Source organism: Pseudomonas sp. o96-267 (assembly GCF_003935465.1).
In the GTDB taxonomy this organism is placed as follows: domain Bacteria; phylum Pseudomonadota; class Gammaproteobacteria; order Pseudomonadales; family Pseudomonadaceae; genus Aquipseudomonas; species Aquipseudomonas sediminis.
Genome location: NZ_RHQP01000007.1, coordinates 111,010 through 166,166 on the forward strand (window position 1 = coordinate 111,010; position 55,157 = coordinate 166,166).

General features: G+C 64.5%; 54 protein-coding genes, 1 pseudogene, 1 CRISPR repeat array and 1 riboswitch (2 of these 57 only partly in view). Of the genes and pseudogenes, 28 read left to right on the forward strand and 27 right to left on the reverse strand.

Translation table 11 applies throughout. The annotated features are described in order from the left end of the window. The 3 genes from cas1e to EGJ86_RS06640 all read left to right on the forward strand — a co-directional run. Positions 1-630, forward strand: partial view of a type I-E CRISPR-associated endonuclease Cas1e gene (gene cas1e, locus EGJ86_RS06630; RefSeq protein WP_218565875.1) — the 3' portion only. It extends 297 nt beyond the left edge of the window; only the last 630 of its 927 coding nucleotides appear in the window; the start codon falls outside the window, past its left edge; it ends in the stop codon at positions 628-630. Beyond that, the gene (cas2e, locus tag EGJ86_RS06635; RefSeq protein WP_125834496.1) at positions 630-929 is read left to right on the forward strand and encodes a type I-E CRISPR-associated endoribonuclease Cas2e; all 300 of its coding nucleotides are present in this window, start codon (positions 630-632) and stop codon (positions 927-929) included. The genes cas1e and cas2e overlap by 1 nt, the downstream gene beginning before the upstream one ends. 66 nt (positions 930-995) lie before the next feature. Further along, positions 996-2,672: direct repeats of the CRISPR family, unit length 29 nt; unit sequence GTGTTCCCCGCGCCAGCGGGGATGAACCG. 38 nt (positions 2,673-2,710) lie between these two features. After that, positions 2,711-2,914, forward strand: a riboswitch (cobalamin riboswitch). 51 nt (positions 2,915-2,965) lie between these two features. Further along, entirely contained in the window at positions 2,966-3,646 is a 681-nt protein-coding gene (locus tag EGJ86_RS06640) for an energy-coupling factor ABC transporter permease (RefSeq protein ID WP_106733510.1), read from the forward strand. Between the two features lie 9 nt (positions 3,647-3,655). Here the strand turns inward: EGJ86_RS06640 and EGJ86_RS06645 are convergent, their stop codons facing one another. After that, the gene (locus tag EGJ86_RS06645) at positions 3,656-4,384 is read right to left on the reverse strand and encodes a hypothetical protein (RefSeq protein ID WP_106733511.1); all 729 of its coding nucleotides are present in this window, start codon (positions 4,382-4,384) and stop codon (positions 3,656-3,658) included. 67 nt (positions 4,385-4,451) lie between these two features. On the opposite strand from EGJ86_RS06645, the gene amn reads away from it, so the two are divergent. Beyond that, the gene (gene amn, locus EGJ86_RS06650) at positions 4,452-5,984 is read left to right on the forward strand and encodes an AMP nucleosidase (RefSeq protein WP_177429645.1); all 1,533 of its coding nucleotides are present in this window, start codon (positions 4,452-4,454) and stop codon (positions 5,982-5,984) included. A 1-nt stretch (position 5,985) separates the two neighbouring features. On the opposite strand, the gene EGJ86_RS06655 is transcribed toward amn, so the two are convergent. Further along, positions 5,986-6,957, reverse strand: a complete 972-nt coding sequence (locus EGJ86_RS06655) for a threonine dehydratase (protein ID WP_125834497.1) — start codon at positions 6,955-6,957, stop codon at positions 5,986-5,988. Positions 6,958-7,037: 80 nt separating this feature from the next. On the opposite strand from EGJ86_RS06655, the gene EGJ86_RS06660 reads away from it, so the two are divergent. Beyond that, on the forward strand, positions 7,038-8,381 hold the full coding sequence (locus tag EGJ86_RS06660) for a PLP-dependent aminotransferase family protein (protein ID WP_125834498.1): 1,344 nt from the start codon (positions 7,038-7,040) through the stop codon (positions 8,379-8,381). On the opposite strand, the gene EGJ86_RS06665 is transcribed toward EGJ86_RS06660, so the two are convergent. Both EGJ86_RS06665 and EGJ86_RS06670 read right to left on the reverse strand, forming a co-directional pair. Then, positions 8,374-8,814 carry an acetyltransferase gene (locus EGJ86_RS06665; protein WP_125834499.1) on the reverse strand — a complete coding sequence of 147 codons (441 nt, stop codon included), beginning with the start codon at positions 8,812-8,814 and terminating at the stop codon, positions 8,374-8,376. The two genes, EGJ86_RS06660 and EGJ86_RS06665, sit on opposite strands and share 8 nt — an antisense overlap. 59 nt (positions 8,815-8,873) lie before the next feature. Then, complete coding sequence (locus tag EGJ86_RS06670) at positions 8,874-9,905, reverse strand: NAD(P)-dependent alcohol dehydrogenase (RefSeq protein ID WP_125834500.1); 1,032 nt, start codon at positions 9,903-9,905, stop codon at positions 8,874-8,876. Between the two features lie 173 nt (positions 9,906-10,078). Between EGJ86_RS06670 and EGJ86_RS06675 the strand changes: the two genes are divergently transcribed. Further along, complete coding sequence (locus tag EGJ86_RS06675; protein WP_177432790.1) at positions 10,079-10,648, forward strand: pseudouridine synthase; 570 nt, start codon at positions 10,079-10,081, stop codon at positions 10,646-10,648. A 208-nt stretch (positions 10,649-10,856) separates the two neighbouring features. Here the strand turns inward: EGJ86_RS06675 and EGJ86_RS06680 are convergent, their stop codons facing one another. From EGJ86_RS06680 to EGJ86_RS06700, 5 genes are all read right to left on the reverse strand, one after another. Then, positions 10,857-11,249, reverse strand: coding sequence for a globin (locus tag EGJ86_RS06680; RefSeq protein WP_106733518.1), 393 nt, complete (start codon positions 11,247-11,249; stop codon positions 10,857-10,859). Positions 11,250-11,318: 69 nt separating this feature from the next. Next, positions 11,319-11,537 carry a DUF2788 domain-containing protein gene (locus EGJ86_RS06685; RefSeq protein ID WP_003240295.1) on the reverse strand — a complete coding sequence of 73 codons (219 nt, stop codon included), beginning with the start codon at positions 11,535-11,537 and terminating at the stop codon, positions 11,319-11,321. Between the two features lie 89 nt (positions 11,538-11,626). Further along, a complete protein-coding gene (locus EGJ86_RS06690; RefSeq protein WP_004424680.1) occupies positions 11,627-12,106 on the reverse strand; it encodes an Lrp/AsnC family transcriptional regulator in 480 nt (159 codons plus the stop codon). Positions 12,107-12,471: 365 nt separating this feature from the next. Further along, the gene (locus tag EGJ86_RS06695; protein WP_125834502.1) at positions 12,472-13,353 is read right to left on the reverse strand and encodes a cation diffusion facilitator family transporter; all 882 of its coding nucleotides are present in this window, start codon (positions 13,351-13,353) and stop codon (positions 12,472-12,474) included. A gap of 4 nt (positions 13,354-13,357) precedes the next feature. Continuing rightward, on the reverse strand, positions 13,358-13,777 hold the full coding sequence (locus EGJ86_RS06700) for a polyribonucleotide nucleotidyltransferase (RefSeq protein ID WP_125834503.1): 420 nt from the start codon (positions 13,775-13,777) through the stop codon (positions 13,358-13,360). A 148-nt stretch (positions 13,778-13,925) separates the two neighbouring features. On the opposite strand from EGJ86_RS06700, the gene hrpB reads away from it, so the two are divergent. After that, entirely contained in the window at positions 13,926-16,460 is a 2,535-nt protein-coding gene (gene hrpB / locus EGJ86_RS06705) for an ATP-dependent helicase HrpB (protein ID WP_125834504.1), read from the forward strand. A 10-nt stretch (positions 16,461-16,470) separates the two neighbouring features. After that, complete coding sequence (locus EGJ86_RS06710; RefSeq protein WP_125834505.1) at positions 16,471-17,277, forward strand: TlpA disulfide reductase family protein; 807 nt, start codon at positions 16,471-16,473, stop codon at positions 17,275-17,277. A 4-nt stretch (positions 17,278-17,281) separates the two neighbouring features. On the opposite strand, the gene EGJ86_RS06715 is transcribed toward EGJ86_RS06710, so the two are convergent. Together EGJ86_RS06715 and EGJ86_RS06720 are read right to left on the reverse strand one after the other, a co-directional pair. After that, positions 17,282-18,016 (reverse strand): ABC transporter substrate-binding protein, encoded by a 735-nt coding sequence (locus EGJ86_RS06715; protein ID WP_125834506.1) that lies wholly within the window; start codon positions 18,014-18,016, stop codon positions 17,282-17,284. Between the two features lie 96 nt (positions 18,017-18,112). Then, entirely contained in the window at positions 18,113-19,204 is a 1,092-nt protein-coding gene (locus EGJ86_RS06720; RefSeq protein WP_125834507.1) for an endonuclease/exonuclease/phosphatase family protein, read from the reverse strand. A gap of 222 nt (positions 19,205-19,426) precedes the next feature. On the opposite strand from EGJ86_RS06720, the gene EGJ86_RS06725 reads away from it, so the two are divergent. Together EGJ86_RS06725 and EGJ86_RS06730 are read left to right on the forward strand one after the other, a co-directional pair. Then, complete coding sequence (locus EGJ86_RS06725; protein WP_099526221.1) at positions 19,427-20,272, forward strand: SDR family oxidoreductase; 846 nt, start codon at positions 19,427-19,429, stop codon at positions 20,270-20,272. Continuing rightward, positions 20,272-21,015 (forward strand): ABC transporter substrate-binding protein, encoded by a 744-nt coding sequence (locus EGJ86_RS06730; RefSeq protein WP_125834508.1) that lies wholly within the window; start codon positions 20,272-20,274, stop codon positions 21,013-21,015. The genes EGJ86_RS06725 and EGJ86_RS06730 overlap by 1 nt, the downstream gene beginning before the upstream one ends. A 12-nt stretch (positions 21,016-21,027) precedes the next feature. On the opposite strand, the gene EGJ86_RS06735 is transcribed toward EGJ86_RS06730, so the two are convergent. From EGJ86_RS06735 to EGJ86_RS06745, 3 genes are all read right to left on the reverse strand, one after another. Continuing rightward, on the reverse strand, positions 21,028-21,462 hold the full coding sequence (locus tag EGJ86_RS06735) for a VOC family protein (RefSeq protein ID WP_125834509.1): 435 nt from the start codon (positions 21,460-21,462) through the stop codon (positions 21,028-21,030). A gap of 59 nt (positions 21,463-21,521) precedes the next feature. Then, positions 21,522-22,190, reverse strand: a complete 669-nt coding sequence (locus EGJ86_RS06740) for a hypothetical protein (RefSeq protein WP_125834510.1) — start codon at positions 22,188-22,190, stop codon at positions 21,522-21,524. 63 nt (positions 22,191-22,253) lie between these two features. Further along, complete coding sequence (locus EGJ86_RS06745) at positions 22,254-22,739, reverse strand: YbaK/EbsC family protein (protein WP_125834511.1); 486 nt, start codon at positions 22,737-22,739, stop codon at positions 22,254-22,256. A gap of 101 nt (positions 22,740-22,840) precedes the next feature. Between EGJ86_RS06745 and EGJ86_RS06750 the strand changes: the two genes are divergently transcribed. The 3 genes from EGJ86_RS06750 (at position 22,841) to EGJ86_RS06760 (ending at position 25,500) form a co-directional block, all read left to right on the forward strand. Beyond that, positions 22,841-23,320 (forward strand): NYN domain-containing protein, encoded by a 480-nt coding sequence (locus EGJ86_RS06750; RefSeq protein ID WP_099526217.1) that lies wholly within the window; start codon positions 22,841-22,843, stop codon positions 23,318-23,320. Between the two features lie 8 nt (positions 23,321-23,328). Further along, positions 23,329-23,931 (forward strand): PolC-type DNA polymerase III, encoded by a 603-nt coding sequence (locus EGJ86_RS06755; protein WP_125834512.1) that lies wholly within the window; start codon positions 23,329-23,331, stop codon positions 23,929-23,931. 225 nt (positions 23,932-24,156) lie between these two features. Next, positions 24,157-25,500, forward strand: a complete 1,344-nt coding sequence (locus EGJ86_RS06760; protein ID WP_125834513.1) for a DEAD/DEAH box helicase — start codon at positions 24,157-24,159, stop codon at positions 25,498-25,500. Positions 25,501-25,641: 141 nt separating this feature from the next. Here the strand turns inward: EGJ86_RS06760 and EGJ86_RS06765 are convergent, their stop codons facing one another. From EGJ86_RS06765 to EGJ86_RS06780, 4 genes are all read right to left on the reverse strand, one after another. Continuing rightward, on the reverse strand, positions 25,642-26,004 hold the full coding sequence (locus EGJ86_RS06765; protein ID WP_125834514.1) for a VOC family protein: 363 nt from the start codon (positions 26,002-26,004) through the stop codon (positions 25,642-25,644). A gap of 52 nt (positions 26,005-26,056) precedes the next feature. Further along, positions 26,057-26,488 carry a PAS domain-containing protein gene (locus EGJ86_RS06770; protein ID WP_041980629.1) on the reverse strand — a complete coding sequence of 144 codons (432 nt, stop codon included), beginning with the start codon at positions 26,486-26,488 and terminating at the stop codon, positions 26,057-26,059. A 4-nt stretch (positions 26,489-26,492) separates the two neighbouring features. Beyond that, entirely contained in the window at positions 26,493-27,494 is a 1,002-nt protein-coding gene (locus tag EGJ86_RS06775; RefSeq protein WP_099526213.1) for a response regulator, read from the reverse strand. Between the two features lie 122 nt (positions 27,495-27,616). After that, a complete protein-coding gene (locus EGJ86_RS06780) occupies positions 27,617-28,855 on the reverse strand; it encodes a TIGR03862 family flavoprotein (RefSeq protein ID WP_125834515.1) in 1,239 nt (412 codons plus the stop codon). Positions 28,856-28,968: 113 nt separating this feature from the next. On the opposite strand from EGJ86_RS06780, the gene EGJ86_RS06785 reads away from it, so the two are divergent. Beyond that, the gene (locus EGJ86_RS06785) at positions 28,969-30,102 is read left to right on the forward strand and encodes an aminotransferase class V-fold PLP-dependent enzyme (RefSeq protein ID WP_125834516.1); all 1,134 of its coding nucleotides are present in this window, start codon (positions 28,969-28,971) and stop codon (positions 30,100-30,102) included. Positions 30,103-30,174: 72 nt separating this feature from the next. Here the strand turns inward: EGJ86_RS06785 and EGJ86_RS06790 are convergent, their stop codons facing one another. The 3 genes and pseudogenes from EGJ86_RS06790 to EGJ86_RS25585 all read right to left on the reverse strand — a co-directional run. Further along, the gene (locus tag EGJ86_RS06790) at positions 30,175-31,095 is read right to left on the reverse strand and encodes a histone deacetylase (RefSeq protein WP_125834547.1); all 921 of its coding nucleotides are present in this window, start codon (positions 31,093-31,095) and stop codon (positions 30,175-30,177) included. A 197-nt stretch (positions 31,096-31,292) separates the two neighbouring features. Then, positions 31,293-31,910, reverse strand: a complete 618-nt coding sequence (locus tag EGJ86_RS06795) for a hemolysin III family protein (protein WP_021489424.1) — start codon at positions 31,908-31,910, stop codon at positions 31,293-31,295. 34 nt (positions 31,911-31,944) lie between these two features. Further along, positions 31,945-32,161 (reverse strand): annotated as a pseudogene (locus EGJ86_RS25585) (histone deacetylase); the annotation flags it as partial. Positions 32,162-32,214: 53 nt separating this feature from the next. Here EGJ86_RS25585 and EGJ86_RS06800 point away from each other — a divergent pair. Genes EGJ86_RS06800 through EGJ86_RS06815 form a run of 4 tightly spaced genes read left to right on the forward strand, consistent with a single transcriptional unit; the run spans position 32,215 to position 35,834 of the window. Then, entirely contained in the window at positions 32,215-32,775 is a 561-nt protein-coding gene (locus tag EGJ86_RS06800) for a GNAT family N-acetyltransferase (protein WP_125834517.1), read from the forward strand. Further along, on the forward strand, positions 32,772-34,394 hold the full coding sequence (locus EGJ86_RS06805) for a nitroreductase family protein (protein WP_125834518.1): 1,623 nt from the start codon (positions 32,772-32,774) through the stop codon (positions 34,392-34,394). Before EGJ86_RS06800 ends, EGJ86_RS06805 begins: the two co-directional genes overlap by 4 nt. Further along, entirely contained in the window at positions 34,375-35,244 is an 870-nt protein-coding gene (gene tesB, locus EGJ86_RS06810) for an acyl-CoA thioesterase II (RefSeq protein WP_074679276.1), read from the forward strand. Before EGJ86_RS06805 ends, tesB begins: the two co-directional genes overlap by 20 nt. Continuing rightward, a complete protein-coding gene (locus EGJ86_RS06815) occupies positions 35,241-35,834 on the forward strand; it encodes an HAD family hydrolase (protein WP_125834519.1) in 594 nt (197 codons plus the stop codon). Before tesB ends, EGJ86_RS06815 begins: the two co-directional genes overlap by 4 nt. A gap of 353 nt (positions 35,835-36,187) precedes the next feature. Here EGJ86_RS06815 and adeC read toward each other — a convergent pair whose 3' ends face one another. The 3 genes from adeC to EGJ86_RS06830 are packed head-to-tail and all read right to left on the reverse strand — an operon-like array spanning position 36,188 to position 41,921. Further along, positions 36,188-37,618: an AdeC/AdeK/OprM family multidrug efflux complex outer membrane factor gene (gene adeC / locus EGJ86_RS06820; protein ID WP_125834520.1), complete on the reverse strand. Its 1,431-nt coding sequence runs from the start codon at positions 37,616-37,618 to the stop codon at positions 36,188-36,190. Continuing rightward, on the reverse strand, positions 37,615-40,758 hold the full coding sequence (locus EGJ86_RS06825; RefSeq protein ID WP_125834521.1) for an efflux RND transporter permease subunit: 3,144 nt from the start codon (positions 40,756-40,758) through the stop codon (positions 37,615-37,617). The genes adeC and EGJ86_RS06825 overlap by 4 nt, the downstream gene beginning before the upstream one ends. Before the next feature lie 14 nt (positions 40,759-40,772). Beyond that, entirely contained in the window at positions 40,773-41,921 is a 1,149-nt protein-coding gene (locus EGJ86_RS06830) for an efflux RND transporter periplasmic adaptor subunit (RefSeq protein ID WP_125834522.1), read from the reverse strand. Between the two features lie 179 nt (positions 41,922-42,100). Here EGJ86_RS06830 and EGJ86_RS06835 point away from each other — a divergent pair, with 179 nt between their 5' ends. After that, positions 42,101-42,748 carry a TetR family transcriptional regulator gene (locus EGJ86_RS06835; RefSeq protein ID WP_125834523.1) on the forward strand — a complete coding sequence of 216 codons (648 nt, stop codon included), beginning with the start codon at positions 42,101-42,103 and terminating at the stop codon, positions 42,746-42,748. A gap of 82 nt (positions 42,749-42,830) precedes the next feature. Here EGJ86_RS06835 and EGJ86_RS06840 read toward each other — a convergent pair whose 3' ends face one another. The 3 genes from EGJ86_RS06840 to EGJ86_RS06850 form a co-directional block, all read right to left on the reverse strand. Continuing rightward, on the reverse strand, positions 42,831-43,013 hold the full coding sequence (locus EGJ86_RS06840) for a hypothetical protein (protein WP_125834524.1): 183 nt from the start codon (positions 43,011-43,013) through the stop codon (positions 42,831-42,833). A 267-nt stretch (positions 43,014-43,280) separates the two neighbouring features. Then, a complete protein-coding gene (locus EGJ86_RS06845; RefSeq protein WP_125834525.1) occupies positions 43,281-44,312 on the reverse strand; it encodes a zinc-binding alcohol dehydrogenase family protein in 1,032 nt (343 codons plus the stop codon). A 22-nt stretch (positions 44,313-44,334) separates the two neighbouring features. After that, a complete protein-coding gene (locus EGJ86_RS06850) occupies positions 44,335-44,628 on the reverse strand; it encodes a putative quinol monooxygenase (protein ID WP_125834526.1) in 294 nt (97 codons plus the stop codon). A 106-nt stretch (positions 44,629-44,734) separates the two neighbouring features. Between EGJ86_RS06850 and EGJ86_RS06855 the strand changes: the two genes are divergently transcribed. From EGJ86_RS06855 to EGJ86_RS06895, 9 genes are all read left to right on the forward strand, one after another. Next, a complete protein-coding gene (locus EGJ86_RS06855; protein ID WP_125834527.1) occupies positions 44,735-45,649 on the forward strand; it encodes a LysR family transcriptional regulator in 915 nt (304 codons plus the stop codon). A 106-nt stretch (positions 45,650-45,755) separates the two neighbouring features. After that, on the forward strand, positions 45,756-46,151 hold the full coding sequence (locus EGJ86_RS06860) for a DUF2946 domain-containing protein (protein ID WP_125834528.1): 396 nt from the start codon (positions 45,756-45,758) through the stop codon (positions 46,149-46,151). Positions 46,152-46,223: 72 nt separating this feature from the next. Beyond that, the gene (locus EGJ86_RS06865; protein WP_125834529.1) at positions 46,224-48,380 is read left to right on the forward strand and encodes a TonB-dependent siderophore receptor; all 2,157 of its coding nucleotides are present in this window, start codon (positions 46,224-46,226) and stop codon (positions 48,378-48,380) included. Continuing rightward, entirely contained in the window at positions 48,380-49,885 is a 1,506-nt protein-coding gene (locus EGJ86_RS06870) for a PepSY domain-containing protein (protein WP_125834530.1), read from the forward strand. Before EGJ86_RS06865 ends, EGJ86_RS06870 begins: the two co-directional genes overlap by 1 nt. A 36-nt stretch (positions 49,886-49,921) precedes the next feature. Continuing rightward, entirely contained in the window at positions 49,922-51,292 is a 1,371-nt protein-coding gene (locus tag EGJ86_RS06875; RefSeq protein WP_125834531.1) for a PepSY domain-containing protein, read from the forward strand. A 73-nt stretch (positions 51,293-51,365) separates the two neighbouring features. After that, positions 51,366-51,860 carry a copper chaperone PCu(A)C gene (locus EGJ86_RS06880; protein ID WP_125834532.1) on the forward strand — a complete coding sequence of 165 codons (495 nt, stop codon included), beginning with the start codon at positions 51,366-51,368 and terminating at the stop codon, positions 51,858-51,860. Next, positions 51,860-52,234, forward strand: a complete 375-nt coding sequence (locus EGJ86_RS06885; RefSeq protein WP_125834533.1) for a DUF2946 domain-containing protein — start codon at positions 51,860-51,862, stop codon at positions 52,232-52,234. The genes EGJ86_RS06880 and EGJ86_RS06885 overlap by 1 nt, the downstream gene beginning before the upstream one ends. 62 nt (positions 52,235-52,296) lie before the next feature. Continuing rightward, positions 52,297-54,387, forward strand: coding sequence for a TonB-dependent copper receptor (locus EGJ86_RS06890; RefSeq protein ID WP_125834534.1), 2,091 nt, complete (start codon positions 52,297-52,299; stop codon positions 54,385-54,387). 89 nt (positions 54,388-54,476) lie between these two features. Beyond that, positions 54,477-55,157 carry the 5' portion of a LysR substrate-binding domain-containing protein gene (locus tag EGJ86_RS06895; RefSeq protein ID WP_125834535.1) on the forward strand. It continues 249 nt past the right edge of the window, so 681 of the gene's 930 nt are visible here — the first part of the coding sequence; the start codon lies at positions 54,477-54,479; its stop codon lies off the right edge, out of view.

Below are 55,157 nucleotides of genomic sequence, written 5' to 3' on the forward strand. Positions count from 1 at the left end.
GATCGCTTGCTCTACCAGGCCAAGCTGGCGCTGGATGACGAACTGCGGCTCAAGGTGGTGCGCAAAATGTACGAACTGCGTTTTCAGGAGCCAGCACCGGCCCGGCGCAGCGTCGAGCAGTTGCGTGGCATCGAGGGCGCCCGCGTGCGCGAAACCTACAAGTTGCTGGCCAAGCAATACGGCGTCGACTGGCGCGCGCGTAACTATGACCGCAACGAGTGGGATGCAGCGGACATACCCAACCGTTGCCTGTCGGCAGCGACTTCCTGCCTGTATGGCATTACCGAAGCCGCCGTGCTGGCGGCAGGCTATGCGCCGGCGGTGGGGTTTATCCACACCGGCAAACCGTTGTCCTTCGTCTACGATATCGCCGACCTGTTCAAGTTCGAGACCGTGGTGCCGCTGGCCTTTCGCATCGCCGCCAAGGCTCCGCACCTGCCCGAGCGTGAGGTGCGTCTCGGCTGCCGCGACCTGTTCCGCTCCAGCAAGATCCTGGCGAAGATCATTCCCACCATCGAAGAGGTGCTGTCCGCTGGCGGCATCTCGCCGCCTGAAGCACCGCCGGAGTCAGTGCCACCGGCTATTCCCAATCCTGAAAGCATCGGCGACGCCGGGCACAGGGCGCAGTAATGAGCTTTCTGGTCGTGGTCACCGAGAACGTCCCGCCGCGCCTGCGTGGGCGTATGGCCATCTGGCTGCTGGAGGTGCGTGCGGGTGTTTACATCGGCGACGTATCCAAACGCACCCGGGAAATGATCTGGGAGCAATTGAGCCAGGGACATGAAGACGGCAACGTGGTCATGGCCTGGGCGAGCAACCACGAGTCGGGTTACGAGTTCCAGACGCTAGGCCCGAATCGCCGTTTGCCGGTGGACTTCGATGGCCTGAATCTGGTCGCCTTTCACCCCTTGGAAAACCCTGATCTTTAACAAAGAAAAGTTGGTAGATTTTTAGCGGCTGATTTTCCCCTTTAGGAACAGTTGGTTACGCTAAGGGTGTTCCCCGCGCCAGCGGGGATGAACCTTGGCGGAATTGGCGTGAGGGGGATTTGATTACGTGTTCCCCGCGCCAGCGGGGATGAACCGTTATTGCCTTCGCGACTATTTCAATACAGGCCGTGTTCCCCGCGCCAGCGGGGATGAACCGTCCATGGTGATTTGCTGAGCCATGGCAATCTGGTGTTCCCCGCGCCAGCGGGGATGAACCGCTGATGCTCGGAGTGGTTTTTGTACTTCGGGTGTGTTCCCCGCGCCAGCGGGGATGAACCGGCCCGCCAGGCCGAGGCCCGGATCCAGGGCGAGTGTTCCCCGCGCCAGCGGGGATGAACCGCCGCGTAATATCGGGGTTTAGCTTCCATTCTGGTGTTCCCCGCGCCAGCGGGGATGAACCGGCTCATTGCAGGATCTCCAGAACTTCGGTGGTGTGTTCCCCGCGCCAGCGGGGATGAACCGCTGTCGGATCTGTTTTTCGCGATCGGTGACGCGTGTTCCCCGCGCCAGCGGGGATGAACCGGTGAATGCGGTGGAGATTCCCGAGATCTACCGGTGTTCCCCGCGCCAGCGGGGATGAACCGACACCGAGCACACCATCACCACCGCCTGCACCGTGTTCCCCGCGCCAGCGGGGATGAACCGGCGGGCAATGATTTCGGCATGCAGCGACCGATGTGTTCCCCGCGCCAGCGGGGATGAACCGCCGAGGTAGGTGCCGACCATCAGGCCGATGAAGTGTTCCCCGCGCCAGCGGGGATGAACCGATCTCCCGCGACGAGATAGGCATCACCAGCCAGTGTTCCCCGCGCCAGCGGGGATGAACCGAGCTTCGAGGCAGCAAGGAAGAAAACTCAGGAGTGTTCCCCGCGCCAGCGGGGATGAACCGCAACAATCTCAGAAATGGGGCCGTAGTTAAGCGTGTTCCCCGCGCCAGCGGGGATGAACCGCAATCGGCTGAATCGATCCACTTCTCGCCGAAGTGTTCCCCGCGCCAGCGGGGATGAACCGCGTGTGGACGAAACCCGTGTCGACCTGCTCGGGTGTTCCCCGCGCCAGCGGGGATGAACCGACCATGTACGCCCAGTGCACCAACATGGCCTGGTGTTCCCCGCGCCAGCGGGGATGAACCGCCATCCGCGCCGCCATGCCCGGCATGCTCGCCGTGTTCCCCGCGCCAGCGGGGATGAACCGGCCCGGTCTGCCTCGGTGAGGTAGTTGGTGAGGTGTTCCCCGCGCCAGCGGGGATGAACCGATGTTCCCACCAGGCGCGCCAGTGGCAGTCCAGTGTTCCCCGCGCCAGCGGGGATGAACCGTCTTTGCCGGCGCCGACTTGAATCTTGCCGCTGTGTTCCCCGCGCCAGCGGGGATGAACCGGCAAAATCACGGGCGACGTAATCGCTAGCGCGGTGTTCCCCGCGCCAGCGGGGATGAACCGCCCGGCTCATCGGCCACGGCATAAGCTCCCTCGTGTTCCCCGCGCCAGCGGGGATGAACCGCCTTCGCGGCCTCGATGCGCGCCTTGATGACCGTGTTCCCCGCGCCAGCGGGGATGAACCGCTGCGCCGCCAGGTTCTGGATCTGCGTGCGCACGTGTTCCCCGCGCCAGCGGGGATGAACCGGCGACTATGGCCCGCAGCGCCCAGCCTGGGTTGTGTTCCCCGCGTCAGAGGGAATGAGCCAAGCGCCACTCTGCGCGCTGTTTTTTAGCCGGGCAGGCGAGTAATCTTGCCGCCGATGGTTCTGCGTGCACGTACGTGATGCGGATGAAAAGGGAACAGGGTGCGGCGACTCTCGCCAATGCCCTGGCTGCCCCCGCAACTGTAAGCGGCGAACGATGCCCTCATGCCACTGACTCCGGTCGGGAAGGCGGGCGGAGTGCCAAGCCGTGAGCCAGGAGACCTGCCATCGACAACGGGCGTTTCGCCCACCCTCTATCCGAATCGTCGCGCGGTGGGCGCGGCAAAGGAACTCGCATGCATATCGAACCCGGTGTCGTCGAAGGCGCCAAGATCCTGCTCAGCTACGCAACGGCCGTCACCGCTTTCGGCCTGACCGCCAAACTCGCCCTGGACAGCGTCCGCAGCAACGGTGGTGCCGCCGCCCTGGCGCTGCGCAGCCTGCTGACCACCGCGCTGGTGTTCTGCTTCTTCGAGGTGTTTCCGCATCATGCGGTGGGCGTTTCCGAGGTGCACCTGATCCTTGGTTCTACCTTGTTGTTGCTGTTCGGCGCTGGTGCCGCAGCCATCGGTCTGGCGGCTGGTTTGCTGCTGCAGGGGCTGCTGTTCGCTCAGTTCGACCTGCCGCAGTACGGCATGAACGTCACCACGCTGCTGATCCCGCTGTGGGGCATCAGCCTGCTGGCCAAGCGCATCGTTGCGCCCGGCACCGCGTACGTCGATCTTTCCTACAAGCAGGCGCTGGCGCTGTCGACTGCCTATCAGGGCGGCATCGTCGCCTGGGTTGCGTTCTGGGCCTTCTACGGTCACGGCTTCTCCAGCGAGAACCTGGCGGCCGTGGGCAGTTTCGGTCTGGCCTATATGAGCGTGATCCTGGTCGAACCGCTGATCGACCTGGGTGTGCTGGCCGGGGCCAAGGCGCTGTCGCGCTTCAGCCAGGGGCCGCTGTTCAACGTGCGCCTGCATCAGACTGCCTGACCCCGTCACTCAGCGGCGGCGCTGCCAGATCATCTTGCCGGTATTGCTCTCGGTGACCAGGTACTGGTCGCTGAAGCGGTAGTAGGCGGCAGGTTGATAATCGGTGGCGCCACTCAGGCGCACCATCAGCATGCCGTCCTGGCTGCGCCAGTGGCCGCTGTACTGCATCTCGCCGGGGCTGTCGTAGCTCCAGTCGCTGCCGCCGCCGACCGAGCGACTCCACTGCGTGACGCTACCGTCGGCATTCAGTTGAAGGGTCATCAGGGTGTTGAACGAGGCGAAGTTGGCGCCGCCGCTGTTGATGATCTTCTCGTGCACCCAGGTGCCGACCAGCGCCGAATCCTGAGCGCCTGCGACGGAAGGCGTCGCCGCCGTTGTTGCGGCTTCGCGCTGGAACAATGCCTGGCGTTCCAGCGCCTCGCCGTTGCGGGGATTGCGCGCCGCAATGCTGGTGTTGAGCATGGCGTTGGCATAGGTGGCGTTCATGTTGGCCAGCAGCAGGCCGGTCTGTGGGTCGCTGATCTCGGCACGTAGCAGTTTGCCGTCGTAACGGCCTTTGACGATCAGGCGTAGATGCTGGTTCTCCACGTACTCGCCTTCCACCATGGTGTCGTTCTGGCGCAGGATCAGCTCGCTCGACTGGCCGTCGAGCGTGGCCCGGTAGTGGCCATCGAGTTCACCAGCTTGAGTGCTTGAGCACGAGGCCACGACCAACAGCACAACGATTGCACGACGCATGAAGATGACCTCTGAACAATTGCTCCAAGCCTAGTCGTTGGCAGCGCGATGTGAGGTCTGTCGCGCTATGTTTTCGTCACCGTATGCAGGCAAGATAGGCGCGTACGTTCAGTCAGGAAGATGCACAGTGAAAGCCTGCTCAGATGATTTCATCATTGCCCATACCCCCGAAGAAGCAGTCGACCGCCTCGCCGCGTTGCACCAGGAGGCCACTGGCGCCCTGAGCCACGCTCTCAAGCGCTACCTCAAGGAGCGCATCCGCCCCGATGCTAGCGAGCACTGTCTGTTTCGCTACCCCGAATTGCGCCTGACCTACCTGTGCCAGGGCGAGGTGCCGACCACCGTGCGCGCCTATGCCAAGGTACAGGTGCCGGGCACCTACGCCATCACGGTGACCCAGCCGGCGGCCTTTCGCAAATACTTGCTGGAGCAGCTGCGCCCATTGATGAACGACTTCACCCTGCGTGTGGAAGTCGGCCGCAGCCAGCAGAACATTCCTTACCCATACGTGGTCGAGGGCGGCGATGAGCTGGCCGGCAGTGGCGTGACCGCCGCCGAGCTGGCGCGCGTATTTCCCAGCACCGACCTGTCCGCCGCCACCGACGGCACCGCCGATGGCCTCTACGACTGGGAGAACATCGATCCGCTGCCCCTGGCGCTGTTCGATGCGGCGCGCACCGACTTCTCGCTCAAGCGCATCCAGCACTACACCGGCAGCGACTGGCGCCACGTGCAGCCGTGGATCCTGCTGACCAACTACCACCGTTACGTCGACCAGTTCATCCGCCATGGCCTGGACATGCTGGTGGGCGACTCGCGCTTCACCCGTATGGTGCTGCCGGGCAACGTGGTGATCGAGCGTGGTATGGCCGAAGGCGAGATGCAGGCGATCATCGAGAACGTGGTCTGGCACCGCTACCAGATGCCGGCCTACCACCTGCAGGCCGAGGACGGCCACGGCATCACCCTGGTCAACATCGGCGTCGGCCCATCCAACGCCAAGAACATTACCGACCACCTGGCCGTGCTGCGCCCGCATTGCTGGCTGATGATCGGTCACTGCGGCGGTCTGCGTCAGTCGCAGACCATCGGTGACTACGTGCTGGCCCATGCCTATATGCGCCGCGACGGCATTCTCGACCGCGTGCTGCCGCCGCATATTCCGCTGCCGGCGCTGGCTGAAGTGCAGCAGGCGCTGCAGGAAGCCGCCAAGCTGGTCACTGGCGAAGAGGGCGACGAACTGAAGAAACGCCTGCGCACCGGCACCGTACTGACCTACGACGACCGCAATTGGGAGCTGCGCTGGGCCCAGGAACGGCCGTTGATCAACCTGTCACGCGCGGTGGCGGTGGACATGGAAAGCGGCACCATCGCCGCCCAGGGCTATCGCCTGCGGGTGCCCTACGGCACGCTGTTGTGCGTGTCGGACAAGCCGCTGCACAGCGAGATCAAGCTGCCCGGTGCGGCGGGCGCCTTCTACGAGCGCGCGGTAACCCAGCACCTGCATATCGGCATCGCCGCGCTGGAGCTGATGCGTAGCCAGCTCAATTCGCTGCACTCGCGCAAGTTGCGCAGTTTCGACGAGCCGCCGTTCCGCTAAGTCAGGCCGCGACGGGCGCCTCGTCACGCAGCAGTTCGGCCAGTGCTGCGCGGTCGATGTTGGCGCCGCTGAGCACCACGGCCACGCGCTGGCCGGCATTGAGCTCACGCTCCTGCATCAGCGCAGCCAACGCCGCTGCGCCGGCGCCCTCTGCGAGATTGTGAGTGTCCTCGTGGTAGGCGCGGATGGCGGCGCGAATTTCCTCGTCGTCGACCCGCACGATGCGTGCGGCGCCGGCGCGAATCATGTCCAGCGCCAATTGTTGCGGCTGGCGGCAGGCCATGCCGTCGGCCAGGGTGTCTGCGCGTTCGGTCTGTACCAGGCGGCCTTGCTCGAAGCTGCGTGCATAGGCGTCGGCACCGCTGGCGCCGACGCCGACGATCTCGGTATCGAGGCCGAGCAGGTCGCGGGTGCGGATCATCCCGCAGATGCCCGAGCCCATGCCGATGGGCACGTACACCCGGCGCAGGTTCGGTACCGTCTCCAGCAGCTCCAGGGCATAGGTGGCCACGCCGCGCACCAGATCCTCATGCAGAGACGGCACCCAGTGCAGGCCGTCGCATTCGGCGATGCGCGCGGCGTCGGCACGGGCTTCGTCGAAGTCGCGGCCATGTTCGATCACCTCGGCGCCGAGAGCGCGCATCGCCGCGTTTTTCTCGCGGGCGTTGCCATGCGGCACCAGGATGCGAATGGCCAGGCCGGCTGCGCGCGCCGCCAGTGCCAGGCTCTGGCCGTGGTTGCCACGGGTGGCGGTGACCAATCCGCGTACCTGCGGTTCGCGACGCAGCAGGGCGTCGATATAGACCAGCCCGCCGCGCACCTTGAAGGCGGCAGTCGGGGCGTGATTCTCGTGTTTGACCCAGACCTCGCAGCCCAGGCGCTGGGCGAGCAGCGGCCAGGCCAGTTGCGGCGTGGCCGCCATATGGCGGTGAACCAGTTCAGCGCTCTGGCGCAGTTGGGCGAGGTCGAACATGACAGGCACTCCGAGTGGTGTTGACCCGGATGCTAGTGCGGCGCATTGTATGGGTAAATCTTTATATTGCATGGCAAGCAATGTGGCTTCCTGATTTTCAAGACAGCTCCCTACCGACGTACCTGGCACTGGTCGAGGCCATCGCTGCGGCCATTGGTCGTGGCGAACTCAAGCCCGGCGAGCGCTTGCCGCCGCAGCGACGTCTGGCCTGGACGCTGGGCATCAACCCGAGCACGGTGATGCTTGCCTACCGTGAGGCAGCGCGTCGGCACTTGGTTTCCGGCGAGGTCGGACGCGGCACTTATGTGCTCGCCGGCAGCCGCGAGGCGAGCCTGTTCCGCCTCAAGCAGCCGTCCGCGCAGGGCGAACTGATCGACCTGTCGACCAACGTACCGGTGCATGACCCGGACAACCTCGATCTTTCCGCCAGCCTCGCTGCGCTGGCTGCTCGTGGCGAACTGGACGCGTTGCAGGCCTACCCGTCGGCAGCGCTGGTCGAGCGCGCGCACCTGGCCGGCGCCACCTGGCTGCGTCGCCGCGGCCTGGAGTTGGCGCCGGGCGGCCTGCTGCTCTGCGCCGGTGCCCAGCAGGGCGTGGCGGCCGCGCTGCTGGCGCTGTGCGAGGCGGGTGAGCCGATCCTGGTGGAGCGTTACACCGCGCCGGGGATCAAGGCCGCCGCACGTCAATTGCGCCTGCCGCTGCACGGCGTGGCGATGGACGAGTACGGCATCCTGCCCGATGACCTCGATCGCCTGGCTCGTGCCACAGGTGCGCGCGTGGCGGTGTTCACGCCCTGTTTGCAGAATCCCACCGGCGCCAGCCTGGACGCCGAGCGCCGCGTGGCTATCGCCGAGGTGGCGCGGCGCCGTGGCTTGTGGATCCTCGAGGACGATGTCTACGGTGTGCTCGGCAGCGAGGCACCGCTGGCGGTGCGGCTGCCTGAGCGCTGCCTGCTGATCAGCAGTCTGTCCAAGAGCGTCGCACCCGGCTTGCGCCTGGGCTTTATCGCCGGTGCCCCCGAGCTGCTCGAACGTATCGACCCCGAGGCTCAGGCCACCCGTTGGGCGGTGACGCCGCTGAGCCTGGCGCTGGGCTGTGAATGGATCGAAAGCGGCATCGCCGAACAGCGCCTGGCCTGGCAGATCGATGAGCTGCAACAGCGCTGGCGCCTGGCCGCGCGCGTGCTCGGGCCGCGTATGCCGCAGGGCAGGGCGGTGGCGCCGCACCTGTGGCTGGATGCTGCAACGCCGGCTGGTCTGGCCGAGGCGTGCCGGCAGCATGGCGTCGAGGTGGTACCGGCCGAGGTGTTCGCGGTCGAGGCCAATCCGGGGCACGCCGTGCGCGTCAGCCTCGCTGCGGCAGCCAGCCGGGTAGAGCTCAAGCAGGCGCTGGAAGGAATCGTGGCGGCCTGGCCAGTCAGTTGAGTGCCATATGCAGGATCGGGAATGGACGGCCGCCGCCGTCCAGGCGCGAGCGGTCGGTCACGACGAACCCCAGGTGTTGGTAGAAGCCGACGGCCTGCGGGTTCTGTTCGTTGACGTCGACCCGGGTGGCGCCCAGCACGTCGATGGCGTGGCGCATCAGTCGCTTGCCCACGCCCTGGCCGTGGCAGGCGGGGTCGACGAAGAGCATTTCCACCATGCCTTCGCTGGTGCCGAGAAAGCCCAGTATTCGCCCTGAGTCATCGCGCGCACAGGTCAGCTGTACGGCTGGGAAATACTGCTCGCGCAGCAAGGGCTTGATCACCTGCAAGTCGCTCTCCGGCAGGAAGTGGTGGGTGGCGCGTACGGCAGCCTCCCAGATTTCCACCAGGGTGGGCATTTCGGCATCAATGGGGGTGTCGAGAACCAGCGGCATGACGGCAAGCATCTTGGATGAAACGGGGCGCAGAGCATGCCAGCTCTGCGCCCGTGCTGTCATTTGCTGGCGTCGAGCACCACACGGTAGCGCGCCTTGCCGCTGCGCAGATGGTCGATGGCCGCGTTCACCTGGCTCATGGGGAATTGCTCGACCTGCGGCAGAATTTGATGCCGCGCGCAGAATTCGAGCATGGTCGCCATGCTCGAGGGCGAGCCCACCGGTGAGCCGGACAGGCTCTTCTGCTGCGGGATCAGGTTGAACACGTGCACCGGGATGGCGCTGGGCACGATGCCGACGAAGTGTAGGCGGCCTTTGCCACGCAGGGTACCGATCAGGGCGGCCCAGTCGAGGTCGGCGCTGGCCGTGACCAGGAGGAAATCCAGGGTGCCGGCAATCGCCTTCATCGCTGCGCTGTCGGTGGAGGCCACCACCTTGTGTGCACCCAGGCGTTTGGCTTCATCCTGCTTGTTCAACGACGAGGTAAAGGCTGTCACCTCGCAGCCCCAGGCATGGAGAAAACGCAGCGCCAGGTGACCGAGGCCGCCGATGCCGACCACGCCGACGCGGTCGGTGGGCTTGATGTCGAACTCCAGCAGCGGGCTGAATACCGTGGAGCCGGCGCAGAACAGCGGGCCGACCAGCGCCGGGTCGAGACCGTCGGGCAGCGGCACGGCCCAGGCCCAGTGCGAGCGCAGGCGGTCGGCGAAACCACCGTGGCTGCCAACTATGGTCGGCTTCACCGAGCGGCACAGCTGGTGCGAGCCTTCCATGCACGAACCGCAGTGCATGCAACTGCCCTTGTACCAGCCGATACCGACCCGTTGACCCAGCTTGAGGCCGCGCGACTGCTCGCCGAGGCGGACGATGGTGCCGACCACTTCATGGCCGGGGATGAAGGGGTAGCGTGCATTGCCCCATTCGTTGTCGATCATCGACTGGTCGGAGTGGCAGATGCCGCAATATTCCACCGCCACTTCCACCTCTTCGGCGCCGAGTGGACCGGGGTCGTAGCTCAGGCGTTCCAATGGCGCCTTGGGCGTGGTGGCGGCCCAGCCGGTGAAGGTGGCAAGTTCGGCGTTGTTGCTCATCGGTGGCTCCTGATCGCAGGGGTGAATCAGCAGCTTAGCTGCTCTGACAGACCGTGGAAGCACCATCAACGCCGCTTATCGTGAGTTACACTGCGCAGCCCAGTTTCATCGAAGCCCGTTGCATGTCGCGCCCTCGTCCCCCCGCCAGTCGTCGCCCAGCCGCTCCCCGTCGCGTGGCCAAGGCTCCGCCTGTGCAGCCGCGCCTGTTGATCCTTAACAAGCCGTTCGACGTGCTTACCCAGTTCAACGATGAGCAGGGTCGCGCCACGCTCAGGGACTTCGTCGATATGCCCGGTGTCTACCCGGCCGGGCGTCTGGATCGCGACAGCGAAGGCCTGCTCTTGCTGACCAACGATGGCCGTCTGCAGGCGCGTATCGCCGACCCCAAGCACAAGCTGCCGAAGACCTACTGGGTGCAGGTGGAGGGCGAGCCGAGCGATGAACAGTTGCAGCAGCTCCGCGATGGCGTGACGCTCAATGACGGCCCGACCCTGCCGGCTGAGGCGCGGCGCCTGGACGAGCCCGAGTTGTGGGAGCGCAACCCGCCGGTACGCTTTCGCAAGAGCGTGCCGACGGCCTGGCTGGAGTTGGTGATTCGCGAGGGGCGTAATCGTCAGGTGCGGCGCATGACCGCTGCGGTTGGATTGCCGACCCTGCGCCTGGTGCGCGTGGCCATCGGGCCGTGGCGGGTGGATGGGTTGAAGCCTGGGCAGTGGCGTGAGGTGCCCGCGCAGTTGCCGTAGAGGCGCGCGGATTGCCTGATGAAGCACTGAAAATCCATTTACCGTCACTCCCGCGCAGACGGGGGCCCAGTTTCTAGGTTCCCGCCTTCGCGGGAATGACGACTGTTTAAGAACCTAGTGTGTCGTGGGGCCGCCTGGGCTGCGCGCACCCGTGCTCAGGGCTGCGGTCGATTTGTCGCAGCTGCGACCCTGGCGACCCTGACCTGAATCAATAACCCGCCTTGATCACGGCGATACCTTTGTTCAGCACTTCACGCCAGGCCTGGCGCACGTCTGCGTCGCACTCCTTGTCGTGTTCGCTGATGGTCGCCAGCAGTGCGTCGAGCCACAGGTCGTAGAGTTCCGGGCGAATGTCCAGACGCTCACGCGAATGCGATTCGCCGAGGGCGCGCAGCTTGGTGTCAGGCATGCCGCGGGCGTGCATCACCAGGTTGAGAATGCCCTGGCGCAGCAGCTGTTTCTGCGCGCTCATGTCGGTGTCGACGAACTTCTCGCGAATCAGCGGTGAGCTGGCGAGGAAGTGGCGGTAGAAACTATCGAAGAAATCCGGGCTGGCGCAGCAGCGTCCATAGCTCTGCATCACCAGATTGGCGGCGCTCATATGTCTTTCCTTGAGTGGGCTGCAGGCCGCGTATACGGCGGCCTGGCTCGATTACGTTGGCAGGCTGGGTCAGCCGTGAATGCCGCGCGCGGTCTCGATGATGTAGGTAATGATCGGCTTGGCGAGGAAGGCGAACAGGCACAGGCCCAGGCCGAGGAACAGGATGGCGGTACCGAGGCGGCCGGCCTTGGACTTCTTCGCTAGGTCCCAGATGATGAAGAACATGAACAGCATCAGGCCGCCCACCAGGACGTACATCATCAGGGCTTCAAATTGTTCGGTTTCCATGGTGCCTCGTGATTCGGACGGAAAACGCAGGGCGAAAATTATACGCGCCTGAGCCAGGGCGCGGCATGATCCGCTTCACCCTGCGACTTTCAGTCGCGCAGGTGCTGCAACGGCAACTGCGTGCTGGACAGAATCTGCTGCAGCACGAAGCTCGAACGCACGCTGGATACTCCGTCGATACGGGTCAGGGTGCCGAGCAGCAGCTTCTGGTAATGATCCATGTCCGGCACCACCACCTTGAGCTGGTAGTCAGCGTCCATACCGGTGACCAGGCAGCATTCCAGCACTTCCGGGCATTTGCGGATTTCATCCTGAAAGTGTTCGAAGCGCTCTGGTGTGTGCCGGTCCATGCCGATCAGCACGTAGGCGGTCAGGCTCAGGCCGAGCTTCTTACGGTCGAGCAGGGCAACCTGGCCGGTGATGTAACCGTCGTCTTCCAGCTGCTTGACCCGGCGCGAGCAGGGCGATGGCGAGAGGCCGATACGTTCGGCGAGTTCCTGGTTGGACAGGGCAGCGTTGCGCTGCAATTCGGCGAGAATGTTCAGGTCGTAACGGTCGAGTTTGTCCATTTTTCATCTGGCTCATTATTTGATTGCGCCAGATAGTGCTCCTTTAGTTGTAAATTGCGCAATTGGTAAATTTGTAAGCAATATTAGCAATCTTATTTCGGCGCGGCGGGCGTAAGCTTTCTCTCAGTTTCACGGCCCGGACGACAAGTCCTACCGGCCTCGCCCAACCAGGTGAGCCGGCGCCGACGGTCCTACCGGACCGCACCGGCACCCGGGTCCGCACTGCCCAACCAGGCGGGCGAGGAAAGCGGCGACAACATCGCCAGCACCGGACAGATTTCCCGAGGGGGCCGCAAGGCCCCTTTTTTAGTGCCTGAAATTTCCGTTTCCTGAGGCGTACCGAAAGGCGGGGCAGGACCTTGCGGTCAGTGCTGGACCACTTCCTGCGGGTCGGCGTGCACCAGCACTTCGGCGCGTGGGTAATGCGCGTGAATCGCCTTTTCCACGGCCTCGCAGTGCGCATGCGCGTCGGACAGGCTCATCTCGCCCGGCAGTTCCAGGTGCAACTGGACGAACCAGCGCGTGCCGGAAATGCGTGTGCGCAGGTCATGCGAGCCCAGTACGCCTGGTACGGCATTGGCCAGCGCATACATGTGCTGAGAGGTTTCGCTGGGCAACTCCTCGTCCATCAGTACGGCCACCGCGCCGCGTACGATGCTGATGGCGCTCCAGAAGATGTAGAAGGCGATACCGATGGCGAAGATCGCATCCATCTGCAGCCAGCCGAAGCGGGTCAGCAACAGGGCGAGGAGAATGCTGCTGTTGAGCAGGATGTCGGAGCGGTAGTGCAGCGAGTCGGCGTGAATCGCGGTAGAACCGGTCTCGCGCACCACCTTGCGTTGAAAGGTCAGCAGGGTGACGGTCAGTCCCAGCGACAGCAGCATGACGGCGATGCCGACGCCTTCGGCCTCCAGCGGTTGTGGAGATTGCAGGCGTTCGATGCCCTGCAGGCCGATCAGCACAGCGCTGACGCCGATGAACAGCGCCTGACCCAGCCCGGCCAGGGCTTCGGCCTTGCCGTGGCCGTAGCGGTGATCCTCGTCGGCCGGGCGCAGGGCGAAGTGCACGGCGATCAGGTTGATCAGCGAGGCGGCGCTATCGAGCAGCGAATCGGTGAGGCCGGCCAGCAGACTGACCGAACCGCTCAGCCACCAGGCAATCGCCTTGGCCAGCACCAGCGTCAGCGCTACGGTCAGCGCTGCGCGGGTGGCCAGGCGCATCAGCCTGGCATGCTGCGGGTTGTGCATGGGCTCAGGCAGCCGGGCGCAGGCCGTAGGCAACCAGTTGCTCGGCGCTACCGCTGTGCTGGATCAGGCGCGGATCATCGAGTGGCAGTTGGTGGCCGGTGCTGGTTTCAATCAGACTCTTGAGCGCGTACTGGTCGACCTTGCCGTCTTCGCCGATCAGCTTCTGCAGCTGTTGCGGGTCGACTTGAACGGTCTGGCCTTCGGGCAGGTAGATGGCGCCGGTGGCGAAGTCCACGGCGAAGGCGATCAGGCCGGGAATTACATAGAACAGCAGACCGACGGCGTTTGCTACGGCAATCGCTGGGTCGATCTTGCCTTCGATCTGGCCACGACGATCCGGGTAGAAGATCGATCCACAGGCGGTCAGTTGAGTGAGCAGGGTAGCGGCGACAACGCCAGCGATGACGCGGGATTTCGTGCGCATGAGCACCTCCTGGAAAAAGTGGCGCAACTATAGCAGTTCGCCATTGCAAAGCCGCGGGTTGCAGCGGTTGTCGATAAGACCGGCGGCAGCGCTGGCGGTTCGCCGCATCGCGGCTGCTTTATAATCGCTGGCCTGCTGTGGAGAAATGATGAACACCCTGCCGATCGATTCGCTGCTGCCTGATTTGCGCGATGCACTGAGCGCCCGCCACGAAGTGGTGCTGGAGGCGCCGCCCGGCGCCGGCAAGACCACCCGCGTGCCGCTGGCGCTGCTCGACGCGCCCTGGCTGGCCGGGCAAACCATCCTCATGCTCGAACCGCGCCGCCTGGCTGCGCGTGCTGCCGCCGAGCGCCTGGCCAGTGAGCTCGGCGAGCGGGTGGGCGAGACGGTTGGCTATCGCATTCGTCTGGATAGCAAGGTCGGGCCGAAGACCCGTATCGAGGTGGTCACCGAAGGCATTCTCGCCCGCCGCCTGCAGGACGACTCGGCGCTGGATGGCGTTGGCCTGGTGATCTTCGATGAGTTTCATGAAAGAAGCCTGGATGCCGATCTGGCCTTGGCGCTGACGCTCAACGGCCGCGCCATGTTCCGCGCGGCGGACAGTGGCGAGGCGCCGCTCAAGGTGCTGCTGATGTCCGCCACCCTCGAAGGCGAGCGCCTGTCGGCGTTGCTGGGCGATGCGCCGGTGCTGCGCAGTGAAGGCCGCATGTTCCCGGTGGATATTCGCTGGAGCGCGCCGTTTCAGCCCGGCGAGTGGATCGAGCCGCGTGTGCTGCAGACGGTGCAGCAGGCACTGGCCGACGAGCCGGGCAGCCTTCTGGTGTTCCTGCCCGGCCAGGCCGAGATTCGCCGCGTGGCCGAGCAACTGGGCGAGGCGCTGAGCGGTCGCGACGATATCCTGCTCTGCCCGCTGCATGGTGAGCTGGAACTGTCCGCCCAGCGCGCCGCCATCGAGCCGGCCCCGGCAGGCAAGCGCAAGGTGGTGTTGGCGACGAACATCGCCGAGACCAGCCTGACCATCGACGGCGTGCGCGTGGTGGTCGATGTCGGCCTGGCGCGGGTGCCGCGCTTCGACCCGGCCAGCGGCATGACGCGCCTTGATACCCAGCGCATTTCCCGCGCTTCGGCCACCCAGCGTGCCGGTCGTGCTGGCCGCCTGCAGCCGGGTGCCTGCTATCGATTGTGGTCACAGGCGCAGCACGAGCAGCTCAGCGCCTATTCCGGTGCGGAAATCCTTCAGGCCGATCTGTCCGGTCTGGCCCTGCAACTGCTGCGCTGGGGCGTGACGCCGCAGGAGCTGAGTTGGCTCGACGTGCCACCGCCCGCCGCCTACGCCCAGGCGCTGGATCTGCTCGGCCGCCTCGGTGCGCTGGATGAGCGCGGCGCGCTGAACGCCCATGGCCAGGCCATGGCCGAGCTGCCCAGCCATCCGCGCATTGCCCATCTGCTGCTGCGCGGTCGGGCTCTGGGCCTCGGTGCACTGGCTTGCGACCTGGCGGCGTTGTTGTCCGAACGCGATATCCTGCGCGGCGGTGGCGCTGATCTGCACAGCCGCTTAACCCTGCTATCTGGTGAAAGCCGCGCCGCGCGCAGTGCCCAAGGTGGTGTGCAGCGCGCGCGGCAACTGGCGAAACAGTTTCACGGGTTGATCAAGAATCGTCCGGTGACTCAGGCGGTGAGCGACCCCGAGCACCCACGCTGGCTCGGCTGCCTGCTGGCTTTCGCCTACCCGGATCGCATCGCCCAGCAGCGCCGTGCTGGTGGCGCCGACTACCGCCTGGCCAATGGCCGCGCGGCGCAGTTCGGTGAAGCCGATGCCCTGATGAAGCACGAATGGCTGGTGGTCGCTGACCTGGGCAGTCGCCAGGGCCAGCGCGAGGAACGCATCTACCTGGCTGCCGATCTCGACCCGGCGCTGTTCGTCGGGGAGTTGGCCGAGCAGCTGCAGACGCTGGAGGTGCTCGACTGGGACGAGCGCGAGGGCGTGCTGCGTGCCGAGCGCCAGCGTAAGGTTGGCGAACTGGTGCTTGAGCGTCAGGCATTGGCCACGCTGGACGAGCAGGCACGTTGCCGCGCCCTGGTCGGGCTGGTGCGGCGCAAGGGACTGGAGCTGTTGCCCTGGACGCCCGAGTTGCGCCAATGGCAGGCGCGCGTGGCGCTGTTGCGTGAACTGGACATGCAGCAACAGGGGCAGAGCGAATGGTCTGATCTGTCCGATACCGCGCTGCTGGCCAGCCTCGATCAGTGGTTGACGCCATATCTGGGCAAGGTCAATCGCCTCAGCCATTTTACCAACCTCGATCTGCCTTCGATCCTGCAGACGCTGTTGCCCTGGCCGTTGCCGCAACGCCTCGACGAGTTGGCACCGCGTGCGCTGAGCGTGCCGTCAGGCTCGCGCATCGCCATCGACTACACGGAAAATCCGCCGGTGCTCGCCGTGCGCCTGCAGGAGCTGTTCGGCTTGGCTGCCACGCCGCGCATCGCCGGTGGTCGCTTGGGCCTCAAGCTGCATTTGCTTTCGCCAGCACGCCGTCCAGTGCAGGTGACCCAGGACCTCGCCAGCTTCTGGGCCAATACCTATCTCGAGGTGAAGAAGGATTTGAAAGGCCGGTATCCGAAGCACTACTGGCCGGACGATCCCTTGATTGCCGAGCCCACTGCGCGAGCAAAGCCGCGCAAATAGAGGAGATGCAATGCTGACCCTCGACATCGGGCCGCTTGCCCTTGGCGTTTCTCACGTGCTGCTGTTCGGCAGTCTGCTGCTGGCCACGCTGGTCGGTTGGTTGATTGGCCGTCGACATGGCTGCAATCCGGAACGACAGCTGTTTCGCATGTTGCTGCTGGCACTGGTCGTCGCACGGCTGGCCTTCGTGCTGGTGTATGCCGAGTTCTACCGCGAGGCGCCGTGGCGGGTGGTGGATATTCGCGATGGTGGTTTCATCGCCTGGCCGGGTGTGCTCGCCGTGCTGATGCTGGGCGCCTGGTATCTCTGGCATCGGGCACAACTGCGGCGGCCCTTGGGGGTGGCGATGAGCGTCGGCCTGGCGCTGTGGCTGGGCGGCAGCCTGGTGCTGCAGGCGCTGGAGCAGGGCACGCGGCTGCCCGATCTGCAGGTGCGGGATATGCAGGGTAATCCTGTGAATCTGCGCGACTACGCGGGACAGCCGTTGGTGGTCAATCTCTGGGCCACCTGGTGCCCGCCCTGCCGGCGTGAGATGCCGGTGCTGATGCAGGCGCAGCAGCGCGAAGCCGGGATTACCATCCTGTTCGTCAACCAGGGGGAGAGCGCTGCGTTGGTGAAAGATTTCCTCCTGGCGCAGCAACTGAGTCTGGACAACCTGCTACTCGACGAGCAAGTGCAACTGGGCCAGTTGGTGGGCTCGCGAGCGTTACCCACCACACTTTTCTACGATGCCGAAGGGCGGCAGGTCGGCAGTCATCTGGGCGAGCTGTCGCACGCCAGTCTGGAGCGGGCGCTGGCCCAATTGCGTGGCGATTGACGCGTCAATACAGCCACAGATCTTCGCCGGCATCCTGCAATTGCTGATACACCCGATCCAGGTCCTCGCGCAGGCGCTCGGCATCAGGCGCATGGCGGGAGTAGATCAGCCGTAGCGGCAGGCGTTGCACCTCGACGAAGGGCAGGTCGCCCATGCCCAGTGTGCGTTTGGCCTGTTCGACGGGGGCCTGGTAATCCAGCAGGTAGTCGCCGCGTCGGCGCTGGAGCATTTCCAGAGCTGAAGTGTGGTTGGACGTGCGGTGACGGGTGATGTTGCGCGCCGGATCTTCCAGCCACTGATTGACGTCCTGCCAGTAGCTGTAGCCGGTGATCAGAATCACCCCGCGATCCTGCAGGTCTTCCGGGATGCGTGGCGCGGGTGTGCCGTGGCGAAAGTACAGGTTGAGAGTGATCTCGCCCAGCAGATGCTTGCCTTCGAGGGTGTGCCCGGCCAGCTCCGGTTTGCCTGAGGCGCCGGCCCAGATATGGATACTGCCGTCGAGCAGACCGCCGTAGAGGCGGGCGCCGGGGTAGGAGCGAAAGTCCGCCTGGTATCCCGCCTCGTCGAGCAGGCGTGCGGCCAGCTCCAGGCCCGAACCGCTGGGCTGGCCTTGCGCGTCGGTATAAGAATAGGGCGGAAACTCGTAGTAACCGACGTGCACACGTTGTCTGGCCTCTGCCGCATGGGCGGCATGCAGCCATAGCAGGGCGATGAAGAACAGGCAGAAGGGTCTTGGCATCCGAGTATCGCGGCTCTTCGCCGTCTTTTCGTTGTTATCGAGTGGTGCTCAACGAGCATGGACAAGTCCCGGTGGGCTTGTCCAGTTCTGCGCGGTTTATTCCTGACTCGGCAGGAAAAAACGACCGATCACCGGCAAATGATCGGAAATGGTCAGGGTATCGCGCTGACGAACCCGGCTGGCGAGCGGCGTCAGGCGGGGGCTGTAGAACAGGTAGTCGAGGGTACGATCCGGGCCGCTGGCCGCGGGGTCGTTGGGGTAGTGGGTGTACCATCTGGCCTGATCCCCGCCACTGGCCTGTTGCAGGCTAGGAATCATCGGATAGCGGCGGGCCAGATCCTGAAGTTCGCTATCGGCGGCATACCAGCTGCGCTGGTTCTCTGGCAGATGCTGGAACTGACCGGGCGGTAGCAGGTTGAGATCGCCACCCAGCACCCAGGTCTTGCCGGCTTTTTGCAGTTGCTGAAGCAAGCCATCGGTCATCTCTACCTGGCGCTGCATGGTATCTGCGCCCTGGGCGAAGGCATCGAAATGGGTGTTGATCGCTACCAGTTCGTCGCCACCGCGAATCGGCAGGTAGCTGACCAGCAGCGCGCGCTTGAGTTGAAACTGGCGGCTCAGCAGGTCGCTATCGAGCATGGGCAGTTGCAGGCGTTCGGCGCGGGCGATCTGGAAGCGGCTGAGGGTGCCGAGTTTCATGCCGACGCTGCCGAGGATGTGCGGGTGCGGGACGAAGCCGGCCTTCCAGTAGAACGCCTGAGTACTGCACGGGTAGAGATCGCCCAGGCGCGCCTGCAACAGGGCCAACTGATCCTGGTAGTCGCTGGCCCTGGCGTTGTCATGCAGCTCCTGCAGCAGCACCACGTCGGGCTTTTCGTCGCGCAGGATGCGCACCACTTCATCCAGCGTCAGGGCCAGGTCTTCGCTGCTCGGGCGTTCGTCCGGGCCATCGCCGCCGGGCAGGTCGTACCAGAACACGTAGCGTTTGCCGGCCAGGTATTGCACGTTCCAGGTCATCACCTTGAGCGCTTGGCCAGGTTGCAGTTGTGCGACCTGGCCGCTACACGACACGGCCGCCTCTTCATGGGGTTGCGGGCGCCAGGTCAGGGCGTAGACCAACGCGAGCAGCACGGCGAGCGAGGGCAGCGCGATGAGCAGGAGCAGGCGAAGCGGACGATGCAGAGACATGATGAAACGGGCGACTATGCTGGAAGGAGGCGAGGATACCCGAGTGCGTCGGATCGGCCCAGGCATGCGCAGTGCATAGCGGTTCCCGCTCCGTTTCGCCCGCCAGGGACAGCGGCCAGGGGCTGCAGTACCATGCCGAAAGGTTCGACAGGCCGCGCCGTCGGCCGTCATGCGGGATGCTGACTGGCAGCGTCGCCAACACTGGGCTTTGGGGAGCCGTGCATGTATCGCAAGGTATTTGCCAACAAGGTATTCGACCGCAAGGTAGTGCTGATCACCGGTGGCTGCGCTGGCATTGGCCGGGCGTTGGCCATGCGCTTGGCACAGGCGGGCGCGCGCCTGGTGATTCTCGACCTCAATCAGGCGGCGCTGGACAGCCTGGTGCAGCACCTGGCTGATCACCACAACGCCGAAGCGCTCGGTCTGCTCTGTGACGTCGCCGATGCCGGGGCCGTGCAGCGCGCCGTGGCGCTGGCAATCGAGCGTTTTGGTGGGATCGACGTGTTGGTCAACAACGCCGGCATCACCCACCGCAGCACGTTCGCCGAGACCAGCCTGGAGGTCTTCCAGCGAGTCATGGCGGTCAACTATTTCGGTGCCCTGCATTGCACGCAGGCGGCATTGCCCAGCCTGATCGCCCGGCGTGGGCAGATCATCGTGCTCAGTTCCTTGTCCGGTATCGCGCCCTTGCTCTATCGCAGCGCCTACAACGCCAGCAAGCACGCACTGCACGGCTTGTTCGAAACCCTGCGCTACGAGCTCAAGGGTTCGGGGGTGAACGTGATGCTGGTGTGCCCGGGCTTCACCGCCACCGACCTGCGCAAGAATGCCCTGGTTGGCGACGGCTCGGTGGCGGCCCAGGCACCGCTGGCGATGGGCAAGGTCGCCTCGCCGCAGGATGTGGCGGACGCCATCTACCAGGGCGCGCTCAAGCGTCGCCGCCTGTTGGTGCTGTCGAACGTCGATTGGCGCGCGCGGGTGCTGGCGCGTTTCTTCCCCAGGCTGTTCGAGCGCGTGCTGCTGCCACGCCTGTCCGGCCTGAAGCCGCGCAACCAGGGGCGCATCTGATGCGTGCCTGGCTGTTGATCCTGCTGGTGCTGGCGCCGTTGTGCCGGGCCGATGAGGTGCCGCCGCTGCGCGTCATGACCGATCTGTGGCCGCCGTTTCGCATGCTCAGGGAAGATGGCCAGTTGCAGGGGCTGGACATCGATCTGCTCAACGAGCTGTCACGCCGCACCGGCATGCGTTTCGACGTGCAGCGCGCCCCCTGGGCGCGTGGGCTGGCGGCGTTGGAGCAGGGCACCGCGGACATGATGACCGGCCTGGCCAAAACGCCTGAGCGCGAGCGCTATATTCGTTATCTGGATGTGCCGTACTACGCCTGCTCACCGCGCTTCTACGCGAGCCCGGCGCTGGCTGCGCAATTGAACGACTATGCATCGCTACGCGGGCTGCGGATCGGCTATGTGCTGGAGTCGGTGTATTTCCAGCCGTTCGACAGCGACGAGGCGCTGGACGAGGTCGGCGTCAGCAATGAGCAGCAGCTGCTGGAAATGCTCACGCGTGGTCGCATCGATGCTCTGGTCGGCACCGACTGCCAGGTCGACTATTCCCTGCTCGATCCAAAGCTGGCCGGGCGGATCGCCAAGGCTGCCTACCAACCCGAGGCGCGCACCGAACTCTATATCGGTTTCTCGCGCAAACGCCTGGCGCGTATGCCAGAGCTGGCTGCTGCGCTCGATACCCTGCTGCATGAAGGATGGCTCGCCAACGCCGCGCTGCGCTACCAGCCAGTGGTGGCGAACCAGTAGGCGCTTGGTGCGTCAGCCGTGGTCGTGCTGCGCCTCGCCGGCGAGCATCAGCGCCACGTCCCAGAAGGCAGCCTCGATCTTGTGGCCATCGAGATCCCTGACGAAACACCCGTAATAGGGCTCGCCATAATCCGGGCGCGGCCCTGGCTGGCCTTCGTCCTTGCCACCGGCTGCCAGTGCTGCTTCGTGAAACGCATGCACCGAGGCCTTGTCCGGAGCGACGAAGCCGAAGTGGCTGCCATTGCCCAGCGTTGCGGGTTGACCGTTGATCGGTGTCTGCACCCAGAACTCCGGGTACTCACGGCCGAAGGCCACCGCACCGGGGTGGCGCATGATCTCTCGGCAACCGAGGGTCGCCAGCACCTTGGCGTAGAAGGCGCTGGCGGCGTCGAAGTCATTGGTGCCGATGGAGACGTGGGACAGGATGCTCGGGTTCGTTTCGCTCATGGCGCTCTCCTTACGCTGGCCAAAGCTGCAAGCCTAGCAGGTAGTTTTTCAACAGCCTGCTAGTCACTGTTCTCGGCATTCGCCGCCTGCTGCGGTTCGAGCAGCATGAACAGGCGGAACAGCACGACGATGGCGAACAGTTGCAGGAAGCCGTTGCCGGCCTGATGCAGCACCCACAGCAGGGTGTCGCTCTGGCTTGGCTGCGTCCACCAGTCGAGCAGCCACAGCGGTACCAGCACGTTGGCCAGGCAGGAGAATACCGGCCAGAAGCGCCCCTCGGTCATCGTGAAGCTGGCCTGCAGCGCGCGTAGCGGTGGCTCCTGGCGCAGCACCAGGATCAGTTCGGAGAAGGCCAGGCGCATCATGATCCAGATGCCCGGTACGATGAACAGCGACAGCCCGAGCATGATTGCCAGGGTGCTCAGCCCCGCCATCAGGGCGAAGGTCGGCCACAACTGTAGGCCCGCCGCGAACAGCTGCGCATTGCCAGGCGTCTGACCGATGCTGCGTGCATGCAGGAAGAGAATCAGCGGCGCGGCATACAGCGGGTAGAAGAGAATGCCGAGCAAGATGCCGTAGGCCGGGTTGGCGCCTTCGCCGAGCTGGGCGGCGAGCAACGTTTGGGCGATTGCTTCGAGCAGCAACAGTGGCAGGGTCAGGCGGGCAATGGCCGCCAGGTTGTGGCTGGAGAAAAACCAGGCGTCACGCAGGACGGACAGAGGCTTCATCGGCAGGTCACCAAGTATGGGGGCGTGGGCGCTGTGGCCGTTCGCCGGGGCAGTCGAATGGGTTCAAGAGTACTCCAGCTGCGCGTTGGGCTGCGCCTTGAGCAGACGCGGCAGTTCGCCGCCGGGCACTTCCAGGGTCAGTTCGGGCGGGCCGGGCGAATACAGCAGAAAGTCGCAGGTCAGCACCGCGCGATCGATCAGCAGGGTGATGCTGGCGTCATGACCGAACGGGCAGGCGCACATCGGCACGCAGCCGGTTTGCTCGATCAGTTCCTCGTCGCTGGCGATGCGCGGGCGACTGCCGAGCAGCGTCTTGAGCCCGGCCCAGTCGGCGCGGGCGCCTTCAAGGGTGATCAGCATGGCGTAGCGCTTTGCACCGTTGCGCAGGAACAGGCTCTTGCTCTCCACTCCGCGCAGGCCGAAACGCTGGCGCACGGCATGGGCGGTGGGGTAATCCAGCACCGGCTCATGCTCGACCAGGCGGTGGCTGATTCCCAGGCGCTGGAGCAGATCGAGGTTACGCTGGCACAGCTGTTGGAGAGGCGTCATGGCGCCAAGGATAGGGGCTGCGCCGCGCCCGGGCCAGCCCTGGGCGCGCCTGCCGCCCGGCTCTGGCATACTGGCGGCTTCGTCGCCCCCGAGGACTCCAGGTGAAGAAGATCGCCGTATTCGCCGATGTGCAGAACCTCTACTACACGGTGCGCCAGGTGCATGGCTGCCATTTCGACTACAGCGTGCTGTGGGCCGAGGTCAGCCGCCGTGGGGTGATCGTCGAGGCCTACGCCTATGCCATCGACCGGGGTGACGCCAAGCAGCAGCAGTTTCAGCAGATCCTGCGCAAGCTGGGTTTCACCGTGAAGCTCAAACCCTATATCCAGCGTGCTGACGGCTCGGCCAAGGGCGACTGGGACGTGGGCATCACCATCGACGTGCTCGACGCCATCGAGCGCGTCGACGAGATCGTGCTGGCCTCCGGTGACGGCGATTTCGACCTGCTGCTCGAACGCGTGCGCAGCCGTGGCGTCGAAGCCATCGCCTTCGGCGCGCCGGGGCTGACGGCGCAGTCGCTGATCCGCGCCGCCAGCCTGTACGTGCCCATCGAGGGCGAACTGTTACTACGCAATAACTGAGGTTTTACGTGGAATCCATCGCCGTCATCGACTTCGAAACCACTGGCGTGTCGCCGAGCCAGGCGCGCGCCACCGAAATCGGCGTGGCGATCATCGAGGACGGGCGAATCGTCGACCGCTACCAGAGCCTGATGAACAGTGGCGCCTGGGTGCCGCCTTTCATCGAGCAGCTCACCGGCATCAGCAACGCCATGCTGCGCAAGGCGCCGCCGTCCGATCAGGTGATGCACGAGGTGGCCGACTTCATCGGCGAGCGGCCGCTGCTGGCGCACAATGCCTCCTTCGACCAGAAGTTCTGGGACGCCGAACTGGCTCGGGTGCGTCGTCGTCGCTTGCAGCCTTTCGCCTGCTCGCTGCTGCTGTCGCGGCGCCTGCTGCCGGAGGCGCCGAGTCACAAACTTGGCAACCTCAACGCCTGGGCCGGCTTGCCTGACACCGGTCGTGCCCACCGCGCGCTGGCTGATGCCGAGATGGCCGCGAACCTGACGCTGCACCTGTTCGGCCTGCTGCGTGAGCGCCATGGCCGGCACCAGGCCGATCATGCCTTTCTCTGCCAGTTGCAGAACCTTTCGGCGGCCAAGGTGCGGGCGTTGCTGGCCACTGCCAGCTGAGTTTGCCTCGTATCTGTAGGAGCGGCTGGGCGGCATTTCACTTCAGCCGCGAAGTGCTGTGGAATTGCGTGGGCGAATCTTCAGCAACGAGCATCGCTGTCGCGGCTAAAGCCTCTCCCACGGTTTGGTAGCTTGCCGGGCAATTTCGCGGCTGAAGCCGCTCCTACGGCAGGTGTGAACGGGTAAACTACGCGCCAGTTCTTCTACTTCCTGCGGTTACCCTCCATGACCTTCGCTTCCCTCGGTTTGATCGAGCCGCTGCTGCGCACCCTTGCTGATCTCGACTACCAGACGCCGACCCCGGTGCAGAGCCAGGCCATTCCCGCTGTGCTCAAGGGCCGCGACCTGATGGCTGCCGCGCAGACCGGCACCGGCAAGACCGCCGGTTTTGCCCTGCCGGTGCTACAACGCCTGACTCTGGAAGGCCCGCAGGTCACCAGCAACAGCGTGCGTGCGCTGGTGCTGACGCCGACTCGCGAGCTGGCCGAGCAGGTGCTGCAGAGCTTCCTGACCTACGGCCAGCACCTGCCGTTGAGCAGCTACGCGGTGTACGGCGGGGTCAGCATCAACCCGCAGATGATGAAGCTGCGCAAGGGTGTCGACGTGCTAGTGGCCACGCCAGGTCGGCTGCTCGACCTGTATCGACAGAACGCCGTGAAGTTCTCCCAGCTGCAGACCCTGATGCTGGATGAAGCCGACCGCATGCTCGACCTGGGTTTTGCCCGCGAGCTGGATGAGCTGTTCAGCGCGCTGCCGAAAAAGCGCCAGACCCTGCTGTTCTCCGCCACCTTCTCCGATGCCATCCGGCAGATGGCTGGCGAGTTGCTGCGTGACCCGCTGTCGGTGGAAGTGAGCCCGCGCAACGCCGCCGCCAAGACCGTCAAGCAATGGCTGATCCCGGTGGACAAGAAGCGCAAGAGCGAGCTGTTCCTGCACCTGCTGCAGGAAAAACGCTGGGGCCAGGTGCTGGTGTTCGCCAAGACCCGCAAGGGTGTCGACCAGCTGGAGCAGGAGCTGCTGGCCATGGGCGTGGCTGCCGACTCGATCCACGGCGACAAGCCGCAGCCGAGTCGCCTGCGTGCACTGGAACGCTTCAAGGCGGGTGAGGTGCAGATACTGGTGGCCACCGACGTGGCCGCGCGCGGCCTGGATATCGACGACCTGCCGCTGGTGGTCAACCTCGATCTGCCGATCAACGCCGAGGACTACGTGCACCGCATCGGCCGAACCGGCCGCGCCGGTAGTACGGGCGAGGCGATCTCCCTGGTCTGCGCCGACGAGGTGGATCAGTTGGCGGCGATCGAGAACCTGACCCAGCAGTTGATCAAGCGTGTCGACGAGCCGGACTTCATTCCGGATCACCGCGTACCGCAGACGGCGGTGGGTGGCCAGGTCCTGAAAAAACCGAAGAAGCCTAAGCAGAAACTGATCCCCGGCGCTACCAAACCGGCCGGCAAGGGCAATATCCACCTCGGCCGCTGGTTCGAGGAAGAGGACGCCAAGCCCAAAGCCAAGGCGGTGCGCAAGGTGCCCAGCTTCGGCAGCAAGCCCAAGGGTGGCAAGAAGTAAGGGGAGCTTGCTAGAGAAGCTCGCGGCTAAGGCGCAATGCCGACCAGCCGCTCCCATATGGCAGACGTTATACCTGTGGGAGGGGCTTTAGCCGCGACAGGGCGTAGGGCGGACAACGCGAAGCTTGTCCGCCAGTGATGTTCAGATGTTCTGCGCGATTCGCCACAGCACGCCGCTGGGGTCGAACACGATGAACTCGCGCATACCCCAAGGCTGATCCTGTGGCGCGATCAGTCGTGTACCAAAACGTTCCTCCAGGCGTGCTGCCTGAATCTGCTGCCACCAGGCATCGACGTCTTCCACCAACAGGTGCATGACGAAGTTCTCCGCCTGTTCCTTCACGTAGAAGTTTTGCAGCAGGAACGCACAGTGGTCGCCGTGGCTGAAGTAGGTCAGCTGTTCGTCGCCCCAACCACGCTTGAAACCCATCGCCTGGTAGAAGTCCTGGCTCAGGCTGAAGTCCCGTGCCGGGACGAAGGTTTTCAGTTCAACGCTGCGCAGCATGTAAATCCCTTTTTCGTCAGAACCCTAGCGCGGATGAAATCCGCGCTAGGGATCATTGAGTCGTTCGTGCGGCCACGGCAGCGGCGGTCATGTCATAGATCACCAGGCATACATGCTCCACCGGCTGGCCCGCCAGCGGCAACAGGGTGACGTTCTGGTACATGAAATCGGCCTGGCCGGTGATCGGCTGGTAGCTCTTGAAGCGCATCAGGTAAGGGCGCTGTTGCCACAGGCTGAAGGCGCGGGTGCCCAGTTGCACCACGCTTTCCACCTTGCGTTCCAGCCAGGGGCGGTCGATGTCGGGGAACAGCTCGAACAGCGAGCGGCCCTGTACCTGGTCCGGGCCAAGCCCGGAGTGGTTTTCCATGAAGGCGTTCCACACCTCGACGCGGTACTGGCGGTCGAGCACCACCACGCCAACGTCGATGCATTGCACGATGTCGAGCAGCCAGTGGACTTCCTTTATATCGATCTGCGCGGGCATCGTCTCACTCCATCAGGTAGCCGATCTTGGCGGTCAGGCGCTTGATCGAGTCTTCGGTGAACAACAGCAGCAGGTCGAAATGGATGGCGTGGCCCTCCAGGCTGTAGCTGATCTCAACGGCCAGGGTCTTGCGCCAGCGCTGACGGTTGACCTGGATGATCTGGTCAAGGCTGGCGTGCTGGCCGAGCAGTTGCGGGTGGCCCTGGGAGAAACGCAGGTCGAGCTGCTCGGCGATACCGGCGAGGCAGGCGCCGATCAGGATGCTGGCCAGATCCAGGAGCATCTCCGAGGTTTGCGCTTCGTTCTTCGGCTGCCAGCCGAGCAGGCGCGCCATGTCCTCCACTTCCGAATCATGGAACAGCAGCAGGGCTTCGCCGGCGATGGCCTCGCCGATGAAACCCTGGCAGATGGCGCTGAAGCGCTCGCCGCGTTGAGCGTCGAGCAGGGTCATGTGCAGTTCGCTGACTTCGAAGATGTTCACCTGCGGCACCGGCAACTGCACGAATACACCCAGCACCTTGGCCAGCAGCGCGGCGGCGCGACCCATGGCAACGTTGCTGACTTCGCGCAGGGCATCGCGGAAGCTGACTTTCAGATCCGACAATGCCACCGCCTGGGCCTGCGCCGCTGGCGTGCCCTGCGGGTTGAACAGGCCCAGCTCGATCAGCGTCTGGCGCAGAATCTCGGGGTCGGCGGGTTTCTTGATGAAGGCCAGGGCGCCAAGTTCACGCACGCGGCGCACGGCTTCTTCCTGCACATCGCCGGACACCACGATGACCTGGCTGCTGAGCCCTTCGGCGCGCAAAGCGGCCAGGGTCTGGTAGCCGTCGAGCACCGGCATGGTCAGGTCGAGCAGCATCACCTGACCCTGTCCCTGGCGGATCAATGCCAGTGCTTCCTCGCCGTTGGTGGCCTGGCTGAGGGTGACCGGCCATTCAGCCGGCAGCGCGCGGATCAATTGCTTGCGCGCCATATTGGAGTCGTCGCAGACCAGCAGAGGGATCACGGCAGCAAATTACCTGTGTGGGAGGCGCTGAGATTGAGCATAGCCGCAGCCTGCGTGGCGTTACAGCGGTTTTCAGCCGTAGCCCGGATGCAATCCGGGGCATTGCGCCGATATCCCCCGGATTACACGTTATGCAACCAGCCGAGTATGCCCTGTGCCGCCACCCGCCCGCTGGCGAAGCAGGCGGTGAGCAGGTAACCGCCGGTGGGCGCTTCCCAGTCGAGCATTTCCCCGGCGCAGAATACGCCAGGCAGGGCCTTGAGCATCAGACCGTCATCCAGCGCCGTGAAGGGCACGCCGCCGGCGCTGCTGATCGCCTCGTCCAATGGCCGGGTGCGCAGCAGGGTGATCGGCAGCGCCTTGATCCAGGGCGCCAGCTCGGTTGGCTCGGCGAAGGCTTCGGCCGGTGCCAGCTCACGCAGCAGGGCGGCCTTCACGCCGTCGAGACCGGCCTGGCGGTGCAGATGCTTGGCCATCGAGTGCTTGCCGCGCGGTTTGCCCAGCGCCTGTTGCAGCTTGGCCAGTGGCATCTGTGGCAGCAGGTCTAGGCTGATCACGGCCTGGCCATCGGCCTCGATGGCGCGGCGGATGTCGGCGGAAAAGGCGTAAACCAGGCTGCCTTCGATGCCGCTCGCCGTCAGCACGAACTCGCCAATGCGCGCGGACTGATCGGGCAGGGTGAGGGCGACGTTCTTCAGTGGCGCGCCGGCGAACTTCTCGCGCAGGTAGTCGCTCCAGCCGGCGACCTCGAAACCGCAGTTGCTCGGCTTCAGCGCCGCCACTTCGATACTGCGTGCTTGCAACAGCGGCACCCAAGCGCTGTCGGAGCCCAGTCGTGCCCAACTGCCGCCGCCCAGCGCCAGCAGGCAGGCATCGCTGACCACGGCGCGTTCGCCGTCCGGCCCGGCGATGCGCAGGCTGCCGTCGTCGCTCCAACCCAGCCAGCGGCTGCGGGTGTGGATCGCCACGCCCAGCTCGCGCAGGCGGCGCAGCCAGGCGCGCAGCAACGGCGCGGCCTTCATGTCGCTGGGGAACACGCGGCCGGAGGTGCCGACGAAGGTGTCGATGCCCAGGCCGTGAATCCAGGCGCGCAGGGCGTCGGCATCGAACTCACGCAGCAGCGCCGCGACCTCGGCCTGGCGTTCGCTGTAGCGGCCGATAAAGGCCTCCCTGGGCTCGGAGTGGGTGATGTTCATTCCGCCGACGCCAGCCCGCAGGAACTTGCGCCCCACCGAGGGCATGGCATCGAACAGCTCCACGCGCACGCCGCCTTGCGCCAGCACTTCGGCAGCCATCAGCCCGGCAGGGCCGCCGCCGATAATGGCAACGTGATGGGCGTTGGGCTTGGTGGCTGTGGTCATGGTGGCAGGACGGTCCGAGGAAGGCTGCGTATTCTACCCGAGAGCTCCCTGGCCTTGTCATTTGCCCGGGGTTCGGGCAGGTTCTGGTCGAACCTTATTGGCTGGAGTCCGTTATGTCCCAGATCTGCCCCGACATTGATCCCGATGGCCTGATCGAATATTCGGTGGTCTACACCGACCGCTCGCTGAACCATATGTCGCAGTCGTTCCAGGGTGTGATGCGCGATATCTCCGCCACCCTCAAGCAGGTCTATAACGCCCATGCCGTGGCAGTGGTGCCGGGCAGCGGCACCTATGGCATGGAAGCGGTGGCGCGGCAGTTGGCAACCGACCAGAAGTGCCTGGTGATCCGTAACGGCTGGTTCAGCTACCGCTGGACGCAGATTTTCGACATGGGCCGGATTCCTTCCGAGTCGCGCGTGCTCAAGGCACGCCCGGTGGCCGACGGCCCGCAAGCCGCGTTTGCTCCAGCACCGCTGGACGAAGTGCTGGCCACCATCGCCGCCGAGAAACCGCAGGTGGTGTTCGCCCCGCACGTGGAAACCTCCTCGGGCATGATCCTGCCGGACGATTACCTGCGTGCGGTGAGCGATGCAGTGCACGCCGTCGGCGGCCTGTTCGTGCTCGACTGCATCGCCTCCGGCACCCTCTGGGTGGACATGCAGGCCTGTGGCATCGACGTGCTGATCAGCGCGCCGCAGAAGGGCTGGAGCGCCTCGCCGTGCTGTGCCCTGGTGATGCTGAGCGAGGCAGCCCAGGCGCGCGTCGAGGCGACCCAGAGCAGCAGCTTCGCCTGCGACCTGAAGAAGTGGCTGCAGATCATGCAGGCCTACGAGCAGGGCGGCCACGCCTACCACGCCACCATGCCCAGCGACGCCCTGGCGCGTTTCCGCGATGCCATGCTGGAGGCCAAGACCCTTGGTTTCGCCAAGGTACGCGAGCAACAGCAGCAACTCGGTGACCGGGTGCGAGCTCTGCTGGCGGCGCGCGGCTTCAAGAGCGTCGCGGCCAAGGGCTTCGAGGCGCCTGGCGTGGTGGTTTGCTACACCGACGATGCGCAGATCAAGACCGGCGCCAAGTTCGCCGCCATCGGCCTGCAGATCGCCGCTGGCGTACCGCTGCAATGCGACGAGCCGGCGGACTTCCAGACCTTCCGTCTTGGCCTGTTCGGCTTGGACAAACTGGGCAACATCGACCGCACCGTAGCCACGCTGGAGCAGGCGTTGGACAAGGTGCAGGCCGGCTGATCGTCAGGGGCATGTAGGGCGGGTGCAACCCGCCACCAGCGAATTGGCGGGTTTCACCAGCCCTACGGGGGTCTAGCCCAACCCACGTGCCGCCCACACTTTTGCCGCACTGTGATGGAGGATGCCGTGGCGGCGGGCGAGGGCGGCGTGGTCCTTGGAGTAGCCCCCGCCGATCACACCCAGTACCGGGATGTCGCGGCCCAGACAGTGCTGCAGCACGGCTTCGTCACGGGCGGCCAAACCGGCGTCGGTGAGTTGCAGGTAGCCCAGGGCATCGTCCTTGTGCACGTCGACGCCGGCGTCGTAGAGCGCCAGGTCCGGTTGATAGATCGGCAGCAGGTAATTGAGTATGTCGTCCACCACCTTCAGGTAATCCTCATCGCCCATGCCGCGAGGCAGCGGGATGTCCCAGTCGCTCTGCGCCTTGCGCGCCGGAAAGTTCTGTTCGCAATGCAGTGACACGGTAACCGCGTCTGGCTCGTTCTCCAGCAGCCGTGCGGTGCCGTCGCCCTGATGCACGTCGCAGTCGAAGATCAGCACCCGGTGCACGCGGCCGGCTTCGAGCAGGTAGCGGGCGATCACCGCCAGGTCGTTGAAGATGCAGAAACCAGACGGAAAATCGTAGTGCGCATGGTGCGTGCCGCCAGCCAGGTGGCAGGCCAGGCCATGACGCAGGGCCAGTTCGGCGGTCAGCAGCGAACCGCCCACAGCGCGCACGGTGCGTCGGGCCAGGGCATCGCTCCAGGGCAAGCCAAGGCGGCGCTGGTCCTCGTAGGAAAGCTCGCCAGCCATGTAGCGGGCGATATAGTCCGGGCAATGCACCAGGGCGAGGATCTCTGCCGGGCACAACTCGGGACGCTGCAACTCGGCACCGGTGGTCAGGCCGCTATCGACCAGGTGATCGCGCAGCAGGCGGAATTTCTCCATGGGGAAACGGTGTCCGGCCGGGAAGGGCGGGCTGTAATCCTCGTGGTAGACCAGCGGTAGTGGCATGCAATGGGTGCTCATTAAGTCGACAACCTATGGTCGCAGCCAATCCAGGCAATCACCAGGACTCCACCTTTTCGCCGGGTAACCAGCGGCAATGGCTTGACGTTGTAATCGGCGATCCAATTGATATGTGCAGTGGTCACTATGCCCAGTCAGGGCATTGATGGTGTGGGCGTTTTTCAATCGACGGTAGAAAATTGTCACAGCACATAGAACAGGATCGCCACGAAGTGCAGCAGGCTGCCAGCCATGACGAACAGGTGCCAGATACCATGCCAATGGCGAAAACGGCTGTCGTAGGCGAAGAAGATGATGCCTACGGTGTAGAGCACGCCACCAGCCGCCAGCCATTTGAAGCCGGTCATACCCAGGGCAGCGATCAAGGGTTTTACCGCCACCAGCACGATCCAGCCCATCACCGCGTAGATGATCAACGACAGCACACGTGCTTCGGAGCGAGGTTTGATTTCCTGCAGCATGCCGATCAGCGCAAGACTCCATACGATGCCGAACAAGGTCCAGCCCCACGGTCCGCGCAGGGTTACCAGGCAGAAAGGGGTGTAACTGCCGGCAATCAGCAGATAGATCGACAGGTGATCGAGTTTTTGCATCACCCGCTTCGCCGGGCCGCGCATGCTGTGGTAGAGGGTGGAGATGCTGTACAGCAATAGCAGGGTGACGCCGTAGATGGCCACTGAGACGATCTTCCAGAGGTCGCCCGTGAAGCTTGCCAGTGCCAACAACCATACCGCGCCGATGGCAGCCAGAACGGCGCCGATCAGGTGGCTCCAGGCGTTGAATTTTTCTCCGTGGTACATGCTATCTGTCGTCGTCCGTTACGCCTGGCTTTGCCAGACCTTTTCTGCGCGGGTTCCCGTATGACAGCTCGCCAGTCATGTAGCAAGCGATGCAGTCGAAGGGCGAGGGCCTCCGCTGGAGACTATTCGGGCCGATGCGGCCCGGCATCGGTGCTCAGGCCGCTATCGACCAGGTGATCACGCAGCAAGCGGAATTTCTCCATGGGGAAACGATGCCTGGCCGCGAAGGGCGGGCCGTATGCGGCATACAATAAGTGCTCACCAAGTCGACGCCATATGGTCGCAGCCAATCGAGACAATCGCCATGCCCACGATCGAAACCTGCACCGAGCGCCTCTTGCTGCGTACCTGGCGCGACAGTGACCTGCCGGCGCTGATCGCACTCAATGCCGACGCCGAGGTGATGCGTCATTTTCCCGCGCCTATGGACGCCGAGCAGAGCGCACAGCTACTGGCGCGCATACGTGCGCATTTCGATCAGCACGGCTTTGGCTTCTGGGCGCTGGAGCGGCGCGACACGGGCGAGGTGATCGGTGTCACGGGCCTGGCTCACGTCGGCTTCGATGCGTCGTTCGTGCCGGCTGTGGAAATCGGCTGGCGTCTGGCACGGGCGCACTGGCGTCAGGGCTATGCCAGCGAGGCTGCGCGCGCTTCACTGGCCGTGGCCTTCGAGCAGCTTGGGTTGGACGAAGTGCTGAGCTTCACCGTACCGGCCAATCTGCCGTCGCAGGCAGTGATGCGCAGTATCGGTATGCAGCGTGACGAAAGTGCCGACTTTCTCCACCCGCGCCTGCCGGAGGGTCATCCCCTGCAGCGGCATGTGCTCTACCGCATCCGCCGCGAGCAGTGGGAGGCGCAGCGATGACCGACGTGCTCGCCTATCACCAGCTCAGCAAACACGCCCCCGAGCGTTTCGCACCAGGGCCGGGGCAGTTGGAGTGGGCGACTCAGCCAGCACCGTTTCGCCGCTACGAGGGTGCCCGGTTGATCGAGCTGTACCACCGCCCGCTGGAGGAGTGGCCGTCGTACGACACGGCTTTCGCCGGGCCGCAGACATCGCCCGCGCCACTGAGTCGCGCCAGCATCTCGCAACTACTGTACGACAGCCTGGCCATTTCCGCCTGGAAGGAGGCTGGCGGCAGTCGCTGGGCGCTGCGGGTCAACCCGTCATCCGGCAATCTGCACCCGACCGAGGCCTACCTGTTGCTGCCTCCTGGCGCTGTTGAGGATGACGCTGTGCTGGCCCACTACGCGCCGGATGTCCATGCCCTGGAAGTGCGTAGCGAGCTGCCGCCACCGCTCGGCCGGCAGCTTGCCGACTGCCTGCCACCCGGCGGTTTTCTCCTCGGTCTGAGCAGCATCGCCTGGCGCGAGGCCTGGAAGTATGGCGAGCGCGCCTACCGCTACTGCCAGCACGACCTGGGGCACGCCCTGGCGGCGTTGGCCATCGCCGCCAGCGTGCAGGGTTGGCAGGTGCGCATGCTACACGGCGTGGCCGAAGCCCGCCTGGACGGCCTGCTGGGGCTGGATGGAGAAAATTTTCACGAGGCCGAACACGGCGACTGCCTGCTGTGGATAGGCCCGAAGCAAACGATGGAATTTGCGCTGCCCGAAGCCCTGTTAACGGCGCTGGCGCAGCTTGAGCGGATGGGCGCGCCCAATCGCCTGTCGCGCGAATATCGCCACTGGTCCGAGTTGCAGCGTGTGCATGGGCTGTGCCGGGCGCCAGCGCGGCCCCGCGCCGAATGGAGCGTAGATGTTGCCGGCGTTCGCAATGACAACCCCGGGCTGCCGCTCAGACCGATCCTGCATCGCCGACGCAGCGCGCAGAGCATGGACGGCCGCAGCGGTATTCAGGCTGCACTGTTGCTGGCCTGGCTGCGCCGCCTGATGCCGACGCAATCGCCAGTGCCGTTCGCCGTGACCGGTGAGCCGAGGGAGATCGACCTGCTGCTGTTCGTCCATCGTGTGCAGGGCCTGGTGCCTGGCCTCTACTGGCTGGACCGCACGGGCAGCGGCGTGCAGCCGCTGCGCGAGGATTACCTGTGGCAGCGGGTGGATGATGACCTCCCGCTATATCGTCTGCTTGAAGGCGATGCCCGTGGCCTGGCGGGGTTTCTCAGCTGCGGCCAGGACATCGCTGCCGACGGCTGCGTGGCCTTGGCCATGCTGGCACGGGTGGAGGGCGCCGTGGCGGATGGCGCCTGGCGTTATCCACGGCTCTACTGGGAATGTGGCCAGATTGGTCAGTTGCTCTATCTGGAAGCCGAAGCGGCAGGGCTTTCCGGTACGGGCATCGGCTGCTATTTCGACGATGCTTTGCGCGAATTGCTCGGAGATGCCGACAGCGGGCTGCAAAGTCTTTACCATTTCACCCTTGGCCGCGCCGTTTGGGATGAACGCCTGACATCGCTGCCGGCCTACCCGCAATTGCGTATACCCCCATGCAAGGAGATGACACCCCATGACTCAGGTTCTCGATGATCTGGTCGCGCTGCTGAGCCTGGAGCAGATCGAGGAAAACCTGTTCCGTGGCCGCAGCCAGGATCTCGGTTTTCGCCAGCTGTTCGGCGGCCAAGTGCTCGGCCAATGCATTTCCGCCGCCAGCCAGACGGTCGAAGAGGCGCGCCACGTGCACTCCATGCACGGTTACTTCCTGCGCCCTGGCGATGCCAGCCTGCCGGTGGTCTACCAGGTCGAGCGCACCCGCGATGGCGGCAGCTTCAGCACCCGCCGCGTGGTGGCGGTGCAGAAGGGCCAGCCGATCTTTTTCTGCAGTGCGTCCTTCCAGTACGACGAGGAAGGCTTTCACCATCAGAGCGAGATGCCGGATGTCCCCGGTCCCGAGGATCTGAAATCGGAAACCGAACTGGCGCGCATGGTGGCGCCGATGATTCCCGAGCGCATGCGTGAGCGGTTGACCAGCGACAAGCCCATCGAGATCCGCCCGGTCACTCTGATCAACCCCTTCGCCCCGCAGCCCTGCGAACCGGTCAAGTACGTGTGGTTCCGCGCCGCCGGCGATCTGCCGGACGACCCGCAGCTGCACAAGTACCTGCTGGCCTATGCCAGTGACTTCAACCTGCTGACCACCTCGATGCAGCCCCATGGCGTGTCGGTGTTCCAGAAGTTCATGCAGGTGGCCAGCCTCGACCATTCGCTGTGGTTCCACCGCAACCTGCGCATGGACGACTGGCTGCTGTACGCCATGGACAGCCCCTGGGCCGGCAATGCGCGCGGCTTCTCCCGCGCCAGTATCTACAACCGCCAGGGCGAACTTGTGGCCTCGGCGGCCCAGGAAGGTCTGACCCGCGTGCGTGAGGACTGGAAGTGAAGGCACTGCGCGAAGCACGTCACTGGGTGTTCGACATGGACGGTACCCTGACCCTTGCCGTGCATGACTTTGTCGCGATCAAGCGTGCCCTCGACATCCCCGAAGAGGACGACATTCTTCATCACCTTGCCGCGCTGCCGGCGGATGAGGCAGCCGCCAAACATGGCTGGCTGCTGGAGCACGAGCGCGAGCTGGCAGTGGCTTCGCGCCCGGCGCCGGGCGCAATCGAACTGATACACGCCCTACGCGAGCGCGGCTGCCAACTTGGCATTTTGACGCGCAATGCTCACTCGCTGGCCCTGCTGACGCTGCAGGCCATCGGCCTGGATGACTGTTTCGCTACCGCCGACATTCTCGGTCGCGATGAAGCACCGCCCAAGCCGCATCCGGGCGGGCTGCTGCACCTGGCCGAACGTTGGACGGTCAAGCCGCAAGAGCTGGTGATGGTCGGCGACTACCGCTTCGACCTGGAATGCGCCCAGGCAGCGGGAGCGCGCGGCGTGCTGGTCAACCTGCCGGACAACCCCTGGCCGGAGCTGACCGAGCTGCATGCGCAGGATTGCGCGCAGCTGCTGGCTGCGTTGGCCTGAGTGGCGGCACGGCGCTCTTAGGGCGAAATCGGGGCGAGCGGATCGCGAATGAATTCGCTCCTACAGAGAGGGCACTGCGCAGCAGTCGCCTTCAACGTTCTCGGAGGCCTCGGGTGTCTGCCACTGAATCATGCGGCTTCAGACTTCTGTAGGAGCGAATTCATTCGCGAAAGCGAACTTCAGGCCGCATCCGAATTGCCGCCATACAGCTATCGCCAAGCCTCAGGGTCCCGGATTTCATCCGGGCTACGGTGCGGCGTCAGTCCGTCAGAACTCGTACAAAAAAACGCCCCCGCAAAGACTGCGGGGGCGGCGCGTTGGATAAGGTCGTCCTTGAAGCAGGTTACGCGCGGTCAACCTTGTGGGGCGTTCCCCGTATTGCTCCAGCCACCACCTAAGGCCTTGTAAAGCTCCACTTCACTGCTGAGCTGGGCCAGGCGGTCGGCGATCAGTTGCTGGCGCACGCTGAACAGCTGACGTTGGGCGTCGAGCAGGGTCAGGTAGCTGTCCACGCCGGTGCGGTAACGGCGTTCGGCCAGGTCGTAATAGGTCTCGGTGGTTTCCAGCAGAGCGCGCTGGGCGTCCAGTTGCTGGCGGTAGGTGGTGCGCGCAGCCAGGCGGTCAGCGACTTCCTGGAAGGCCACCTGGATGGCTTTCTCGTACTCGGCGACGCGGATATCGCTCTGCAACTCGGCGTAGTCGAGGTTGGCGCGCAGGCGGCCGGCGTTGAAGATTGGCAGGCTGATCTGCGGCTGGAACAGCCAGGTGCCCGAGCCGCTGTCGAACAGGCCGGACAACTGGCTGCTGGCGGTGCCGGCATTGGCGGTCAGGCTGATGCTGGGGAAGAACGCCGCGCGTGCCGCGCCAATATTGGCGTTGGCGGCCTTGAGCTGGTATTCGGCCTGCAGCAGGTCAGGACGACGCTGCAGCAGGTCGGCGGGTAGGCCGGCCGGCACCTGCTCCAGCAGTTCGGCGTTCAAGGCCAGGCCTTGCGGCAGGTCGGCCGGCAGGCCGCTGCCGAGCAGTTGGGTCAGAGCGTTGCGATCCTGCGCGACCAGGCGCTGGTATTGCGCCAGGCTGACGCGCGCACTGTCCACCGAGCTGCGTGCCTGGCTCAGGGCCAGGGCATCGGCGACACCGACGTCAAAGCTGCGCTGGGTCAGCTGGTAGCTTTCCTCGAAGGTCTTCAGGGTGTCCTGGGTCAGTTGCAGCAGCGCCTGATCCGCCTGCCATTGCAGGTAGGCGTTGGCGACGCTGGCGACCAGACTGATCTGCGTGCTGCGCGCGGCCTGCTCGGTGGCCAGGTACTGCTGCAGGGCCTGCTCGCTGAGGCTGCGGATACGGCCGAAGAAGTCCAGCTCCCAGGCGTTGACGCCCAGGGTGGCGCTGTACTGGCCACTGGTGCGGGCTTCACCGGTCTGGCTCAGGTCAGCTGGCAGGCGCTGGCGGGTGCCGGCGCCATCAGCGGAGACCGAAGGCAGCAGGTCGGCGCGCTGAATGCGGTACAGCGCGCGGTAGGCTTCGACGTTCAGCGCGGCGACGCGCAGGTCGCGGTTGTTTTCCAGCGCCACCTGCACCAGTTGCTGCAGCGCCGGGTCGCGGAAGAACTCGCGCCATTGCAGGTCGGCCGCCGCGCGGATGCCTTCGCTGGCGGCGCTGCCATAGGCTTCGCCTTGCGGCCAGTCGGCGGCAACCGGAGCATCCGGGCGCTCATAGTCGGGAATCAGGCTGCAGCCGCTGAGCAGAGCGGCGGCCACGGCCAGGGACAACAGGGACTGCCTCATTGCAGTACCTCCTTCTCGTTTTCACGGGTCGGCTCGGGGCGCTTCTTCTCGAAAATCGAGCAGACCACGACGTAGAACAGTGGAATCCAGAAGATCGCCAGGATCATCGCGCTGAGCATGCCGCCGATCACCCCGGTACCGATGGCGTGCTTGCTGCCCGCGCCGGCGCCACTGGCGATGGCAAGCGGCAGGCAGCCGAGGATGAACGCCAGCGAGGTCATGATGATCGGACGCAGACGCATGCGGCAGGCTTCGATGGCCGCTTCAGCGAAGGTCATGCCCTGTTCGTACTGGGCCTTGGCGAACTCGACGATAAGGATCGCGTTACGCGCTGACAGACCGATTGTGGTGAGCAGGCCGACCTTGAAGAACACGTCGTTGGACAGCCCGCGCAGCTCGGTGAACAGCAGCGCGCCGATGATCCCCAGCGGCACCACCAGCATCACCGAGAACGGGATCGACCAGCTCTCGTACAGCGCTGCCAGGCAGAGGAACACGACGATGGCCGAGATCACGAACAATGCCGTGGTCTGCGAGCCGGCCAGGCGCTCCTCGTAGGACAGACCGGTCCAGGAGTAGCCGACGCCCTGCGGCAGTTGCGAGGCGATATCCTCGACGGCAGCCATGGCATCACCGGTGCTGTAGCCGGGCGCCGGCGCACCGAGGATTTCCACCGCCGACACGCCGTTATAGCGCGCCAGCTTAGGCGGGCCGTAAGTCCACTCGCCACTGGCGAAGGCGCTGAACGGCACCATGCGGCCCTGGTCGTTGCGCACGTACCACTTGTTCAGGTCTTCCGGGGCCATACGTGCGTCGGCCACGCCCTGCAGGTAGACCTTCTTCACTCGACCGCGGTCGATGAAGTCGTTGACGTAACTGGCACCCCAGGCGATCGACAGGGTGCTGTTGATGTCCGACAGCGAGAGGCCGAGGGCGCGGGCGCGCTCGTCGTCGATCAGCAGCTGGTACTGCGCTTCGTCGCGCAGGCCGTTGGCGCGCACGCTGTCGAGCACCGGATGCTGGTTGGCCAGCTGCAGGAACTTGTCGCGTGCTTCGTTCATCACCTGGTGACCGACGCCGGCCTGGTCCTGCAGGAAGAAGTTGAAACCGGTGGCGTTACCCATCTCCATCACCGCCGGCGGGGCGAAGGCGAACACCATCGCATCACGGAAGCTGAAGAAGTGCATCTGCGCCCGTTGCGCCAGTGCGGCTACGCCATTCTCCTCACCCGGACGTTCGCCCCAGGGCTTGAGCATGATGAAGGCCATACCGGAGCTCTGGCCGCGGCCGGCGAAGTTGAAGCCGGTAACGGTGAATACCGATTTGACCGTGCTGGCCTCGTCGTTGAGCAGGTATTCACGCATCTCGTCGACCACCACCTGGGTACGCTCGGCGCTGGAGCCGGACGGCGTCTGCACCTGGGCGAACAATACGCCCTGGTCTTCCTCGGGCAGAAACGCGGTAGGGATGCGAGTGAACATCCAGGCCATGATGGTGACGATGACCAGATACAGGATCAGGTACGGCGCCTTGCGTTTGATCATGCCCGCAACACCGCGCTGATAGGCATTGCTGCCGCGCTCGAAGGTGCGGTTGAACCAGCCGAAGAAGCCGCGTTTGGCTTCGTGGTGGTCACTGTCGATGGGCTTGAGCAGGGTGGCGCACAGCGCCGGGGTGAAGACCAGCGCCACCAGCACCGACAGGGCCATGGCCGAGACGATGGTGATGGAGAACTGCCGGTAGATCACCCCGGTGGAGCCGCCGAAGAAGGCCATTGGCAGGAACACCGCCGACAGTACCAGGGCGATACCGACTAGCGCGCCCTGGATCTGGCCCATGGATTTCTTGGTCGCCTCCTTGGGCGACAGGCCATCCTCGCGCATCACTCGCTCGACGTTCTCCACCACCACGATGGCGTCGTCCACCAGCAGGCCGATGGCCAACACCATGGCGAACATGGTCAAGGTGTTGATGGAGAAGCCGAACGCGGCGAGCACACCGAAGGTTCCCAGCAGTACCACCGGCACCGCCATGGTCGGGATGATGGTGGCGCGCAGGTTCTGCAGGAACAGGAACATCACCAGGAACACCAGCACGATGGCTTCGAACAGGGTGTGTACCACCCCTTCGATGGAAGCCGAAATCACCGGCGTGGTGTCATAGGGGAAGACCACTTCCATGCCGGCCGGGAAGAACGGCTCGAGATTGGCGATGGTTTCACGTACCGCCTTGGCAGTGTCCAGGGCGTTGGCGCCAGTGGCCAGGCGAACCGCCAGGCCGGAGGCCGGCAGGCCGTTGAACTGCGCGTTGATCGCGTAGTTCTCGCCGCCGAGCTCGACCTTGGCCACGTCGCCCAGGCGCACCTGGGAACCATCGGTCTGCACCTTGAGGAGGATCTTGCGGAACTCTTCCGGGCTCTGCAGGCGGGTCTTGCCGATGATGGTGGCGTTGAGCTGGTTGCCCGGCGAGGCGGGCAGGCCGCCGAACTGGCCGGAGGAAATTTGCACGTTCTGCGCCTGGATGGCGCTGCGCACATCGACCGGGGTCAGTTGGAAACTGTTGAGCTTGGCCGGATCGAGCCAGATGCGCATGGCGTACTGCGCGCCGAACACCTGGAAGTCACCGACGCCCTTGGTCCGCGAGATCGGGTCCTGCAGGTTGGAGACGATGTAGTCGGAGAGGTCCTCACGGGTCATGCTGCCGTCTTTCGACACCACGCCGATGACCATGAGGAAGTTCTTCACCGACTTGGTCACGCGGATGCCCTGTTGCTGCACTTCCTGCGGCAACAACGGAGTGGCCAGTTGCAGTTTGTTCTGCACCTGGACCTGAGCGATGTCCGGGTTGACCCCCTGTTCGAAGGTCACGACGATTTCCATGCTGCCGTCGGAGTTGCTGGCCGAGCTGACATAGCGCAGCCCGTCGATACCATTGAGCTGCTGTTCGATCACCTGCACCACGGTGTCCTGCACCGTCTGCGCGGAGGCGCCCGGGTAGCTGACCTGGATGGAAACGGCGGGCGGTGCGATGCTTGGATACTGGTTGATCGGCAGCTTGAGGATGGACAGGCCACCCGCCAGCATGATCACCAGGGCGATCACCCAAGCGAAGATCGGCCGGTCGATAAAGAATCTGGACATTCAGTACTTCTCCGTTAGTCCTGGCCGTTGGCTTGTTCGGCGTCTTGGGCAGGCTGTTCGGTCTTGACGTTCGTCGCCGGCACGGCCTTCACCTCGGCGCCAGGCTGCACGAACTGCAGGCCTTCGGTGATCAGGCGGTCGCCTTCCTGCAGGCCATCCTCGACCAGCCAGGCGCTGCCGGCGGTGCGATCGGCCTTGAGCACACGCTGCTCCACCTTGTTGTCGGCGCCCACCACCATCGCTGTCGGCTCGCCGCGCTGGTTGCGGGTCACACCCTGCTGCGGGGCGAGGATGGCGTTTTGCTTGACCCCGGAAAGCAGCTCGGCATGCACGAACATGCCCGGCAGCAGCAGATGGTCCGGATTGGGGAAAACGGCGCGCAGGGTCACCGAGCCGGTGCTTTCGTCCACCGCGACTTCGGAGAATTCGAGGGTGCCTTCATGGGCGTAGCGGCTGCCGTCCTCCAGCTTCAGCGCGACCTTGGCGGCGCTCTCGCTAGCCTTCTGCAGACGGCCTTCGGCCATGTCGCGGCGCAGACGCAGCAGTTCCTTGCTCGACTGGGTGACGTCGACGTAGATCGGGTCGAGCTGCTGGATGGTGGCCATGGCGTTGGCTTGGCCGTTGCTGACCAGCGCGCCTTCGGTCACTGCGGAACGGCCGATGCGCCCGCTGATCGGCGCCATCACCTTGGTGTAGCGCAGGTCGATACGCGCCTGCTCCAGTGCGGCGTCGGCCTGCAGGCTGGCGGCGCGGGCTTCGTCGTAGGCCTGCTGGCTGACGGCTTTGTCGTTGACCAGCAGCTTGTAGCGATCAGACAGCGATTTGGCGGACAGCTGCGTGGCCTGGGCGCTCTTGTATGCCGCTTCGTAGGTGGCCGGGTCGATCTGGTACAACTGCTGACCTGCCTTGACCTCGCTGCCTTCGGTGAACAGACGCTTCTGAATGATGCCGTTGACCTGAGGGCGCACCTCGGCGATGCGATAGGCGCTGGTACGACCTGGCACTTCACTGGTCAGGGTGAAGGGTTTGGCCTCGAGCGTAATCACACCGACCTGCGGCGTTTGCTGGGTCTGGGGGGCGCTGGATTCCTGGCAGCCGGTAAGACTGAGCATTGCCACGGCGATGGCGGAAACCAAGACAGCGAAGGCTGGCTTCGAGTGCATCTGAGAACCTCGTTTTATCGAATCATGGCCCAAGGGGCGAAGGGTACGAAGGCAGGGGAAAAAAACGATGGAGGAATATACTTACGTACGTGAATGTTTGTAAATGCCTAAAGCTGCCTGCATACTCTCGCCCGTCCTTCCTTACCGAAGGATTACTGCAAGGCAAAAGTAGGTGACAAATGGCCAGAAGAACCAAAGAGGAAGCGCAGGCGACGCGGGTGCAAATACTCGATGCTGCTGAGCGGGTGTTCCATGCCCAGGGCGTTTCCCGTGCGTCGCTGGCCGAAGTGGCGAAAGAAGCCGGCGTCAGTCGCGGCGCCATCTATTGGCATTTCGAGAACAAGATAGACCTGTTTCAGGCGATGCTCGAACGCCTGCGCCTGCCGCTCGAGGAACTGGCGCGTGCCAGCGAGAGTGAGGACGAGCCCGACCCGCTGGGCTGCATGCGTGAATTGCTGATCACGGCGCTGACACGGCTGGCTTGTGAGCCACAGACTCACCGCACCCATGACATCCTGCGCTACAAATGCGAATACACCGGTGAGCTGCTTGGACTGCGTGAACGCATGCAGGCGCTGAGCCTGGAGTGCGATCAACGTATCGCCAAGGCATTGGGCAATGCAGTCAACAAGGGCCAGTTGCCCGAGGATCTGGATTGCGCGCGAGCGGCCGTGTGCCTGCATGCCTATATGGAAGGCATCGAGGCCAACTGGCTACTGGTGCCCAATTTCGACCTGGCGCAGCAGGCGCCTGCGCTGGTCGACACCGTGTTGGATATGTTGCGCAGCCCGGCGTTGCGCCTGATGACGGGCGGCCTGGCGAGGTAGGGTGCGCCGTGCGCACCGAGGGCTAGCCCGTTTTTTTCGGTGCGAACAGCACATCCTGCGTCATTGCAATCAGGGCTGAGGTTCAGCTCGCCTGACGCTGCACGGGCCAGTCGGGCAGGTTATGTGGCGCGCGCAGCCGCGCTTCGAGCTTGGCAACGAACTGCTGCGCCTCTTCTTCGCTGCGAAAACTCACGCAATGCTGATCCAGGCGCACCTGCCACAGGCATTCGCTACCCTGATTCTGCGGTTGGACGACAATCTTCATGTTGACCATCTCCTTGAGCTGCGACGAGTCGTCGATGCTACTTGGGGAAAGTCAGGATAGTCCGCTTGCATGACCTTATTCTGACGTGGGTCAAAGGGTCGACCAGCGTTAAGAACGCTTTGCGATAAGCAGCGTGATGGCGGGGGTGGGATGCAAGAGTTGGTGGGCTGAAGCCCACCCTTGTATCTACGTCCACCTTAAGGTTGTGCCGTGGTTTGTCGGATGGGCCGGGCGACGATCCGCTTCAGCCCACCACACCATCGCGCCTCAGAACCCTTCGAGTACGATCTTGCCCTTGGCCTTGCCACTCTCCAGCAACGCATGGGCGCGACGCAGGTTGGCGGCATTGATGGTGCCGAAATGCTCACCGAGGGTGGTCTTGAGCACGCCGGCGTCGACCAGCTCGGAGACCCGCTCCAGCAGACGATGCTGCTTGATCATGTCTGTGGTCTGGTACAGCGAACGGGTGAACATCAGCTCCCAGTGCAGCGACAGGCTCTTGAGCTTGAGTTGCATCACGTCCAGCGGTTGCAACGGGTCGTCGATCAGCGCCAGACGCCCCTGCGGCGCCAGGCACTCGACCAGTTGCGCGTAGTGCTGGTCGGTCTGGGTCAGGCTGGCGACATGGGTGACCTGGCCGATGCCAATGCGCGCCAGTTCCTCGCTCAGCGGCTTGCTGTGATCGATCACATGATGTGCGCCCAGATCACGAACCCAGGCCTGGGTTTCCGGGCGCGAGGCGGTGCCGATCACGGTCAGGCCGGTCAGGTGGCGCGCCAGTTGGGTGAGAATCGAACCGACGCCACCGGCGGCGCCGACGATCAGCAGGCTCTGGCCTTGATCGGCCGAGCTTTCGGCAACCTGCAGACGTTCGAACAGCAGTTCCCAGGCGGTGATGGCGGTCAGCGGCAAGGCTGCAGCTTCGGCGAACGACAGGCTGCCCGGCATATGGCCAACGATGCGTTCATCGACCAGGTGCAGTTCGCTGTTGGCGCCGGCACGGTCGATGGCGCCGGCGTAGAAAACCTTGTCGCCCGGCTTGAACAGGCTGACCTCACTGCCTACCGCCTTGACGGTTCCGGCTGCATCCCAACCGAGCACCTTGGCGGCACCGTTGTCCGGCGCATCGCCAAGGCGGATAACGCCATGGCGGATCTTGGTGTCGACCGGATTCACCGAGATGGCTCGAACCTCGACCAGCAGATCGTGCGGGCCCGGAGTGGGATCGGCCAGCTGCACGTCCTGCAGCGCTTCGGGATGCTCGGCAGGCAGGGATTGGTAGTAAGCGACGGCTTTCATGGAAATGGTCCTCTGTGAGAAATCAGGTAAGGGGTTGCAGAGGGAGCAGATCGATGCCCGCAAGCCGCTCGCCGAATGTGTTGGTGAAATGTACGAAGTGAGGCGCTGCGCGGTGCTGGTCCAGTGCCTCGGCGTCGCGCCATTGTTCGATCATCACGAACTGGTGCGAGTCCTCCTTGTTGCGGTGCAGTGCGTACTGCAGGCAGCCTGGCTCGGCGCAAGTGGCCGTGACCAGACGTTGCAGGCCCGCGGCCACTGCCTCGGCATGTCCTGGCAGGGCCTTGATGGTGGCGATCAGTGTGAGAGCGGTGGTCATGGTTGGCTCCGGTGGAGGTAGTGGAACTATGTTCGTTTATTTGTGTGGCAAGAAAAATAGGCTGGTAATAGAGTCTCTTTCATTATTTTTTTGAAAGTGAATGACCATGCTTCGCTTCGACGACCTGCAACTCTTCGTACGTACCGCCGAAACCGGCAGCCTTTCCGCTGCGGCGCGGCTGCTGGATGTGTCGCCAGCCGTGGCCAGCGCCGCCCTCAAGCGTCTGGAGCAGCAACTGCAGGTGCGCCTGTTGGCACGTTCGACGCGCAGCCTGCGCCTGACGCCCGAGGGCGAGCTGTATCTGGTGCATGCCCGGCTGGCGCTGCAGAGCCTGGAGGAAGGGCGCCAGCAACTGGTTGGCAGCCAGGAAGGGATTCGCGGTGTGCTGCAGTTGTCGGCGCCCTCGGATCTGGGGCGCAATACGCTGCTGCCCTGGCTCGACGAGTTCCAGAGCGAGCATCCACAACTGCAGCTGCGCCTGCTGCTGGCAGATCGGTTGACCGATCTGTTTCGTGAGCCGGTGGACATCGCCCTGCGCTACGGCGCCCCGGAGGACTCCAGCCTGGTGGCGCTGCCGGTGGCACCGGACAATCGCCGGGTGCTCTGCGCCTCGCCGTCCTATATCGCCCGGCACGGTTCACCACAGAGCGTGGAGGACCTGCATCAGCACAATTGCCTGCTCTATATGCTGCATGGCCGTGCGTATGATCGTTGGCACTTTCAGGATGGCAAGCGCGAGGTGCTGATGAATGTCGCGGGTGACCGGGTCTGCGACGATGCCGATGTCACCCGGCGCTGGGCCGTGGCCGGGCGGGGTGTGGTGTACAAGTCCTGGCTGGATGTCGCCGAAGACGTGTGCGAAGGGCGCCTGCAGGTGCTGCTGCCGAACTGGCTGGGCGAGCCGACGCCTCTGTATCTGGTGTGTGCGCACCGTGCTCAGCTGAGCAAGGCGGTGCACCTGCTGCGCGAATTCGTGCAACTGCGTTGCCAGCGTTTGCTGGACGTTGCGCCGTGGTGTTAACACTCATCGCGATAAAGACATGAGCCTCTGCTAGACTCCTGCATCAAACGCCTGCGGCAACGCACCGCAGTGTCGCGCTGCCATCCTCTGTTTAGAGTCGCGCCCCATGAAACTGGCCCGCAAAGAACGCTCACTGACTGCCTGGGTGATGTACTTCAGCATCCTGTTCAGTGCGTTCGTCTGCGCGATCAGCCACGGCCAGATGGCTGGCATGCAACTCAGCGGTCTGGACGGCCAGTATTGTTCGTTCGATGGCAACTTCGGCGCGGGCGCCGACCTCGACGGCTCCGGCATCGTCGCACCGAATCCGGCCACTGGTTCCAACTGCGCCCTGGCCAGCTTGTTCAGCGCCATCATCCTGGCGGCGTTCTTCGGGCTGCTTGGCCTGCTCGTGGCCGAGCGTGTGCGGCCGCTGGCGGCCCTGCATATCCCGCGTCTTGCCCGCTATCGCTGGCCTCCCGCCAACCCTCGCGCTTCTCCCTTCCTGCTTCCTGCGCTCTGAAGTCGCCCGTTCAACCTGGCTTTGAGGCCAGGTCGCGTGCGGGCTTATCGAACAAAAGCCTGGAAGCCTTACATGTTTCGCATGACCACCCTGGCGCTGCTCGCCTGCAGCACCTCCCTTGCCTGGGCGCAAAGTGACGCCTTGACGCTGCCTGCCAGCACCGTATCTGGCGTTGGCGCCGAGCCCGACGAGGCTACTGGCATCAACCTGGACAAAACCATCGAGAGCGGCTCGCGCCTTAATCTCAGCGTTCGTGAAAATCCGGCCTCGGTCAGCGTGGCGGATCGGGCGACCATGGAGCGTCTCGGCGTACGCAACTTTCAAGATGCCGCCAATGCCTTGCCCGGCGTGAACGCCTCAGCACCGCCCGGCTGGGGCGGTTACGTGGCCTATCGGGGCTTCAATGGCGCGCAGATCGGCCAACTGTTCAATGGCATCAACCTGCAGTACGGCGGTTCGGCGCGTCCTGTTGGCGCCTGGATCTACGACCGAGTCGAACTGCTTGGTGGGCCGTCGTCCTTCCTCAATGGCAGTGGCGCGGTGGGCGGCAGTCTGAACTACATCACCAAGCTTGCCAGCCGTGACAAGGACAGCCTGGAAGGGCGTGTCAGCTACTCGCGCTACGACACCTGGGAAACCGCCATCGGCGTCAACCAGGCGCTTAACCAGGGCGACGGGCCGCGCCATTACGCACGCCTTGATTACAGCCGTACTCACACCAACGGCTACATCGACCGTCAGGAGAACGGGGCGGGCAACCTGGCCTTTTCCCTGCTCAGCGACATCAACGACCAGCTTTCCCACACCCTGGCCATCGAGTACCTGGAAGAGCAGGAAGACAGCCCGTACTGGGGCTCGCCGGTGTTGCAGCCGTTGAGTGGCAAGCTGCGTATCGACAAACACAACCGTTTCAACAACTACAACGTCGAGGATGGCCGCTACGAGCAACGCACCCGCTGGCTGCGCTCGATCACCGATTACCGCCTCGATGACTCTACCCAGTTGCGCAACACCTTCTACCACTACAAGGGCCAGCGCGATTACCGCAACCTCGAGCGTTATCGCTACAACGACACCAATACCGAGGTGACCCGCTCTGCTGCTTACCGTCAGCGCCATGACCAAGAGGTCAATGGCGACCGTTTCGAGCTGACCCATGCCGGCGATCTGTTCGGCCGGGCCAGCGACTGGGCCTTCGGTCTGGAGTACAGCCGCAACCAGCAGACCAACTACCCGCTGTCGATCTCGGCGAACTTCGACACGGTCGACCCCAACGGTTTCGACCCGGGCAAGTTTCTCGACATCCCAGGCATGGACGCCCCGCGCACCAAGGGGCGCAGCACCTGGGCCGATACCTCCTCTGCCTTTGTCGAGAACCGTACCCGGCTGACCGATCGTCTGGCTCTGATCACTGCGCTGCGCTACGACCATATCGACTTCGAGGTAGTCGAGCATGCGACCCGCGTCGAGCTGGATCGCCGCTGGGATGCCTTCACCGGGCGGGTCGGTCTGGTCTATGACCTCACCGATGCCATCAGCCTTTACAGCCAATACAGCACCTCTGCCGAGCCGCCAGGTGGCACGCTGACCAGCGCCTCGGTCGGCCAGGTCGCCGATTTCGACCTGAGCACCGGTCGCCAGGTCGAGGTGGGCAGCAAGTTCGACGTCCTCGATGGTCGCGGCTCGGCGACGGCGGCGGCCTACCGTATCGTGCGCAAGAACATCTCGGTGCCATCTTCCAGTGTGCCAAATACCACCGAGCAGGCCGGGCAGCAGACCTCCACCGGTGTCGAACTGGCCGCCTCGTTCAAGATCACCCCGCAGTTGCTCGCTGCCGGTAACGTCGCCTGGGTACGCGCCGAATACGACGAGTTCAACGAAACCGTTGGTGGTGTGGCGGTATCGCGCAAGGGCAAGAACCCGGTGAACATTCCCGAGCGCGTGGCCAACCTCTGGCTGACCTATGACGTTGCGCCGGACTGGCAGGTGGGGGCCGATGCGCGTTATGTCTCCTCGGTCTACGCCAATACCGCCAACACCATGTGGGTGCCGTCGTACATGGTCTACGGGCTGTTCCTCAAGCACGATCTGGATGCTCACACCGAACTGAGCGCGCGGCTGCGCAACCTTACCGACGAGACCTACGCCCGCTTCATTCACCAGAGCAACACCCAGTACTACCTGGGCGAGCCGCGCAGCCTGGAAGTGGCTGTGCAGTGGCGTTACTGATGGCGCTTAAACGCCAGCTGTACCTCTGGCATCGCTGGCTGGGTATCGGCCTGTGCCTGCTGATGGCGCTGTGGTTCGTCTCCGGGGTGGTGATGCTGTATGTCGGCTACCCCAAGCTGACCGGCAGCGAGCGCCTCGGGCATCTACCGGCACTGCCCACGAGCTGCTGCGCCGAGGTGCCGGCGCAATGGGCGCAGCTGCCGTTGCAGCGGCTGCGTCTGAGCAGCCTGGGCGGCCAGCCGTTCTATCTGCTGGAGCTGGCCGACGGGCGCCGTGTGACCCTCGATGCGCGTAGCGGTGAGCCCCTGGCGCGCGCGGACGAAGCCTGGGCGCTGGCTGGCGCCCGGCAATATGCCGGCGACGTGCCGCTGCGCTATCGCGGCCAGTTCGAGGAAGATGTCTGGACGCATTCACGTGCGCTGGATACCGAGCGCCCATTGCATCTGGTCGAGCTGGGCGATGCCGAGCGTACCTGGCTCTACCTGTCGGGCAAGACTGGCGAAGTAGTGCGTGATGCCAGCCTGCAGGAGCGGCGCTGGAATTGGCTGGGTGCCTGGTTGCACTGGCTCTATCCGCTACGTAGTGGCTTCGGTTTCGACAACGGCTGGCGCGTACTGGTGATCGGCCTGTCCCTGCTGGGCACGGCCATGGCCGCACTGGGCATGGTGGTTGGTCTGATGCGCTGGCGTTTTCGCAAGCCCTATCGCAACGGTTCCCGCAGCCCATACTCCGGTGGCTGGTTGCGTTGGCACCATATCGGCGGCCTGCTGTTCGGCGTCGTGCTGGTGGCGTGGATCTTCAGTGGCCTGATGTCCATGCGGCCCTGGGGCACCACCGACAGCCGTTCGCGCCTCGACGCTGCGCTGATGCAGGGCGGCGAGTTACGGGCGGCGGACGTTTCGCTCCCCATCAGCCGCGCACTGCAACTGCTGCGCACCGAGCTGGATGTGGTCGAGCTGGAATGGCGTCGCCTCGATGGCAGCATCTATCCGGTGGCACGAGCGGCGAGCGGTGAGAGCCGCATGCTGCACGGCGAGACCTTGCTGCGTCAGTTGCCCCGTGAACAGCTGCTCGATACGGCCCGCCTTATGGCGCCAGCTGCGGCACTGCAAAGCGAGTGGCTGGAGCGCTTCGATACCTACTACTTCGCCCGCGATGCGCAAAGCATGTACGGCTCGCAGAACCGACCGCTGCCGGTGCTGCGGGTGCGCTTCGATGACCCTGAGCAGACCTGGGTCTACCTCGACCCGGCCAGCGGCGAGATGATCGCGCGGCATGACCAGCGCCAGCGCGTCGGTCGCTGGCTGTTCAACCTGCTGCACAGCTGGGACTGGCCGCCGCTACTGGAGCGCCCGTTGCTGCGCGAAGCCCTGATCATCGCCTTCAGCCTTGGCGGTTTGGTGATCTGCCTCAGCGGCACGGTGCTGGGCTGGCGACGTTTACGCCGTGCACGAGTGCCGAAGCGCAGAAACGCGCTCCTGCGAAACGAAGGAGGGTCGTTGTGAACCCCTTTCATGAAACCCCTGATGGAGGCACCTGCCATGCGTGAGTCCGCCTCGTTCTACAACCTGGCCTGGCGCTGGCACTTCTATGCCGGGCTGTTCGTCATTCCGTTCATGATCCTGCTGTCGGTCACCGGGATCATCTACCTGTTCAAACCGCAGCTCGATACCTGGATGTACGCCGACCTGATGCAGGTGCCGATCGCCGAGCAGCGCCTGAGTGCCGATCAGCAACTGGCCATCGTCCGCGAGGCCTACCCGCAGGCGACGGTCAGCAAATACCTGCCGCCTGCTGCGCAGGATCGCAGCGCGCAGTTCGTGATCAATCAGGACGGCCAGGAGCTGAACCTGTTCATCGATCCTTACAATGGCAGCCTGCTCGGCACCCAGGATGCGTTGTGGAATCTGCAGGCGGTAGTGCGCAAGTTGCACGGTGATCTGCTGATCGGCACCGTCGGCGACCGGCTGATCGAACTGGCCGCGGGCTGGGGCATCGTCTTGGTGGTATCCGGCCTTTACCTGTGGTGGCCGCGCGGCAGCAGCGGGGCGGGTGTGCTGTGGCCACGCCTGAGCGCGCGTGGCCGCCTGTGGTGGCGCGACCTGCATGCTGTGACCGGCTTCTGGGGTAGCGCATTGCTGCTGTTCATGCTGCTCACCGGCATGACCTGGACGGGCTACTGGGGTGCGCAGTTCGCCGGCGCCTGGAACCACTTCCCCGCCGCGATGTGGGATGACGTGCCGAAGTCCGGGCAACTGACCGGCAGCCTCAACCGCAGCAGCCAGCAGACCGTGGCCTGGGCGGTGGAAGTCACGCCGCTGCCGGCTTCCGACCCGCATGCCGCGCATCACGGCCATGCCGGGCATCAGGCCGCATCGGCTTCCACCAGCTTGCTGCAGCACGTGGTCGACAGCGCCGCCGAGCGCGGTGTCCAGCCCGGCTACAGCATCAGCCTGCCCAGCGGCGAGCAGGCCGTGTACACCGTCGCGCTGTTCGCCGACGACCCGCGCAACGACGCCATGCTGCACTTCGACCAATACAGCGGCGCAGTGCTCGCCGATGTGCGCTGGCAGGACTACGGCCCGGTGGCGAAAACCGTGGAAACCGGGGTGATGCTGCACGAAGGCAAGCTGTTCGGCCTGGCCAACCAACTGCTGATGGCGGCGGTGTGCCTGCTGATCATCTTCAGCTCCGTCAGTGGCCTGGTGCTGTGGTGGAAACGCCGCCCGGCCGGGCGCTTCGGTTTACCCCCGCTGCGCCACGACCTGCCGCGCTGGAAGACCGCCATCGGCGTGATGATGGTGCTAGGCGTGATTTTCCCACTGGTCGGCGCTTCGCTGCTGCTCCTCGCGTTCGACTGGCTGCTCGCACGCTACCGCCAACTGCGGCCAGCGGCCCAACCGCAGGCATGAACTAACAGCTTGATCGTCGCAAGACGTTGTACGCTCGACCCATGATTCGATTCCAAACCAGGAGGCAACACCCATGACCCTGAAGAAAACCCTGCTCGGCCTCACCCTGCTGCTGCCGTCGCTGTTGGTGCAGGCCCACGAGTACGAAGCCGGTCAACTGCACATCGATCACCCCTGGTCGCGCGAGATGCCGCCGGTGGCGCCGACTGCTGCCGCTTATTTCGTTGTCCACAACAAGGGCAGTGAAGCCGATCGTCTGCTAGGCGCCAGCACGCCTGTGGCCGGCAAGGCCGAGTTGCATGAGCATGTGCACGAAGGTGGCGTGATGAAAATGCAGCAGGTGCAGGACGTGGCCATCCCCGCTGGTGGCGAGGTGAAGTTCGAGCCCATGGGCTATCACGTCATGCTGTTCAACCTGAAACAGCAGGCCAAGGACGGTGAGCGCTTCCCGCTGACCCTCAACTTCGAGAAAGCCGGTGCTGTCGAGGTCGAGGTCGCCGTGCAGAAAGAGGCGCCGGCAGGTCATGATCATGCTGCCGGTCATGATGCAGGCAAGCACCAGCACTGATGATGTTCACGGCACGCAGACGAACCCTCGCTGCCCAGCTTGGGCTGCTGGCGTTCGTCCTTATCGTTCTGGCGCCCCTGGCGTCGCAACTGCGTGCCGAGCCGGCTGACTGGCGCTGGCTGAGCGAGCTCAGCTGTCATGACGGGGCAGGTAGCGTGCCGGCCCCAGCGAGCAGCTCCAGCCCAGTGTCGCAGGTGGATGCTTGCGGCTACTGCTCGCTGCTCTCGCATTGTCCGGTGCTGGCCGACAATGGCTCGGTGCTCGCGAGCCGCCTGGCGTTATCTCGCGATACCACCCTGGGGTTGCCTGAGCGACCGCTGCCGGGCGCCAACTTCCCTCATGCGTTGTCACGCGCACCGCCCATGCGCGCCTGAAGTCCACACACCCATGAGGCCGTTACCAGGCCTCTTCGCCAATCGACTTTTCAGGTATCCGCATGTCCGTTTCCTTCGTTTCGGGCGCTGCTTTCGTGCGCCCTCGTTTTCCCTTGTCCGTCCTGGCCGTTGCCTGCGGCCTGTGTTCCATTACGGCCTTGCAGGCTGCCGAGGAGCATGTGCACGAACTGCCACCCACGGTGATCACGGCAATCCAGCAAAGCTCGCCGCTGACCGTGGTGGCCGACCCCAAGGACCCACGCCAGCCGGTGCCGGCCAGCGATGCGGCCGACTACCTCAAGACCATTCCCGGTTTCTCCGCGATTCGTAGCGGTGGCAGCAACAGTGACCCGGTGTTGCGCGGGCTGTTTGGCTCGCGCCTGCTGCTGCTCACCGATGGCGGGCAGATGATCGGCGCCTGCCCGGGGCGGATGGACGCACCCAGTTCCTACATTTCGCCAGAAACCTTCGATCGGCTGACTGTTACCAAGGGCCCGCAAACCGTGATCTGGGGGCCGGGTGCTTCGGCTGGGGTGGTGCGTTTTGACCGCGAGCCGGAGCGTTTCGGTGAGCTGGGCGCGCGCCTGCATGCCAGTGTGCTGGCCGGCTCCAATGGCCGTTTCGACCGAACCCTGGATGGCGCCGTGGGCAGCGAGCAGGGCTACCTGCGGGTGATGGGCAACCGCTCGCAGTCGGACGATTACGACAACGGTGACGGCGACACCATCGCCTCGCGCTGGGACAAGTGGAACGGCGACGTGGCCCTGGGCTGGACCCCGGATGCCGATACCCTGATCGAACTCACGGCTGGCCGTGGCGATGGCGAAGCGCGTTACGGTGGCCGTGGCATGGACGGCACTCAGTTCAAGCGCGAAAGCCTCGGCCTGCGCATCGAGCGCAGTAACCTCGGTGGCGTGCTGGATAAGGTCGAGGCCAAGGTCTACTACAACTACGCCGACCACATCATGGACAACTTCCGTCTGCGCGTGCCGGACCCAAGCAGCATGATGGCCGGGCCGATGGCGGCGCAGGTCGACCGTCGCACTCTCGGCGCACGCCTGGCCGCGACCTGGAAGTGGGACGACGTCGAGCTGATTACCGGCGTCGATGCGCAGCGCAGCGAACACCGCCAGCGCAGCTCCAGCGGCGGCATGATGGGCATGCCCTATGTCGATGCTGATCGCTTCCCCTGGGACAAGGACGCGCTGATGCACAACTATGGCGCCTTCGCCGAAGCCACCTGGAGCCTGGCCGAGGGTGATCGGCTGATCTCCGGCGCACGCCTGGATCGCGCCTCGGCCAAGGACTACCGGCAGAATTTCACCAGCATGATGGGCATGACCACGCCCAACCCGACGGCGGGCGAGACCCGTGCCGATACCTTGCCCAGTGGTTTCGTGCGCTACGAGCACGACCTGTCCGGCTCGCCGACCACTGTCTATGCCGGCATCGGCCACGTGCAGCGTTTCCCCGATTACTGGGAGCTGTTCTCCGCCGGTCTCAATGGCCCAGCCGGCGCGGACAACGCCTTCGATGGCATCAAGCCGGAGAAGACCACTCAGCTCGATATCGGCATCCAGTACCAGGACGACAAGCTGCAGGCCTGGGCTTCGGCCTATGTCGGGCAGATCCGCGATTACATCCTGTTCGACTACCGTGGCATGAGCACCCAGGCCGACAACGTCGACGCGCGCATCATGGGCGGCGAGCTGGGTGTGGCCTATGCCTTCGATTCCAACTGGAAGGCCGACGCGACCCTGGCCTACGCCTGGGGCAAGAACAGCTCGGACGGCGAAGCGCTGCCGCAGATGCCGCCACTGGAGGCGCGCCTGGGCCTGACCTACCAGCGCGACGACTGGAGCGTCGGCGCCCTGTGGCGTGTGGTCGATGGTCAGGGGCGCATCGCCGAAGGGCGCGGCAATGTGGTGGGGCAGGACTTTGGTGACAGTGCCGGCTTCGGCGTGCTCTCGCTCAACGGTGCCTACCGCGTCAGCCAGCAGGTCAAGCTCAGTGCCGGTGTGGATAACCTACTCGACAAGAACTACGCCGAGCACCTCAATCTGGCGGGTGATGCTGGCTTCGGCTTCCCGGCCGAAACCCGTATCGACGAGCCGGGCCGCACACTCTGGGCCAAGGTCGATTTCGACTTCTGAGATGCCTGAGGGGATAGGCGGTTGGGCGGGGTTACTCTCGTGGCCTGACGGCCGTATCCTGCCACTTTGTCCTGCCTTGGATGCGGTTCATGAGTGGCGCACGAGACGCTTTTCCGTTGCCGGAAGATCTTCGGGTCTTCCTCACCGTCATTCGCAAGAAGAGCTTCGCGGCTGCCGCCGAGGAGCTCGGCTTGTCTCCCGCTTACGTCAGCAAGCGCATTCAGATTCTCGAAGCGACTCTCAATACCCGCCTGCTGCATCGCACCACCCGGCGCGTTGCGCTGACCGAAGATGGCGAGCGCACCCAGCGTTGGGCGCTGCGCATCCTCGCCGATGTGGACGAGTTGTTCGATGAGTTGTCGGTCGCCCGGCAGACGCCGCGAGGGCTGTTGCGCATCAGCAGCAGCCTGGGCTTTGGCCGGAGTCACCTGGCACCGGCACTGGCGCAGATGGTCGAGCTTTACCCGGAGCTGAACGTTCGCCTCGAACTGTTCGACCGGGTGGTGGATATCGTCGCCGAGGGTATCGACCTGGAGATTCTCGTCGGCGATGACTTGCCGGGCCAATGCATCGGCAGGCGGCTGGCGGATAACAACCGCGTGTTGTGCGCATCTCCGACCTACCTGCAGCGCCACGGTTGCCCGCAGGAGCTGGAGGATCTGCAGTCCCACGATTGTCTGGTGATCAAGGAGCGCGACTACCCGTTCGGCATCTGGCACCTGGAGCGGCAAGGGCAGGCGCATTCGGTACGAGTCGACGGGCCGTTGTCT

Coding starts and splice junctions, on each gene's coding strand:
- cas2e (WP_125834496.1), top strand. CDS start 630: ATGAGCTTTCTGGTCGTGGTCACCGAGAACGTCCCGCCGCGCCTGCGT.
- EGJ86_RS06640 (WP_106733510.1), top strand. CDS start 2,966: ATGCATATCGAACCCGGTGTCGTCGAAGGCGCCAAGATCCTGCTCAGC.
- EGJ86_RS06645 (WP_106733511.1), bottom strand. CDS start 4,384: ATGCGTCGTGCAATCGTTGTGCTGTTGGTCGTGGCCTCGTGCTCAAGC.
- amn (WP_177429645.1), top strand. CDS start 4,452: ATGTTTTCGTCACCGTATGCAGGCAAGATAGGCGCGTACGTTCAGTCA.
- EGJ86_RS06655 (WP_125834497.1), bottom strand. CDS start 6,957: ATGTTCGACCTCGCCCAACTGCGCCAGAGCGCTGAACTGGTTCACCGC.
- EGJ86_RS06660 (WP_125834498.1), top strand. CDS start 7,038: ATGTGGCTTCCTGATTTTCAAGACAGCTCCCTACCGACGTACCTGGCA.
- EGJ86_RS06665 (WP_125834499.1), bottom strand. CDS start 8,814: ATGCCGCTGGTTCTCGACACCCCCATTGATGCCGAAATGCCCACCCTG.
- EGJ86_RS06670 (WP_125834500.1), bottom strand. CDS start 9,905: ATGAGCAACAACGCCGAACTTGCCACCTTCACCGGCTGGGCCGCCACC.
- EGJ86_RS06680 (WP_106733518.1), bottom strand. CDS start 11,249: ATGAGCGCCGCCAATCTGGTGATGCAGAGCTATGGACGCTGCTGCGCC.
- EGJ86_RS06685 (WP_003240295.1), bottom strand. CDS start 11,537: ATGGAAACCGAACAATTTGAAGCCCTGATGATGTACGTCCTGGTGGGC.
- EGJ86_RS06690 (WP_004424680.1), bottom strand. CDS start 12,106: ATGGACAAACTCGACCGTTACGACCTGAACATTCTCGCCGAATTGCAG.
- EGJ86_RS06695 (WP_125834502.1), bottom strand. CDS start 13,353: ATGCACAACCCGCAGCATGCCAGGCTGATGCGCCTGGCCACCCGCGCA.
- EGJ86_RS06700 (WP_125834503.1), bottom strand. CDS start 13,777: ATGCGCACGAAATCCCGCGTCATCGCTGGCGTTGTCGCCGCTACCCTG.
- hrpB (WP_125834504.1), top strand. CDS start 13,926: ATGAACACCCTGCCGATCGATTCGCTGCTGCCTGATTTGCGCGATGCA.
- EGJ86_RS06710 (WP_125834505.1), top strand. CDS start 16,471: ATGCTGACCCTCGACATCGGGCCGCTTGCCCTTGGCGTTTCTCACGTG.
- EGJ86_RS06715 (WP_125834506.1), bottom strand. CDS start 18,016: ATGCCAAGACCCTTCTGCCTGTTCTTCATCGCCCTGCTATGGCTGCAT.
- EGJ86_RS06720 (WP_125834507.1), bottom strand. CDS start 19,204: ATGTCTCTGCATCGTCCGCTTCGCCTGCTCCTGCTCATCGCGCTGCCC.
- EGJ86_RS06725 (WP_099526221.1), top strand. CDS start 19,427: ATGTATCGCAAGGTATTTGCCAACAAGGTATTCGACCGCAAGGTAGTG.
- EGJ86_RS06730 (WP_125834508.1), top strand. CDS start 20,272: ATGCGTGCCTGGCTGTTGATCCTGCTGGTGCTGGCGCCGTTGTGCCGG.
- EGJ86_RS06735 (WP_125834509.1), bottom strand. CDS start 21,462: ATGAGCGAAACGAACCCGAGCATCCTGTCCCACGTCTCCATCGGCACC.
- EGJ86_RS06740 (WP_125834510.1), bottom strand. CDS start 22,190: ATGAAGCCTCTGTCCGTCCTGCGTGACGCCTGGTTTTTCTCCAGCCAC.
- EGJ86_RS06745 (WP_125834511.1), bottom strand. CDS start 22,739: ATGACGCCTCTCCAACAGCTGTGCCAGCGTAACCTCGATCTGCTCCAG.
- EGJ86_RS06760 (WP_125834513.1), top strand. CDS start 24,157: ATGACCTTCGCTTCCCTCGGTTTGATCGAGCCGCTGCTGCGCACCCTT.
- EGJ86_RS06765 (WP_125834514.1), bottom strand. CDS start 26,004: ATGCTGCGCAGCGTTGAACTGAAAACCTTCGTCCCGGCACGGGACTTC.
- EGJ86_RS06770 (WP_041980629.1), bottom strand. CDS start 26,488: ATGCCCGCGCAGATCGATATAAAGGAAGTCCACTGGCTGCTCGACATC.
- EGJ86_RS06780 (WP_125834515.1), bottom strand. CDS start 28,855: ATGACCACAGCCACCAAGCCCAACGCCCATCACGTTGCCATTATCGGC.
- EGJ86_RS06785 (WP_125834516.1), top strand. CDS start 28,969: ATGTCCCAGATCTGCCCCGACATTGATCCCGATGGCCTGATCGAATAT.
- EGJ86_RS06790 (WP_125834547.1), bottom strand. CDS start 31,095: ATGCCACTACCGCTGGTCTACCACGAGGATTACAGCCCGCCCTTCCCG.
- EGJ86_RS06795 (WP_021489424.1), bottom strand. CDS start 31,910: ATGTACCACGGAGAAAAATTCAACGCCTGGAGCCACCTGATCGGCGCC.
- EGJ86_RS06800 (WP_125834517.1), top strand. CDS start 32,215: ATGCCCACGATCGAAACCTGCACCGAGCGCCTCTTGCTGCGTACCTGG.
- EGJ86_RS06805 (WP_125834518.1), top strand. CDS start 32,772: ATGACCGACGTGCTCGCCTATCACCAGCTCAGCAAACACGCCCCCGAG.
- tesB (WP_074679276.1), top strand. CDS start 34,375: ATGACTCAGGTTCTCGATGATCTGGTCGCGCTGCTGAGCCTGGAGCAG.
- adeC (WP_125834520.1), bottom strand. CDS start 37,618: ATGAGGCAGTCCCTGTTGTCCCTGGCCGTGGCCGCCGCTCTGCTCAGC.
- EGJ86_RS06825 (WP_125834521.1), bottom strand. CDS start 40,758: ATGTCCAGATTCTTTATCGACCGGCCGATCTTCGCTTGGGTGATCGCC.
- EGJ86_RS06830 (WP_125834522.1), bottom strand. CDS start 41,921: ATGCACTCGAAGCCAGCCTTCGCTGTCTTGGTTTCCGCCATCGCCGTG.
- EGJ86_RS06835 (WP_125834523.1), top strand. CDS start 42,101: ATGGCCAGAAGAACCAAAGAGGAAGCGCAGGCGACGCGGGTGCAAATA.
- EGJ86_RS06840 (WP_125834524.1), bottom strand. CDS start 43,013: ATGAAGATTGTCGTCCAACCGCAGAATCAGGGTAGCGAATGCCTGTGG.
- EGJ86_RS06845 (WP_125834525.1), bottom strand. CDS start 44,312: ATGAAAGCCGTCGCTTACTACCAATCCCTGCCTGCCGAGCATCCCGAA.
- EGJ86_RS06850 (WP_125834526.1), bottom strand. CDS start 44,628: ATGACCACCGCTCTCACACTGATCGCCACCATCAAGGCCCTGCCAGGA.
- EGJ86_RS06855 (WP_125834527.1), top strand. CDS start 44,735: ATGCTTCGCTTCGACGACCTGCAACTCTTCGTACGTACCGCCGAAACC.
- EGJ86_RS06860 (WP_125834528.1), top strand. CDS start 45,756: ATGAAACTGGCCCGCAAAGAACGCTCACTGACTGCCTGGGTGATGTAC.
- EGJ86_RS06865 (WP_125834529.1), top strand. CDS start 46,224: ATGTTTCGCATGACCACCCTGGCGCTGCTCGCCTGCAGCACCTCCCTT.
- EGJ86_RS06870 (WP_125834530.1), top strand. CDS start 48,380: ATGGCGCTTAAACGCCAGCTGTACCTCTGGCATCGCTGGCTGGGTATC.
- EGJ86_RS06875 (WP_125834531.1), top strand. CDS start 49,922: ATGCGTGAGTCCGCCTCGTTCTACAACCTGGCCTGGCGCTGGCACTTC.
- EGJ86_RS06880 (WP_125834532.1), top strand. CDS start 51,366: ATGACCCTGAAGAAAACCCTGCTCGGCCTCACCCTGCTGCTGCCGTCG.
- EGJ86_RS06885 (WP_125834533.1), top strand. CDS start 51,860: ATGATGTTCACGGCACGCAGACGAACCCTCGCTGCCCAGCTTGGGCTG.
- EGJ86_RS06890 (WP_125834534.1), top strand. CDS start 52,297: ATGTCCGTTTCCTTCGTTTCGGGCGCTGCTTTCGTGCGCCCTCGTTTT.